The sequence below is a fragment of the Microbacterium sp. F01 genome (assembly GCF_056156365.1).
Genome location: NZ_CM149592.1, coordinates 4439900 through 4497232, shown reverse-complemented (window position 1 = coordinate 4497232; position 57333 = coordinate 4439900). Strand labels below are relative to the sequence as shown.

50 protein-coding genes (2 of these 50 only partly in view) are annotated in these 57333 nt (G+C 70.8%); 37 read left to right on the top strand and 13 right to left on the bottom strand.

Translation table 11 applies throughout. The features are described 5' to 3' along the window. Both ACVN90_RS20620 and ACVN90_RS20615 read left to right on the top strand, forming a co-directional pair. Positions 1–515, top strand: partial view of an acyl-CoA synthetase gene (locus ACVN90_RS20620; RefSeq protein WP_475100063.1) — the 3' portion only. It extends 214 nt beyond the left edge of the window; only the last 515 of its 729 coding nucleotides appear in the window; its start codon lies off the left edge, out of view; it ends in the stop codon at positions 513–515. Then, a complete protein-coding gene (locus ACVN90_RS20615) occupies positions 512–856 on the top strand; it encodes an amino acid transporter (RefSeq protein WP_475100062.1) in 345 nt (114 codons plus the stop codon). The genes ACVN90_RS20620 and ACVN90_RS20615 overlap by 4 nt, the downstream gene beginning before the upstream one ends. Before the next feature lie 94 nt (positions 857–950). Here the strand turns inward: ACVN90_RS20615 and purB are convergent, their stop codons facing one another. Both purB and ACVN90_RS20605 read right to left on the bottom strand, forming a co-directional pair. Beyond that, positions 951–2333: an adenylosuccinate lyase gene (gene purB, locus ACVN90_RS20610; RefSeq protein WP_475100061.1), complete on the bottom strand. Its 1383-nt coding sequence runs from the start codon at positions 2331–2333 to the stop codon at positions 951–953. A 44-nt stretch (positions 2334–2377) separates the two neighbouring features. After that, entirely contained in the window at positions 2378–2884 is a 507-nt protein-coding gene (locus tag ACVN90_RS20605; protein WP_475100060.1) for a low molecular weight protein-tyrosine-phosphatase, read from the bottom strand. 231 nt (positions 2885–3115) lie between these two features. Here ACVN90_RS20605 and ACVN90_RS20600 point away from each other — a divergent pair, with 231 nt between their 5' ends. The 3 genes from ACVN90_RS20600 to ACVN90_RS20590 all read left to right on the top strand — a co-directional run bounded on the left by ACVN90_RS20600 (position 3116) and on the right by ACVN90_RS20590 (position 7641). Beyond that, the gene (locus tag ACVN90_RS20600; RefSeq protein WP_475100059.1) at positions 3116–5680 is read left to right on the top strand and encodes an ExeM/NucH family extracellular endonuclease; all 2565 of its coding nucleotides are present in this window, start codon (positions 3116–3118) and stop codon (positions 5678–5680) included. A gap of 156 nt (positions 5681–5836) precedes the next feature. Next, positions 5837–6136, top strand: coding sequence for a hypothetical protein (locus ACVN90_RS20595; RefSeq protein ID WP_475100058.1), 300 nt, complete (start codon positions 5837–5839; stop codon positions 6134–6136). After that, a complete protein-coding gene (locus tag ACVN90_RS20590; RefSeq protein ID WP_475100057.1) occupies positions 6133–7641 on the top strand; it encodes a hypothetical protein in 1509 nt (502 codons plus the stop codon). Before ACVN90_RS20595 ends, ACVN90_RS20590 begins: the two co-directional genes overlap by 4 nt. Position 7642: 1 nt before the next feature. Here ACVN90_RS20590 and ACVN90_RS20585 read toward each other — a convergent pair whose 3' ends face one another. Continuing rightward, entirely contained in the window at positions 7643–8032 is a 390-nt protein-coding gene (locus ACVN90_RS20585) for a phage holin family protein (RefSeq protein WP_045301844.1), read from the bottom strand. 91 nt (positions 8033–8123) lie between these two features. Between ACVN90_RS20585 and ACVN90_RS20580 the strand changes: the two genes are divergently transcribed. The 13 genes from ACVN90_RS20580 to ACVN90_RS20520 all read left to right on the top strand — a co-directional run bounded on the left by ACVN90_RS20580 (position 8124) and on the right by ACVN90_RS20520 (position 20104). Further along, positions 8124–8330, top strand: coding sequence for a ribbon-helix-helix protein, CopG family (locus ACVN90_RS20580; protein WP_475100056.1), 207 nt, complete (start codon positions 8124–8126; stop codon positions 8328–8330). Then, the gene (locus tag ACVN90_RS20575; protein WP_475100055.1) at positions 8327–8698 is read left to right on the top strand and encodes a type II toxin-antitoxin system death-on-curing family toxin; all 372 of its coding nucleotides are present in this window, start codon (positions 8327–8329) and stop codon (positions 8696–8698) included. The genes ACVN90_RS20580 and ACVN90_RS20575 overlap by 4 nt, the downstream gene beginning before the upstream one ends. A 9-nt stretch (positions 8699–8707) precedes the next feature. Beyond that, complete coding sequence (locus tag ACVN90_RS20570; RefSeq protein WP_475100054.1) at positions 8708–9793, top strand: histidinol-phosphate transaminase; 1086 nt, start codon at positions 8708–8710, stop codon at positions 9791–9793. 98 nt (positions 9794–9891) lie between these two features. Next, the gene (locus ACVN90_RS20565) at positions 9892–11022 is read left to right on the top strand and encodes a thiamine pyrophosphate-dependent enzyme (protein WP_475100053.1); all 1131 of its coding nucleotides are present in this window, start codon (positions 9892–9894) and stop codon (positions 11020–11022) included. Positions 11023–11084: 62 nt separating this feature from the next. Next, entirely contained in the window at positions 11085–12050 is a 966-nt protein-coding gene (locus tag ACVN90_RS20560; RefSeq protein ID WP_475102164.1) for an alpha-ketoacid dehydrogenase subunit beta, read from the top strand. 18 nt (positions 12051–12068) lie between these two features. Continuing rightward, complete coding sequence (locus tag ACVN90_RS20555) at positions 12069–13430, top strand: dihydrolipoamide acetyltransferase family protein (protein WP_475100052.1); 1362 nt, start codon at positions 12069–12071, stop codon at positions 13428–13430. Positions 13431–13572: 142 nt separating this feature from the next. Further along, positions 13573–14562, top strand: a complete 990-nt coding sequence (locus ACVN90_RS20550) for a metal ABC transporter solute-binding protein, Zn/Mn family (protein ID WP_475100051.1) — start codon at positions 13573–13575, stop codon at positions 14560–14562. Continuing rightward, positions 14559–15392 carry a metal ABC transporter ATP-binding protein gene (locus ACVN90_RS20545; protein ID WP_475100050.1) on the top strand — a complete coding sequence of 278 codons (834 nt, stop codon included), beginning with the start codon at positions 14559–14561 and terminating at the stop codon, positions 15390–15392. The genes ACVN90_RS20550 and ACVN90_RS20545 overlap by 4 nt, the downstream gene beginning before the upstream one ends. After that, positions 15389–16267 (top strand): metal ABC transporter permease, encoded by an 879-nt coding sequence (locus ACVN90_RS20540; protein WP_475100049.1) that lies wholly within the window; start codon positions 15389–15391, stop codon positions 16265–16267. Before ACVN90_RS20545 ends, ACVN90_RS20540 begins: the two co-directional genes overlap by 4 nt. 45 nt (positions 16268–16312) lie before the next feature. Next, the gene (locus ACVN90_RS20535; protein WP_475100048.1) at positions 16313–16726 is read left to right on the top strand and encodes a Fur family transcriptional regulator; all 414 of its coding nucleotides are present in this window, start codon (positions 16313–16315) and stop codon (positions 16724–16726) included. Next, entirely contained in the window at positions 16713–17780 is a 1068-nt protein-coding gene (locus ACVN90_RS20530) for a permease (protein WP_475100047.1), read from the top strand. The genes ACVN90_RS20535 and ACVN90_RS20530 overlap by 14 nt, the downstream gene beginning before the upstream one ends. Further along, on the top strand, positions 17773–18693 hold the full coding sequence (locus ACVN90_RS20525; RefSeq protein WP_475100046.1) for a TIGR03943 family putative permease subunit: 921 nt from the start codon (positions 17773–17775) through the stop codon (positions 18691–18693). The genes ACVN90_RS20530 and ACVN90_RS20525 overlap by 8 nt, the downstream gene beginning before the upstream one ends. Then, positions 18683–20104, top strand: coding sequence for a hypothetical protein (locus ACVN90_RS20520; protein WP_475100045.1), 1422 nt, complete (start codon positions 18683–18685; stop codon positions 20102–20104). The genes ACVN90_RS20525 and ACVN90_RS20520 overlap by 11 nt, the downstream gene beginning before the upstream one ends. 130 nt (positions 20105–20234) lie before the next feature. Here ACVN90_RS20520 and ACVN90_RS20515 read toward each other — a convergent pair whose 3' ends face one another. Continuing rightward, entirely contained in the window at positions 20235–21875 is a 1641-nt protein-coding gene (locus tag ACVN90_RS20515; RefSeq protein ID WP_475100044.1) for an MFS transporter, read from the bottom strand. A 72-nt stretch (positions 21876–21947) separates the two neighbouring features. On the opposite strand from ACVN90_RS20515, the gene ACVN90_RS20510 reads away from it, so the two are divergent. Continuing rightward, positions 21948–22625: a DNA-3-methyladenine glycosylase gene (locus tag ACVN90_RS20510; protein WP_475100043.1), complete on the top strand. Its 678-nt coding sequence runs from the start codon at positions 21948–21950 to the stop codon at positions 22623–22625. Here the strand turns inward: ACVN90_RS20510 and ACVN90_RS20505 are convergent. Then, positions 22609–27807, bottom strand: a complete 5199-nt coding sequence (locus ACVN90_RS20505) for an SCO7613 C-terminal domain-containing membrane protein (protein WP_475100042.1) — start codon at positions 27805–27807, stop codon at positions 22609–22611. The genes ACVN90_RS20510 and ACVN90_RS20505 overlap by 17 nt on opposite strands. 393 nt (positions 27808–28200) lie before the next feature. On the opposite strand from ACVN90_RS20505, the gene rpmB reads away from it, so the two are divergent. From rpmB to ACVN90_RS20460, 9 genes are all read left to right on the top strand, one after another. Further along, positions 28201–28437 (top strand): 50S ribosomal protein L28, encoded by a 237-nt coding sequence (rpmB, locus tag ACVN90_RS20500; RefSeq protein WP_116195225.1) that lies wholly within the window; start codon positions 28201–28203, stop codon positions 28435–28437. Beyond that, positions 28437–28607: a 50S ribosomal protein L33 gene (gene rpmG / locus ACVN90_RS20495; protein ID WP_018173550.1), complete on the top strand. Its 171-nt coding sequence runs from the start codon at positions 28437–28439 to the stop codon at positions 28605–28607. The genes rpmB and rpmG overlap by 1 nt, the downstream gene beginning before the upstream one ends. A 3-nt stretch (positions 28608–28610) precedes the next feature. Beyond that, positions 28611–28916 carry a 30S ribosomal protein S14 gene (gene rpsN, locus ACVN90_RS20490; RefSeq protein ID WP_018173549.1) on the top strand — a complete coding sequence of 102 codons (306 nt, stop codon included), beginning with the start codon at positions 28611–28613 and terminating at the stop codon, positions 28914–28916. 129 nt (positions 28917–29045) lie between these two features. Beyond that, positions 29046–30572, top strand: coding sequence for an alpha-N-arabinofuranosidase (locus ACVN90_RS20485; RefSeq protein ID WP_475100041.1), 1527 nt, complete (start codon positions 29046–29048; stop codon positions 30570–30572). 35 nt (positions 30573–30607) lie between these two features. Continuing rightward, positions 30608–31609 carry a LacI family DNA-binding transcriptional regulator gene (locus tag ACVN90_RS20480; RefSeq protein ID WP_475100040.1) on the top strand — a complete coding sequence of 334 codons (1002 nt, stop codon included), beginning with the start codon at positions 30608–30610 and terminating at the stop codon, positions 31607–31609. Positions 31610–31698: 89 nt separating this feature from the next. Beyond that, positions 31699–32685, top strand: a complete 987-nt coding sequence (locus ACVN90_RS20475) for a carbohydrate ABC transporter permease (RefSeq protein WP_475100039.1) — start codon at positions 31699–31701, stop codon at positions 32683–32685. Then, entirely contained in the window at positions 32682–33563 is an 882-nt protein-coding gene (locus ACVN90_RS20470) for a carbohydrate ABC transporter permease (RefSeq protein ID WP_475100038.1), read from the top strand. Before ACVN90_RS20475 ends, ACVN90_RS20470 begins: the two co-directional genes overlap by 4 nt. 73 nt (positions 33564–33636) lie before the next feature. Further along, positions 33637–34899 carry an ABC transporter substrate-binding protein gene (locus ACVN90_RS20465; protein WP_475100037.1) on the top strand — a complete coding sequence of 421 codons (1263 nt, stop codon included), beginning with the start codon at positions 33637–33639 and terminating at the stop codon, positions 34897–34899. Positions 34900–35069: 170 nt separating this feature from the next. Beyond that, entirely contained in the window at positions 35070–36146 is a 1077-nt protein-coding gene (locus ACVN90_RS20460) for an alpha/beta hydrolase fold domain-containing protein (RefSeq protein ID WP_475100036.1), read from the top strand. A 167-nt stretch (positions 36147–36313) separates the two neighbouring features. Here ACVN90_RS20460 and ACVN90_RS20455 read toward each other — a convergent pair whose 3' ends face one another. Next, the gene (locus tag ACVN90_RS20455; RefSeq protein WP_475100035.1) at positions 36314–37168 is read right to left on the bottom strand and encodes an alpha/beta hydrolase; all 855 of its coding nucleotides are present in this window, start codon (positions 37166–37168) and stop codon (positions 36314–36316) included. Positions 37169–37393: 225 nt separating this feature from the next. Here ACVN90_RS20455 and ACVN90_RS20450 point away from each other — a divergent pair, with 225 nt between their 5' ends. From ACVN90_RS20450 to ACVN90_RS20440, 3 genes are all read left to right on the top strand, one after another. Continuing rightward, the gene (locus ACVN90_RS20450) at positions 37394–37987 is read left to right on the top strand and encodes a TetR/AcrR family transcriptional regulator (RefSeq protein ID WP_475100034.1); all 594 of its coding nucleotides are present in this window, start codon (positions 37394–37396) and stop codon (positions 37985–37987) included. A gap of 211 nt (positions 37988–38198) precedes the next feature. Beyond that, positions 38199–38486, top strand: coding sequence for an HU family DNA-binding protein (locus ACVN90_RS20445; protein WP_045301792.1), 288 nt, complete (start codon positions 38199–38201; stop codon positions 38484–38486). 104 nt (positions 38487–38590) lie between these two features. Beyond that, the gene (locus ACVN90_RS20440) at positions 38591–40570 is read left to right on the top strand and encodes a bifunctional copper resistance protein CopD/cytochrome c oxidase assembly protein (protein ID WP_475100033.1); all 1980 of its coding nucleotides are present in this window, start codon (positions 38591–38593) and stop codon (positions 40568–40570) included. 3 nt (positions 40571–40573) lie between these two features. Here ACVN90_RS20440 and ACVN90_RS20435 read toward each other — a convergent pair whose 3' ends face one another. Both ACVN90_RS20435 and ACVN90_RS20430 read right to left on the bottom strand, forming a co-directional pair. Next, positions 40574–42373, bottom strand: coding sequence for a SulP family inorganic anion transporter (locus tag ACVN90_RS20435; protein WP_475100032.1), 1800 nt, complete (start codon positions 42371–42373; stop codon positions 40574–40576). Between the two features lie 66 nt (positions 42374–42439). Further along, on the bottom strand, positions 42440–43585 hold the full coding sequence (locus ACVN90_RS20430; protein ID WP_475102163.1) for a hypothetical protein: 1146 nt from the start codon (positions 43583–43585) through the stop codon (positions 42440–42442). 178 nt (positions 43586–43763) lie between these two features. Between ACVN90_RS20430 and ACVN90_RS20425 the strand changes: the two genes are divergently transcribed. Further along, a complete protein-coding gene (locus ACVN90_RS20425) occupies positions 43764–45128 on the top strand; it encodes an ATP-dependent DNA helicase (protein ID WP_475100031.1) in 1365 nt (454 codons plus the stop codon). 6 nt (positions 45129–45134) lie between these two features. On the opposite strand, the gene ACVN90_RS20420 is transcribed toward ACVN90_RS20425, so the two are convergent. Both ACVN90_RS20420 and ACVN90_RS20415 read right to left on the bottom strand, forming a co-directional pair. After that, positions 45135–45797, bottom strand: coding sequence for a biliverdin-producing heme oxygenase (locus ACVN90_RS20420; protein WP_475100030.1), 663 nt, complete (start codon positions 45795–45797; stop codon positions 45135–45137). Positions 45798–45842: 45 nt separating this feature from the next. Then, positions 45843–46169, bottom strand: a complete 327-nt coding sequence (locus ACVN90_RS20415) for a DUF2470 domain-containing protein (RefSeq protein WP_475100029.1) — start codon at positions 46167–46169, stop codon at positions 45843–45845. 131 nt (positions 46170–46300) lie between these two features. On the opposite strand from ACVN90_RS20415, the gene ACVN90_RS20410 reads away from it, so the two are divergent. The 3 genes from ACVN90_RS20410 to ACVN90_RS20400 are packed head-to-tail and all read left to right on the top strand — an operon-like array spanning position 46301 to position 49455. Beyond that, positions 46301–47515, top strand: coding sequence for a serine hydrolase domain-containing protein (locus ACVN90_RS20410; protein WP_475100028.1), 1215 nt, complete (start codon positions 46301–46303; stop codon positions 47513–47515). Then, entirely contained in the window at positions 47515–48429 is a 915-nt protein-coding gene (locus ACVN90_RS20405; protein ID WP_475100027.1) for an EamA family transporter, read from the top strand. The genes ACVN90_RS20410 and ACVN90_RS20405 overlap by 1 nt, the downstream gene beginning before the upstream one ends. A 39-nt stretch (positions 48430–48468) precedes the next feature. Continuing rightward, the gene (locus tag ACVN90_RS20400; protein ID WP_475100026.1) at positions 48469–49455 is read left to right on the top strand and encodes a Gfo/Idh/MocA family protein; all 987 of its coding nucleotides are present in this window, start codon (positions 48469–48471) and stop codon (positions 49453–49455) included. A gap of 16 nt (positions 49456–49471) precedes the next feature. On the opposite strand, the gene ACVN90_RS20395 is transcribed toward ACVN90_RS20400, so the two are convergent. From ACVN90_RS20395 to ACVN90_RS20385, 3 genes are read right to left on the bottom strand one after another with little or no spacing between them, the layout of a single operon-like run. Continuing rightward, a complete protein-coding gene (locus ACVN90_RS20395; protein ID WP_475100025.1) occupies positions 49472–50935 on the bottom strand; it encodes a glutamate-cysteine ligase family protein in 1464 nt (487 codons plus the stop codon). Positions 50936–50970: 35 nt separating this feature from the next. Next, a complete protein-coding gene (locus tag ACVN90_RS20390; protein WP_475100024.1) occupies positions 50971–52077 on the bottom strand; it encodes a LacI family DNA-binding transcriptional regulator in 1107 nt (368 codons plus the stop codon). After that, complete coding sequence (locus tag ACVN90_RS20385; protein ID WP_475100023.1) at positions 52074–54065, bottom strand: heparinase II/III domain-containing protein; 1992 nt, start codon at positions 54063–54065, stop codon at positions 52074–52076. Before ACVN90_RS20385 ends, ACVN90_RS20390 begins: the two co-directional genes overlap by 4 nt. Positions 54066–54264: 199 nt before the next feature. Between ACVN90_RS20385 and ACVN90_RS20380 the strand changes: the two genes are divergently transcribed. Beyond that, complete coding sequence (locus ACVN90_RS20380) at positions 54265–56346, top strand: DUF2264 domain-containing protein (RefSeq protein ID WP_475100022.1); 2082 nt, start codon at positions 54265–54267, stop codon at positions 56344–56346. Positions 56347–56395: 49 nt separating this feature from the next. Further along, a protein-coding gene (locus ACVN90_RS20375; RefSeq protein ID WP_475100021.1) for an ABC transporter substrate-binding protein crosses the window boundary here: on the top strand, positions 56396–57333 show its 5' portion. 364 nt of this gene lie beyond the right edge of the window; only the first 938 of its 1302 coding nucleotides appear in the window; its start codon is at positions 56396–56398; its stop codon lies off the right edge, out of view.

Sequence of the window (57333 nt, the reverse complement as noted above, 5' to 3'; positions counted from 1 at the left end):
CCGCCCTCGGCGGCGTCGCTGTCGTCGCGGGCATGGCGAGCGGCCTCTACCCGCTGCGCACCGTCACCGGCTACTTCGTCATCGTGATCGCGTGGGCCCTCATCAGCGGCGTCATCGAGCTCATCGCCGGATGGCGCGGCCTCCTCGGTCGTCGCGAGCGGCGCGAGATCGCACCCGGCGTCGCCGACGCGCGGCCCGCCGCACTGGTCGGTCCCCGTTCCGAGAGCCGCGATGCGGCGGTCGTCGGCGCCCTGACGATCCTCCTCGGCGTCGCGCTGCTGTTCGTGCAGCCCGCGTACGCGCTGGACTACACGATCGAAGAGGCGCACGCCACATTCACCCTCACCGGCATCACGATCGGCGTCGGCCTGTTCGGCGGCTACGCCGCGATCGTCGCCGTGTACCTCGGGATCGCCGGCTTCTCGCCGCGCCCTGCAGAGGCCGCCGACACCCCTGACATCACGGCGGGGGCGTCCGCGTCCGCCGATCCCACCCCGCAGAAGGACTCCGCGTGAGCCACGAAAGCCCCACCCGCCGCGACCTCATGAAGCCCCTGCAGCTGCTCGGGCTCGCCTTCGCGGCCGCCCTGTTCGCGGGCATCGTGACCCTCGTGTCGATGGGCTTCTTCCAGCAGCGCGCCCCCGGCGAGGCTGAGCGTGCGGTCGTCACGGCCCTCGTCATCGCCGGCATCAGCTTCATCGCGGTGCTGCTCATCGTCTCGCTGCTGCTCCTCGCCGTCGACCCCGCCCAGGTGACGAAGCAGATCGACAAGCCCGTGCTCTTCGACGACGACTCCGACGGACCCGAGCAGGACGAGAAGCCGGATACCGCAGCATCCGGTGATCCGAAGGCCTGACCCCGCACGACCCGCGAGGGGAATCGCGAAAGGGTAGATCTCCGCACGAGGCGGAAATCTACCCTTTCGCGATTCCGGAGAAGGCCGGGGCGGATCAGCCGAGCTCGTCGACCAGCTGCGAAGCGAGGCCGTCGTATGTCGCGGGCGTGAGGGCCAGCAGGCGCTCCTTGGCCTCGTCGCCGATGTCGAGGCCGCGCACGAACTCCGCGAGCTCGGGGGCGCCGACGCGGCGGCCGCGGGTGAGGTCCTTCAGCAGCGCGTAGGGGTCGCTGATCTGCGAGCGGCCGGCGGCGATCTCTGCGCGCACGACGGTCTGGATCGCCTCGGCGAGCACCTCCCAGTTCGCGTCGAGGTCGGCGAGCAGCACGTCCTCGGCGAGCGAGATCTCCTTGAGGCCGCGCTGCAGGTTGTCGAGCGCGAGCAGGGAGTGCCCGAACGCGACGCCGATGTTGCGCTGCGTGGTCGAGTCGGTGAGGTCGCGCTGCAGGCGGCTCGTCACGAGCGTCTGCGAGAGGGTGGCGAGCAGACCGCCCGCGATCTCGAGGTTCGCCTCGGCGTTCTCGAACCGGATCGGGTTGATCTTGTGCGGCATCGTCGACGAGCCCGTGGCGCCGGCGACCGGGATCTGCGTGAAGTAGCCGATCGAGATGTACGTCCAGATGTCGGTCGCGAGGTTGTGCAGGATGCCGCCGGCGTGACGCGCGCGGTCGTACAGCTCGACCTGCCAGTCGTGCGACTCGATCTGGGTCGTGAGGATGTTGAAGTCGAGGCCCAATCCCTCGATGAACGCGCGCGAGACCTCGGGCCAGTCGACGTCGGGAGCTGCGGAGAGGTGCGCCGACCACGTGCCGGTCGCGCCCGAGAACTTCGCGAGGTACTCGCCGCCCTCGATCTGGTCGGCGACGCGGGCGAGGCGCCACGCGAACACGGCCAGCTCCTTGCCCATGGTGGACGGCGTCGCCGGCTGGCCGTGAGTGCGCGACAGCATCGCGGCGTCGCGGTGGTTCACGGCGAGCTCGGTGAGCGCGGTGATGACGGCGCGCAGCTTCGGCAGCCACACGCGCTCGACGGCGCGCTGCACCGTGAGGGCGTAGGACGTGGAGTTGATGTCCTCGCTGGTGCACGCGAAGTGCGTCAGCTCGGCGATCGCGTCGAGACCCAGCGCCGAGAGGCGGTCGCGCACCAGGTACTCGACGGCCTTGACGTCGTGGCGCGTCACCGACTCCTGCTCGGCGAGCCAGTCGATCTCGGCCTGCCCGAAGTCCATGTACAGCGCGCGCAGGCGCTCCTTGTCGGCGTCGGCGAGGGGCGACGTGCCGAACAGTGAGCGGTCGGTGAGGGCGATGAGCCACTCCACCTCGACCTCGACGCGGGCGCGATTCAGGCCCGCCTCCGAGAGGTACTCGCCGAGCTCGCCGACCGCGGGGCGGTAGCGCCCGTCGAGGGGGCTCAGGGGCTGAGGGGGAAGAGAGGTCACGGTGGCTCCCGTCGATACCGTCGGACGCGCCGTCGATCCGGTGCTCAGGGCACCGGGCGGATGGCGGGTTCGAGTTGCCGGAAGAGCGCCCGGCTCGCGCTCTCGATCATACCGAGCACCTCGTCGAACATTCCGGGCCCGGCATAGTACGGGTCGGGCACGTCCATCGTGCGGGCGGCCGGATCGAACGACATCAGCAGCGCGATCTTGTCGGCGTCGCCCTCGGTCCGGGCCCAGCCGCGCAGGATCCGCTCGTGACTGCGGTCGAGCGCGACGACCAGATCGCTGCGCGCGAAGTCCGAGTGCGTGAACTGGCGCGCGCGGTGGTGCGTCCCGTCGTAGCCGGCGCGCTCGAGCGCCTCGATCGTGCGGAGATCGGCCTGCTCGCCCACGTGCCAGTCGCCGGTGCCGGCGCTCGTCGAGGCGACGCGCGCCCCCAGGCCCGAGGCATCCGCGAACCCCCGGAACACCACCTCCGCCATCGGCGACCGGCAGATGTTGCCGGTGCACACGAACACGACGCGGAAGGGCGTCGCGTCGCTCGCGGTCATGGGTTCCATTCTGGACCGAGCGGACACCGAACGTTAAGGAGTTCTCCTCCAAGGGTCTTTCGATGACGGATGCTGCTCCCCTAGCTTGTGACGAACGGGCGGCGACCCCTGCCTGCCCGCGTCCCCAATCGCGATCCACCGATCGCTGTCGTTCGTGGAGGTTCCGTGTCCCCAACACCGCGTCGAGTGACAGCCGCAACAGCGGCTCTCTCCCTGGCTTGCGCAGGAGTCGTGGCTTTCGCCGCGCCCGCGGCCGCAGCATCCGGCGATCTGCTCATCAGCGAGTACGTCGAAGGCTCGTCGAACAACAAGGCGATCGAGATCTACAACCCCTCGGAGGCGAGCGTCGACCTCGGCGCCGCCGGCTACAAGCTGGTGCAGTACTCGAACGGCAGCACGACCGCCGGCGTGGCGGTCAACCTCAGCGGCACCGTCGCCGCGGGAGGCGTCTTCGTCTTCGCCCACGCGCTCGCGGTGCAGGCCATCCAGGACCAGGCGGACCAGACGGCGAACCTCGGCCTGTTCAACGGCGATGACGCCGTAGCGCTCGTCAAAGGCGTCGACGCCGTCGACGTCATCGGTCAGATCGGCGTCGACCCCGGAACCGAGTGGGGCACCGGGCTGACCTCCACCGCCGACAACACCCTCCGCCGCAACGCGGCCGTGCTCGTCGGCGACACCGACGGCACGAACGCGTTTGACCCCGCGACCGAGTGGACCGGGTTCGCGACCGACACGTTCGACGGGCTGGGAGTCCCCGGCATCGGCGCGAACCCGGGCACCGATCCCGAGCCTGGGACGGGTGCCGACTGCACCGCCGCCCCGACACTCATCGGCGCGGTCCAGGGCTCCAGTGCGGCATCTCCGATCCAGGGCCAGCAGGTCATGGTGAAGGGCGTCGTCGTCGGCGACTTCCAGACCGGCGGGTTCGACGGCTACTACGTGCAGGACGCCGGCGACGGCGACGCGGCGACGTCCGACGGTGTGTTCGTGTATGCGCCGGGCGGTGCACCGGTGAACGTCGGCGACAGTGTCAGCGTCGCGGGCGCGGTCAAGGAGCAGTTCGGTCTCACGGAGATCGTCGCCGCCGATGTCGAGATCTGCGCGACGGCGCAGGCGCTGCCTGCGGCAACGCCGCTCACCCTCCCGGCGACGAGCGAGCAGCGCGAGGCGCTCGAGGGCATGTCCGTGACGCTCCCGCAGAACCTCGCGATCGGCGAGACGTTCGAGTACGGCCGCTTCGGCACGATCACGCTCACCAACGGACGCCTCGACACGCCGACCGCCGTCGTGGAGCCCGGGGCTGCGGCCACTGCGCTCGCCGCGGCGAACCTCGACAACAGCATCACGCTGGACGACGGTCGCGGCAGCCAGAACCCCGACCCGGTCATCCATCCGGACGGAGCGGTCTTCACACTCGACCACTCGTTCCGCAGCGGGGACCTCGTGCAGAACGCCACCGGCATCCTGGACTACCGCTTCGACGTGTGGGGTGTGCAGCCGACCGAGGGCGCCGACTTCACCGTTGCGAACGCCCGTCCCGGAGTGCCCGACGTGGGTGGCGACCTGAAGATCTCGAGCTTCAACGTGCTGAACTACTTCACCTCGATCGACCCGACGCCGACGAACTCGAGTGACGACGACTACTACCGCGGCGCAGACACGGCCGAGGAGTTCCAGCGTCAGCAGGACAAGATCGTCGCGGCGCTCGCCGCGATCGACGCCGACGTGTTCGGCCTGCTCGAGATCGAGAACAACGGCACCGCGCTGCAGGCGCTGGCGGACGCGCTCAACGCGAAGGTGGGTGCGGGCACGTACGTCCCGATCACGACCGGCGTGATCGGCACGGATGCGATCACCACCGCCGTCATCTACAAGCCGTCGACGGTCACGCCGGTGGGTGCGTACCAGCTCATGACCAGCGCCGTCGACCCGGCGTGGCGCGACGACCGGCACCGCCCGGCGGTCACCCAGCGATTCGCGTCGACCGAGACGGGCGACGAGTTCGTGGTGTCGGTCAATCACCTGAAGTCGAAGGGCTCGGCATGCTCCGAGAGCCCCGACCTCGGCGACGGCCAGGGCAACTGCAGCGCGTCCCGCACGGCGGCCGCAACGGCACTCACGAAGTGGCTGAACGAGACGGTCGCCCCGGACGGCCGCGCGATCGTGATCGGCGACCTCAACTCGTACGACCACGAGGACTCGATCGACGCGTTCGTCGCGGGCGGCTTCACCGACCTGGAGAAGCAGTTCAACAGCGAGCACGCGTACTCGTACATCTTCGACGGCCAGCTGGGCTACCTCGACTACGCACTGGCGCAGCCCGCACTCACGGCGGACGTGTCGGGTGTGGAGACGTGGCACATCAACGCGGACGAGCCGAGCCTGATCGATTACGACATGTCGTTCAAGCAGCCGGCGCAGGACGCGCTGTACGCGCCCGACGCCTACCGCTCGAGCGACCATGACCCGGTGATCGTCGGACTGAACCTGACGCCGCCCGACACGACGGATCCGACCATCGAGGTGACCGCGGACCCGACGCTGGTCTGGCCGCCGAACAACAAGATGCGCACGATCGAGTTCACGATCGACGCGGCCGATGACCGTGGCGAAGTGAGTGTCGAGCTCACCGACGTGACCACCGCGGGCAAGAAGTCGGCGTGGACGCGGGTCGACGACGACACGTTCGAGGTCAAGGCCGTGCTCGGCGCCGTCTACCGCTTCACCTGGACGGCGACGGATGCTGCGGGCAACACCAGGGCCGAGACCGTCGAGGTGGTCGTCGGCCGATAGCCCACGACCGCTTGCCCGGAGGGGCGTCGTTCCGAGAGGAGCGGCGCCCCTCCGCCGCGTGTGCGGGTCTCCTCCACATCGGGCGCCGCCGGTCGACTGTGAACAGATCACCGTCGGCGCACCCTGCGGCTCCGCCCGCCCCGCGACGATCGACGGGTGACACTGCTTCAACCGACCGCAGACGCCTCCATCCAGCTCGCCGAGGTGGCGCGCGAACTCGCACGGCTCATCGACCGGATCGCGGATGCCGCACTCGTCGCCCGCGGACTCGCCGACGCTGTCGACTGGCAGGCGAAGGCCGCGACGGCGTTCCACGATCGGGCGACCATGTGGGCCGGCGACGTCTCGGGGCTCGCGTGCCTGGCCGAGAGCGCCCGGTACGACGTGGCTCGGGCGCAGGACCGCGCCGCCTTCGCGGACTCCTTCGCCGGCCTGCTCCTGGGGGCGCAGCGATGAGCGACGCGAAGCCCATCCCGGACCTCCACAACCCCGACCTGGCGCCGGAGGTGGGGCGCCTCGGCCCGAACGAGGGCCTGATCGGCCTCCTCGCCGAACACTGGCCGCGGGTCGACGACGGTCTGCAGATTCGCGGCGGCGGTGCGGTGTCTGTCGACACCGCGACGCTCTCCGCGACCGCGGTCCGCTTCGACACCGCCCGGGAGGAGCTCGCCGCGATCGCAGCGCGGCTTCGCACGCTGCGCGCGGAGCTGGGGGCGCTGCCCGAGCACACCGCCGATGCCCGGGCCTCGGCATCCGCGCTCGCCGCGAAGCTCGACGGGGTGCAGACGGAGGCCGACGAGATCGCGGCGGCGTTGCGGGAAGCCGGCTGCGCGTACGAGATGGTCGAGATCGAGGCGGAGCACCGCGCCGCCGTGTTGGCAGGCGACATCGTCCGCGCGCAGCGCCTCGACGCCCGGATGACCGCGCTGGTCGACGCGCATCCGGACGCATGGCGGATGGCTCTTGGAGCCCAGTTCGAGCGCGCACTCATGTGGCCCTCCGAGCTCGTGCGCCAGGCGACGCAATGGGGCGTGGCGGTGGGCGGCGAGGTCAGCGATCCGGGCTCGATCGTGGTCGGCGGCGCCGCCGGGCTGCTCACGCTCGGTGGAGCCGCGCTCGTCGGGGTCGCGGGTGCGGGGCGGCTGGCGCGGGACGCGCGGCTCTCGGGCACGGCGGGGCCGGTCACCGTGACGCCCGTCGCGCCCGCCTCCACGGTCGTCGGCGCGGCCGGTGCCTCGATCGGCGCAGGGACCCCACCGTCGCGGTCGCCCGCGGCCGTGGCGCCGCGGAGCCTCGCCGCCGTGACCGAGCGGATGCCCGGGGCCGGCGACTCGCGAGTGCGTGTCGAGCGGTACACGATGCCCGACGGGTCACGGCAGTACGCGGTGTACCTCGCCGGCATGCAGTCGTTCGACGTCGGCGGCGACGACGCGTGGGACAACGCGTCCAACCTCGAGCTGTACGCGGGGAACGTGTCGGACTCGTACGCGGCGACCGAGCTCGCCCTCGAGCAGGCGGGCGTGCGGCCGGGCGACGCCGTGCACGTGTTCGGGTTCTCGCAGGGCGCCATGATCGGCGCGCACCTGGCACTGGAGGGCGATTACGATACGCGGACGCTGGTGTCCATCGGGTCTCCCGTCGACGCCGATGTCGGGAGCGGAACGCTCAGCGTGACGCTGCGGCACACCGACGACCCGGTCGCCGGGCTCGCCGGCGGCGGCCACGCGGCCGCGGTCGGCGCACCGGGGAGCTTCGTCGCCGAGCGGGTCTTCGACCCGGACGCCGGAACGGACGAGCCGCGGCTGCCGGCGCACCGGCTCACCGCGTACGCCGAGACGGCGGCGCTGGTCGACGCCTCGACGGACCCCCGCGTCGGCGCCCTGCGCGACGTGCTCGCCGACCTCTCACACGCCGATTCGGTGGAGGTCACCGAGTACGCGGCGACGCGCGGTGCGGACTGAGTCAGTCCTTGCGGGGGCGGATGATGATGCCGACGACCCAGTTGATGAGGGTGATGATGATCGCCGCGACGACGCCCCACCAGAAGTCCTCGACGCGCAGGCCCCAGTTCCAGAAGCTCGTGAACCACGCCGTGAGCCACAACAGGAACGCGTTGATGAGGAGGCCGATGAGTCCCAACGTGAGGATGTAGAGCGGGAACGCCAGCACCTTGATGACCGTGCCGATGATCGTGTTCACGAGCGCGAAGATCGCGGCGACGATCAGCAGGGTCAGGATCAGCTGGAGCGTCTCGCCCGGAGGGAACGGGATGACCGAGACCTGGAGCGCCGGGATCAGGGTGACGACCCAGATCGCGAAGGCGTTGATGACCACGCGGATGAGGAAGCCCATAGTCCGCCCAGTCTTCCACGACGCTCCGGCGGGCCGATAGGAGTAATCCGATGACCTTGATACCGAATTGGTACCGACCTACCCTGAGGGCATGGCTATGACCGTCCGACTGCCCGAAGACCTCGACCGTGCGCTCGACGCGATCGCCGAGGCGGAGCACGTCTCGAAGCACGCGCTGGTGCTGCAGGGCGTGGAGCTCATCGTCGCCCGACGCGGCCGCCGCGCGGCCGTCGACGAGGCCGTCGACTTCGTGCTGAGCCACGATGCCGAGCTGCTTCGTCGGCTCGAAGACGCGTGACCGAGTTCCTGACCCTCGACGACGCTCTCCACGTCTCGGCGAGGCTGGGATTCCACGTCAGGGACGCCGGGCTCCTCGCCTCGGCGCTCGCGCGACCGGCGACCACGCTCTTCGGAGATGATGCCTATCCATCACTGAGCCTCAAAGCGGCCGCCTTGCTCGAGAGCGTCGTGCGGAATCATCCCTTCGTCGACGGCAACAAGCGCAGCGGCTGGACGATCACTGTCACCTTCTTGTGGATCAACGGCTACCGGCACGACATGACCACGGAGGAGGGGTTCGACCTCGTCGTCGGCGTCGCGGAGGGCGGTGTCGACCTGGAGTCCTCGGCGCGGACGTGGGCGGCGCATCTGATCCCCCGCTCGTAGACTCGGGGCGTGACCGACGCTCCCGAGATCCCTGTCCGCGTGCGCCCCGAGGTCGCCGCCCTGCCGCCGTACAAGCAGGGACGGCAGGCCGGTGCGGACGCGTTCAAGCTGTCGAGCAACGAGAACCCGTTCGACCCGCTGCCCGGTGTGCTCGAGCGCGTGCGGAACGCGTCGGCGCTGAACAGATACCCGGATGCTACGGCCGCACGCCTGCGGGAGCGCCTGGCCGAACGGTTCGGGGTCGGAGCCGACTCGATCCACATCGGCGCCGGCAGCGTCTCGATCCTCGCGCAGCTCGTGCTCGCGACCTCTGGCCCGGGTGACGAGGTCCTCTACGCGTGGCGGTCGTTCGAGGCCTACCCGTGGCTGGCGGTCGTCGCCGGCGCGACCGCGGTGCAGGTGCCGCTCGCCGAAGGCGCCCGTCACGACCTCGACGCGATGGCCGCCGCGATCACCGACCGCACCCGCGCGATCATCGTGTGCAGCCCCAACAACCCGACCGGCCCGATCGTCAGGCAGGACGAGTTCGATGCCTTCGTCGAGAAGGTGCCGTCCGATGTGCTCGTGATCCTCGACGAGGCGTACGCCGAGTTCGTCACCGACCCCGAGTCCGTCGACGGGCTCCGCGTGCTCGGCGGGTCGGGTCGCCCGAACGTCGTCGTGCTCCGCACGTTCTCGAAGGCCTACGGGCTCGCCGCGCTCCGCGTCGGCTACGCGATCGGTCACCCGCGCGTACTCGATGCGGCCCGCAGCACCGCGATCCCGCTGTCGGTCACGGCCCATGGCGAGGAAGCCGCGCTCGCGAGCCTCGACGCCGAGGCGGAACTGCTCGACCGCGTGCGCGTCATCGCCGACCGCCGCGACCGGCTCACTGAGGGACTCCGCGCCGCCGGCTGGGACGTCCCTGCGGCGCAGGGCAACTTCGTGTGGCTGCCCACCGGCGATGACACCATGGCGTTCGCGGCCACGTTCGAGGCGGCTGGCCTGATCGTGCGGCCGTTCGCCGGCGACGGCATCCGGATCTCGGTCGGCGAGGAGGAATCCGTCGAGAAGGTGCTGCGGATCGCGGCGACGGTCGCGGCTCGCCGCGAGTGATGAATGCGGATGCGGTTGTCGATCGCGTGCGGTGGATCTCGGCATCGATTGTCGAACGCATGCAGAAACGCGCATGCACGGAGAGATAGCGTGAATTCATGATCCCGGTCGATGACGCCGCCGTTGTGCGGTTTCTGAAGGCGGACGGAACGTTCGCGCCGAGCCCTGCCGCCGAGCAGTATCGGGAGGCCGTCGAGCGCCTCGGCGACGCCGACCTCGAGACGTTCTACCGCGACATGGCCGTCATCCGCGCGTTCGACGTGCAGGCGACGAACCTCCAGCGCCAAGGCCAGCTCGCCCTCTGGCCGCCGAGCTACGGGCAGGAGGCCGCACAGGTCGGCTCGGCCCGGGCCGCGCGTGCGCAGGACCACCTCTTCCCGTCGTACCGCGAGCACGTCGTCACGAAGATCCGCGGCGTCGACCCCATCGACATCATCCGCGTGATGCGCGGTCTGACGCACGGCGGGTGGGACCCGACCGACCCCAAGAACGGCAACACGCACATCTACACGCTCGTGCTCGGCTCGCAGACGCTGCACGCCACGGGCTTCGGGATGGGGCTCGTCTTCGACAGGCGCTGCGGCACCGGCGATCTCGAGCGCGACGAGGCGGTCATCGTCTACTACGGCGACGGCGCGTCCAGCCAGGGCGACGTGCATGAGGCGATGGTCTTCGCGAACAGCTACCGCACCCCCGAGGTGTTCTTCCTGCAGAACAACCAGTGGGCGATCTCGGTGCCGGTCGCGACGCAGTCGCGCTCGCCGCTGTACAAGCGCGGCGAGGGCTACGGCATGCCGAGCACTCTCATCGACGGCAATGACGTTCTCGCGAGCTGGGCCGTCACGCGTACGGCGCTCGACGACGCGCGAGCCGGCGGCGGACCGCAGGCGATCGAGGCGATGACGTACCGCCTCGGCGCGCACACGACGAGCGACGACCCCACGAAGTACCGCACCTCCGACGAGGAGGAGTCGTGGCGCCGTCGCGACCCGATCGCGCGCATGAAGGCGTTCCTCGTCGGTCGCGGCGCGTCGGACGCGTTCTTCGCGGATGTGGACGCTGAGGCCCAGGCGCTCGCCGACGACGTCCGCACCCGCACCAACGCCCTTGGTGGGCTCGACCGCGACGACATGTTCGCGCACGTCTATTCGGAGCAGCATCCGCTCATCGACGAACAGCGGCAGTGGCTCGCCGACTACGAGGCATCCTTCGAAGGAGGCGCATCGTGAGCACTTCGACCACCGACACGACGGCCCCGGCCACCGAGACCACCGCGCCCGCCGTCCAGACCATGCCGTTCAGCCGGGCGATCAACGCCGGCCTGCGCGCCGCGCTGGCCGGCAGCGACCGGGTCCTCCTCATGGGCGAGGACATCGGCAAGCTCGGCGGCGTGTTCCGCGTGACCGAGGGCCTGCAGGCGGAGTTCGGCGAGCAGCGCGTGCTCGACACCCCGCTCGCGGAGTCGGGGCTCGTCGGCACAGCGATCGGACTCGCGATGGCGGGCTTCCGGCCCGTCGTCGAGATCCAGTTCGACGGCTTCGTCTTCCCCGCGTTCGACCAGATCACCTCTCAGCTGGCCAAGTTCACCAACCGCCACGAGGGCGCGCTGCAGATGCCCGTGGTGATCCGCATCCCGTACGGCGGGCACATCGGTGCCGTCGAGCACCACCAGGAGAGCCCCGAGGCGTACTTCACGCACACCGCGGGCCTCCGGGTCGTGAGCCCCTCGACGCCGAACGACGGCTACTGGATGATCCAGGACGCCATCACGTCGCCCGACCCGGTGATCTTCCTCGAGCCGAAGAGCAAGTACTGGCAGAAGGGCGAAGTCGACACGTCGGCGCGCGCCCTCCCGCTGCACGCCTCGCGCGTCGTCCGTCGCGGCACCGATGTCACCCTCGTCGGCCACGGCGCGATGGTGACCACGATGCTGCAGGCGGCCGTGCTCGCCGAGGCGGAGGGCACGAGCATCGAGGTCATCGACCTCCGCTCGCTGTCGCCGGTGGACTACGGCCCGATCCTCGACTCCGTCCGCCGCACCGGCCGCATGGTCTACGCGCAGGAGGCGCCGGGCTTCACCTCGCTCGGCTCCGAGGTCGCGGCGACCGTCATGGAGCGCGCCTTCTACGCGCTCGAGGCCCCCGTGCTGCGCGTGTCGGGCTTCGACGTGCCCTTCCCGCCCGCCAAGCTCGAGGGTGCCTACCTCCCCGACGCCGACCGCATCCTCGAGGCCGTCGACCGGTCCCTCGCCTACTGACCCCGTGAGGAGCTCCGCATGAGCACCCAGACGTTCGTCCTCCCCGATGTCGGCGAAGGCCTCACCGAGGCCGAGATCGTGCAGTGGCGCGTCGGCCCCGGCGACAGCGTCGCCGTCAACGACGTGCTCGTCGAGATCGAGACCGCCAAGTCGCTCGTCGAGCTGCCCTCGCCGTTCGCCGGAACCGTGGGCGAGCTGCTCGCGGCGGAGGGCACGACCGTGAACGTCGGCGCGGCGATCATCACGATCGCTTCGGAGACGGATGCCGCGCCCCCCGCCACCGTCGGACAGTCCGAGCACGGCGAGCCCGCCGAGGCCGGCGAGGGCGCGGTGCTCGTCGGCTACGGCACGGGCGGCCATGTCCAGTCGCGGCGGCGCAAGCCCGCGGTTCCGGCGGAGGAGCGGGTCGCAGCATCCGTCGGCGTGATCGCGAAGCCCCCGATCCGCAAGCTCGCCCGCGATCTCGGTGTGGAGCTGTCGGCCGTCGCGCCCAGCGGCCCGGCCGGCGAGGTGACCCGTGAGGACGTGGTGCGGCACGCCTCGCAGGCGAGCGTGTTCCGCAACATCGAGACCCCGGAGTGGGGCCGCGAGCGCGAGGAGACCATCCCCGTCTCGGCGCCCGCTCCGGCGCCCGGCCCGGCCGCCGTCGCTCCGTCGACGCCCGCGCCCGACGCCGCCGGACGCGAGGAGACCATCGCGGTGCGGGGTGTGCGCAAGGCCACGTCGTCGGCCATGGTGCAGTCGGCCTACTCGGCGCCGCACGTGTCGGTGTGGACCGACGTCGACGCCAGCCGCACGATGGAGCTCGTCAAGCGCCTCAAGACCTCGCCGGACTTCGCCGACATCAAGGTCTCGCCGCTGCTGATCATGGCGCGCGCCGTGATCTGGGCCGCGCGGCGCACGCCGATGGTGAACGCCGCCTGGGTCGATGTCGAGGGTGGCGCCGAGATCCGCGTGCGCAACTACGTGAACCTCGGCATCGCGGCGGCGACCCCGCGCGGCCTGCTCGTGCCGAACATCAAAGACGCGCAGGACCTGTCGATGCGCGAGCTCGCGCGCGCGCTCGAGAAGCTCACGCTCACGGCGCGCGAGGGCAAGGCGACCCCTGCCGACCAGCACGGCGGCACCATCACGATCACGAACATCGGCGTCTTCGGCATGGACGCGGGCACCCCGATCATCAATCCCGGCGAGGCCGGCATCGTCGCGCTCGGCACGATCCGTCAGAAGCCGTGGGTCGTCGACGGCGAGGTGCGCCCCCGTTGGGTGACGACGGTCGCCGGCTCGTTCGACCACCGCGTCGTCGACGGCGACGGCATGTCGCGCTTCATCGCCGACGTCGCATCGATCCTCGAGGAGCCCGCGCTCCTGCTGGACTGAGGTTCGCGCACAGAATCGGAGATCCTTCGCGAAGCGCCGGTTCGCGGCGTCCGCTCCCCGGCGTGTCGGCAGAACCTCCGATTCTGTGCTCGCGGTCGCCGCAGATTTGAGAACGATTCTCATTAGCGTTAGGCTCGACGACATGACCTCCGTGCGACGTTCCTTGCCCGTGCTCGGCCTGGCTGCAGCATCCGCCCTCGTCCTTGCCGGCTGCGCGGGAACGGCCGCCGGCGAAGATGCGAGCGACGGGAAGATCGCGGTCGTCGCGTCGACCAACGTGTACGGCCAGATCGCGGAGGAGATCGGCGGCGATCTCGTGGACGTCACGTCGATCGTGACGAACGAGTCGCAGGATCCGCACTCGTTCGAGCCGAGCGCGCGCGACCAGCTCGCCGTCTCGAAGGCCGACCTCGTGATCGAGAACGGCGGCGGGTACGACGCGTTCATCGATGCGCTCATCGAGTCCAGCGGCACCGAGGCGCCGGTCGTCACGGCGGTCGAGTACTCGCACGACTGGCCCGAGAACGCCGGCCACGACGAGGAGAGCGCCGACGACGCCGAGGACCACGCCCACGACCACGCCGACCACGACCACGAGCACGTCGAGGGCTTCAACGAGCACGTCTGGTACGACCCGCACACGATCGCGCACGTCGCCGAGGCCATCGCGGTCGAGCTCGGCGAGCTGAGTCCCGACGATGCCGAGACCTTCACCGCCAACGCCGAGGCGTTCTTCGGCGAGGTCGACGGTCTCGAGGCGTCGCTCGAGGAGATCGGCGCGGCACACGGCGGCGACAAGGTCTTCGTCACGGAGCCGGTGCCCGCCTACCTCGTCCAGGCGGCGGGGCTCGAGAACGTGACGCCCGAGAAGTTCAGCGAGGCGGTCGAGGAGGGACAGGATGTCGCGCCCGCGACGCTGCTCGAATCCCTCGCGCTCGTGCAGGGCGGCGAGGTGCGCGTGGTCATCACGAACACGCAGACCGGCGGCGCGGAGACGCAGGAGATCGTCGACGAGGCCGACGGGCTCGGCATCCCGGTGATCGCGTTCTCGGAAACGCTGCCGGAGGGGCAGACTTACATCTCGTGGATGCAGGCGAACATCGAGGCGCTGAACGGGGCGCTTCAGGCGTGACGCCGACCGCCGCGGGCTCTCGCCCGGTGATCCTCAGCATCCGGGATGCCGCGCTCCAGCGCGGCGACCGGGAGCTGTGGGCGGGGCTCGATCTCCACGTCCACGCCGGCGAGCTCGTGGCGGTGCTGGGGCCGAGCGGCTTGGGCAAGACGACGCTGCTGCGCGCGATCCTCGGTCTCGAGCCGCTCTCGCGCGGCGAGATCACCGTCCAGGGCCAGCCGGTGGCCCACAAGGGCAGCCGCAGCATCGGCTACATCCCCCAGGCCCGGCCACTGCCCCGCGACACCTCGCTGCGGGGTCGCGACCTCGTGACCCTCGGCGTCGACGGACACCGCTTCGGCCTCCCGATTCCCCGCCGCGGCGACCGCGCGCGGGTCGACGCGCTCATCGACGCCGTCGGCGCCCGGGACTTCGCGGACCGCCCCGTCGGCCTCCTCTCCGGCGGCGAGCAGCAGCGCCTGCGCGCCGGCCAGGCCCTCGCCGACGACCCGCGGCTGCTCCTGTGCGACGAGCCGCTCACGAGCCTCGACCTTGCGAACCAGCAGGCGGTCATCGGCCTCATCGACCGGCATCGCCGGGAGAAGGATGCCGCGGTCCTCCTCGTCACGCACGACATCAACCCGCTGCTGGGCAAGGTCGATCGCATCCTCTACATCGCGAACGGGCGGTTCACCCTCGGTACGCCGCAGGAGGTGCTCCGCTCGGACGTGCTCACGGCGCTGTACGGCGCGCACGTCTTCGTGCTGCGGGCAGGAGACCGGCTCGTGGTGGTCGGCGCGCCCGATGCCGAGGCATCCCACCACCATCACGACCACGGGGTTCACGAATGAACTGGAACGACATCGCGGACGCGATGTTCGGCGGGTTGCCCTTCTACGGCGAGATCCTCGCGCTCGTGTCGAACTCGGTGTGGGCGGGCGCGGTGCTCGGCCTCGTCGGCGGCCTGGTGGGCGTGTTCGTCATGCAGCGCGACATGGCGTTCGCCGTGCACGGCATCAGCGAGCTGTCGTTCGCCGGTGCTGCGGCGGCGCTCCTCATCGGATGGGACGTGGTCACGGGGTCCATCGTCGGCTCGCTCATCGCGGCCGCCATCATCGGCGTGCTGGGCGCGAAGGCGCGCGACCGCAACTCGATCATCGGCGTGCTGATGCCGTTCGGGCTGGGTCTCGGCATCCTGTTCCTCTCCCTCTACGACGGCCGCAGCGCCAACCGGTTCAGCCTGCTCACCGGGCAGATCGTGTCGGTGCAGACCGGGCAGCTCGGCTGGCTCATCGGCATCGGGGCCGTCGTGCTGCTGGGCCTGCTGCTCATCTGGCGTCCGCTGCGGTTCGACTCGCTCGACCCGCAATCGGCCGCCGCGCGCGGTGTGCCGACCACCGCGGTCTCGCTCGGATTCATGCTGCTGCTCGGCCTCATCGTCGCCGTCGCCGTGCACATCATCGGTGCGCTGCTCGTGATGGCCCTGCTCGTCACGCCCGCCGCCGCGGCGATGCGGATCGTGTCGGGGCCGCTGTCGGTGCCGCTGCTGTCGGCGCTGTTCGGCTTCGTGTCGGCCGTGGGTGGCATCCTGCTCGCGATCATGGGCACCCTCCCGGTGAGCCCGTACATCACGACGATCTCGTTCCTGATCTACGTCGTGTGCCGTGTGATCGGCGCGCGTCGCGACCGGGTCACCCGCGTCGCCGTCCCCGAGGCCGCCCGGTGACCGGCGCCCGGGAGACGTCCAGGACCCCTCGGTAGACTCGCCCCCATGGCCCAGCGCAACACGTGGCAGCGCGAACGCGTGCGCGAAGCGCTGTCGGACGCCCGCGGATTCGTCAGCGCGCAGTCGCTGCACGCCACCCTCCGCGACGAGAACACCGGCATCGGACTCGCCACGGTGTACCGCGCCCTCGCCGGGCTCGCCGCCCAGGGCGAGGCCGACTCGCTGCAGAGCCCCGAGGGCGAAGCGCTGTACCGCGCCTGCTCCAGCACCGGCCACCACCACCATCTGATCTGCCGCTCCTGCGGACTGACCGTCGAGATCGAGGCGACGGACGTCGAGCAGTGGGCGAAGCGCACGGCCGAGCGCCACGGATTCCGCGACGCCGAGCACGTCGTCGACATCTTCGGGCTCTGCGCGAACTGCGCCGCCGCCCGGGATGCCCAGCGTGACGCGCACTGACCCCGCCACACGCGCGCGCTCTGCGGAGCACCGTCACGGATCGATCACGGATGCTGCGCCCCAGCCATCCGCGCGGGCGCGCACCCTGCTCTGGCTCGGCATGGGCGTGGCCGTCGTCGCCGGCCTCTTCCTCATCGACTGGTTCGCGCCGACGCTGTTCCCGGCGTCCCTCCCCACCCGCGCGCAGGACGGACTGACCCTCGCGATCAGCGTGCTCATCGAGTCGCTGCCGTTCGTGGCGCTCGGCGTCGTGCTGTCGATCGTCGTGCAGGTGTGGGTGCCGCCCGGCGTCATCGAACGGTGGATGCCGCGGCGTGGGTGGGCGCGGCGCGCGGTGCTGTCGCTCCTCGGCATGATCGTGCCGGTGTGCGAGTGCGGCAACGTGCCGTTCGCGCGCGGCCTCCTCATGCGCGGATTCTCGGTGCCCGAGACGCTGACGTTCCTCATCGCGGCGCCGATCGTGAATCCCATCGTCATCATCACGACGCACCAGGCGTTCGGCTTCAGCGACGGCATCCTCATCGCGCGCCTGCTGGGCGGGTACGCGATCGCCAACCTCATCGGATGGCTGTATTCGCGGCATCCGTCTCCCGATGCCCTGCTCACCGACCGCTTCCGCGACACGTGCGAGCTCGTGGTGCACGAGCCCGGCGGCAAGTGGCGCCGCACGCTCGCGCAGTTCGTGATCGAGCTGCGCGCGGTCATGCCGGCGCTCGTCATCGGCTCGGCGCTCGCCGGCGCGGTGCAGGTGCTCATCCCGCGCGAAGCGCTGCTGGCGATCGGCGCCAACCCGGCGCTGTCGATCGTCGCGATGATGGCGCTCGCGATGGTGGTGTCGATCTGCTCGAACGTCGATGCGTTCTTCGCGCTGTCGTTCGCCTCGACGTTCACGCCGGGGTCGATCGTCGCGTTCCTGCTGGTCGGGCCGCTCGTCGACGTCAAGATGCTCGCGCTCATGCGCACCACGTTCACGTGGCGCACGCTCGGCGGCATCGTCGTGGTGGTCGTGCTGTCGGCGTTCGCCATCGGGACGGTGGTGAACCTCCTTGCGTAGGGCAGGCTTCGTCGGCACGCGGTGGCTCGGGGTCGGCCTCGCCGCGGCGCTCGCCGTCTTCACGATCTCCCTCGCGGTGACGGGCCGGCTCGGGCTGTACATCAACCCCGATTCGACGTGGTTCGCGGTCTCGATGTCGGTGTTCGTGCTGATCGGGGCGGTGGCCTCGTTCGCCCTCCCGCTCGGCGCCGAGGCCGACCACGGCCACGACCACGGCGACGCCCCCGGCGAACGCGATCACAGACTTCGCAGAATCGCGCTGAGCTCGCAGGAATCCGGCCAGGAGCTGCGAAGTACGTCGATCTCTGCGAAGTCTGTGACACCGCTGCACCCGGGGCACGACCACGACCACGACCACGCGCACGGGGGCGGCGAAGGGGAGGAGCCTGACCACGACCACCACACGCCGCACCCGCTCGCGGTCGCAGCGACGGTCGTCGGCGGGGTCGCGGCATCCGGGGTCGTCGTGCTCACGCTCGCGCTTCCTCCCGCTTCCCTCAGCGCGGAGCTCGCGATGTCGCGCGACGTCGGGGCGACGCCGCTGTTCGGCGGCGCAGACACCGTACAGTTGGCCTCGACCGGCGACACGGCCTCGTTCGGGGTCGGCGAGTGGGCGACGGTGTTCGCGACGGCTACCAATCCCGACGCGTTCGACGGCGAGACCGTCGAGCTCACGGGCTTCGTGACGCCGGGCGACGACGGCGCCTTCGACCTCACGCGCCTGGTCATCACGCACTGCGTCATCGACGCGCAGCCGGCGAGCCTGCCCGTCGTGGCCGGCGATGGCGCGCCCGACACCGGGCAGTGGGTCACGATCACCGGCACCGTCCGCTCCTCGTCGGACGGGCAGCTCGTCGTCGACGCCTCCGCGGTGGAGGAGATCGCCGAGCCCGAGGACCCGTATGAGTACTGACGGGACCTCACGGCGCTCCCGATCCCGGCGTCGTCGGGGCCGCGCGTTCGTCGGCGCCTTCGCGATCGTCGTGGGCGTCCTCGCCGCGCTCGGGCTCGCCGGAGCGGCAGCGAGTGTCGCACAGGGACCGCGGGTGACGGAGGCGTACGTGGATCCGGAGGCGGCGGCCGCAGCATCCGGTGCCCGTCTCATCGTGACCACGACGCAGTCGCTCGCCGAAGTCGATCCGTCGCAGGTGACCATCACCCCCGAGACGCCGTTCGCCGTCGACACGTCGGGGCGGAGCGTCGGCGTGCGGTTCACGCTGCCGCTGTGGGACGACACCGAGTACACCGTCACGATCGACGATGTGGCGTCGCTCGGCGGCGGGCCGACGGCGACGATCACCGAGACGTTCACGACGCCTGCGGCCGAGGTGTTCCTCATGCAGCGCGGGACGAACGCGGGCGACCTCATCTACCGCACCGACCTCACCGGGCAGAACGCGGTGCCGGTGTTCCGGCACGCCCACATCGAGGACTTCCGCGCGACGGGCCAGCACCTCGTCGTCTCGGTGCGCACGGACGACGACCGTGCCGGGCTCATCGTCACCGACCTCGACGGCGAGAACGCGCACGAGCTGCCGCTACCCGGTGACGGGTATGTCTCGAACCTGCAGACTGCCGACCGCGGCGAACGCATCGGCTACACCTTCTCGGATGCCGAGCTCAGCGCCGACTCCGGCCGAGAGAGCCGGCTCTACACCGCGTCGCTCAGCGATCCCGCCGCAGACCCTGTCGCGATCGAGGTCGAGGGCGCCGATCCCCGCGTCGCGGAGTGGCGGTTCGTGCCCGACACCGACAGCATCCTGCTCCTCTCGTTCGACGGCTCGCTGCTGCTGACCGGATCGGAGAGCGGGAGCGGTGCGCCGACCGCGCTCGGCGACGCGCTGACGATCGAGGGCATCGCGCGCGGCTCGAGCGAGGCCGTGATCGACCGCTTCGACCAGGCCGCGGTCATCGACCTGACCGACGCGAGCGAGGAGCCCCTCGTCGCGCCCGACATCGATCTCGGCGGCACGAGCTCGGTGACGCCGCTTCCTGACGGCGCGACGATCCGCACGGCCGCGGTGCTCGACGCCGACGGCGTGCCGACCGGGCGTACGTCGGTCGCCCACGTGGACGCCGACGGAGCGACGACCATGCTCACCGAGATCGCCGACACGGATGCCGTCATCCAGGTGTGCGTGTCGCCCAGCGCACGTTACCTCGCGCTGCTCGTGGCGCCCGACGCGGTGACCAACTCCTACGACACCTACCAGCACCCGCTGCCGCAGCGCCCCGAGACGCGCATCCTCGAGGTGGCCGACGGAGACGCGGTCGTCGCTCTCAACGGCGCCTCGATCTCGTGGTGCCAGGTGCCCCCGCGCTGAGCCCTCGGGTCGCACGCCGGATCGCGGCATCCGTCATCCTCCTCAATTGAGGACGAGAACTCAGATGCGGACCAGAAACCCCGTTTCGCTCCGCATCTCGGCGCAGATCCTCAATTGAGGACCTGCCAGCTCAGGAAGAGCGAGCGGATGCCGCGTCCTCGTCGTCCGTCTTGGACGCGGCGGGAACGGGGAGCTGCGACGGCAACCCGCTCGACAGCATGAGTCCCAGCACAGTGAGCGCGAACACGAAGAACAGCGACTGGCGCAGCGACTCGACCTGGGTGTCGGCGTACAGCTGGGCGATCTCGGTGGCGGACTCGGGGTCGGCTCCGGCGTCGGTCAGCAGGTCCTCGGCCTGCTGCTGCGAGATGATCGGCGCGCCCTTCGACGCGGTGGCGACGACCTGCTGCTGGATGTCGGAGGGGATCGTCGTGCTCTGCTCCACCGCTGTCGTGAATCCCGACGTGAGCAGCAGGATGAACACCGAGCCGACGATCGCCGTGCCGAACGACGAGCCGAGGTTCTGGAACGTGCCCTGGAGGCCCCCGACCTCTGACGTGTCGGACTGGTCCACGGCCGACATGTTGACGTTGCCGAGCTGCGAGGCGAGCAGGCCGAAGCCCGCGCCCACCACGAACATGCCGGCGGCGAACGCGAAGTCGGCGAGTTCGGGCTGCACCGCCAGGAAGACGACCAGCACGCCGAGACCCAGCGTGAGCTGGCCGATGCGGCCGATGTTCTGCGCCGAGCGCACCGTCGACAGGCGCGACCCGAGGATCGAGAACAGGATGAGCCCGAGCGACAGCGGGAGGATCTTGAGGCCCGTCTCGAGCGCGTCGTAGCCGAGGATCGTCTGCAGGTACACCGGCACGACGAAGAACAGCGCGGCGATCGCGAAGTACTGCGCCATGAACATCGTCAGGCCGCTGCGGAGCGCCGTGATCCGCAGGAGGCTCACCTTGAGCAGCGGCACACGGCCGCTCCGCTCGAGCTGCTGCTGCCGCTTCACGAACAGCCACAGCACGACGATCGACAGCAGGATCAGGTACGCGACGGGCGAGATGCCGAGCGGAGCGAACGGCTGGCCGTTGATGACGGGCGGGTCGAGCGGCTGGAACCATCCCCACGTCTTGGACTGCAGGATGCCGTAGACCAGGAGGCCGAGGCCCAGGGCCGAGAGCACGACGCTCAGCAGATCGATCCGCAGTTTACGGTCGCCGGGCACGTCTTTGATGCGACCCGACACGATCAGCACGAGGGTCATCACGACCGCCTCGGCGACGAAGACGTAGCGCCACGACGAGTACGTCGTCACGAGACCGCCGATGAGGGGACCGGCGGCGGCCGCGCCGCCGGTGACGGCGCCGAGCACCGCGAACGCGACGACGCGCTCGCGGCCGGCGTAGTTGATCGCGGCGAGGGCGGCGATCGCGGGGATGACGAGCACCGCGCCGAGGCCTTCGACGAGGGACCAGCCGATCATCAGGACGGTGAGGTTCGGGCTCAGCGCCGTCGTGAGCGAGCCGATGCCGTACACGACCGAGCCGATGCGGAACGCGAGGCTGCGACCCCAGCGGTCGCCCAGCTTGCCGCCGGTGAGCATGAACGCCGCCATCGTGAGCGCGTAGAACGTGATGGCCGCCTGCATGCCCGAGATGTCGGTGCCGAGATCGTGCGCGACCGTCGAGATCGAGACGTTCATGACCGTGCTGTCGAGCACCATGATGAACTGCGAGACGCTCAGCAGGATGAGCACGAACCACTTCCCCATGCGGGAACAGTAGCGCTCGCCGCGGCCGCCCGACGCGCACGTCGTGCCGACGCGCGGACGTAGACTCGGCCCATGGCGCGGGACCTCTGGCGTGCGGCGACCCGCGCCGACCTCCGTGGCCTTCCGGCCGACGTCGCGCCGCGCCTGCTCGGGGCGCGCCTCACCACCGTGGTCGAGGGCGAGACGGTGGCCGTGCGGCTCACCGAGGTCGAGGCGTACCACGGCCGCGGCACCGGACCCGTGCCCGATCCGGGCTCGCACGCGCGCATGGGACAGACCGCGCGCAACGCCACGATGTGGGGCGAGCCCGGGCACCTGTACGTCTACCTCAGTCACGGCATCCACTCGTGCGTGAACGTCGTGTGCGGTCCCGAGGGGGTCGCCGGCGGTGTGCTGCTGCGGGCGGGTCAGGTGATGGAGGGGACGGATGCCGCGACCCGCCGCCGACCGGCGGCCCGCACACCGCGCGACCTGGCGCGCGGACCCGGCCGGTTCGGCGACGCGGTGGGGCTGCGGCATCCGGTGCACGACGGCATCGACGCGATCACCGGCGCGCCCCTGCACGGCGCGGTGGCCCGGCTCGAGCTGCTCGCCGACCCGCTCGCCGAGGTGGCGTCGGGGCCGCGCGTCGGGGTGGCCGGGGTGGCCGGCACCGCCGTGTTCCCGTGGCGATACTGGATCCCCGGCGAGGAGACCGTGTCGCCGTTCCGCTGGGGCCGCGGCGCGCGCGAGGTCAGCGAAGCGACGTGACTGCGACGACGGTCGTGCGCAGCGCCTTCATGTTCTTCTCGTAGCGGGCGGCCATGAAGATGAGCAGCGCGCCGCCGAGGCCGAGCCAGAGCCACCATGGCACCGCGACGTACGTCGTGGAGATCCACGGCCAGAGCTGGGCCACGCCGTGCACGATCAGCACCGCCGAGCCGAGCACGAGCGGCGCCTGCAGACGGTAGATCGCGCCGATCACGACCATCGCGATCCCCACCACGCCGAGCGAGACGATGCGCCAGAGCTCGGACTCGCCGAGCCACGGGTCGTCCGCGGCGCCCGGGATCGGCGATCCGCCGAAGTCGTGCAGCAGCGACGGCACCGTCAGCAGCGCCAGCCACGGGCCGAGTGTCGGCCAGGTGCGCGACCCCGGTGCGCGGCGCAGGGTGCGCACACCGTAGGCGATGCCGCCGAGCGCGGGCGGGACCGTGACAAGTTCGATGGGGCGGACGTCGCCCACCGTCAGCGCCAGGATGCCGAAACCCGCGCCCGCGATGGCCGCCGCGACGGCGAGGGCCAGACCGAGCCGGGCGCGGGCGGCGGTGCCGACGACGGTCGCCGCAGTCAGTGCCGACATCACCGCGGCGGTGCGGAGCTCGTCACCGGTCTGCTGCACGAGCAGCAGCTGCAGCTCGGCGAGGGCGAACAGCACCGACGCGACCGCGAAGCCCGCGCCGGCGGTGAGGCCGACGACCCGCGATGGCGTCGCGCGGAGCGCCGCGATCGAGATCGCCCCCGCGATCCCCGCGCCGGCCACCGCCCAGAGGTCGGGCTCGAGGCCGCCGGCGGGCGCGATCTCGAGGAACCGCACGCCGCACGCGACCACCGCGACGACGAGGCCACCGACGGCGAGCACGCCGCCGAGCGGGGCCCAGCGGCGCAGGCCCAGCACCGAGGCGCCGGCGACGCCGAGCACGCCCCCGATGACGGCGGTCACTGTCGTGAGGACGAGGTCGGCCTCGGGGCGCGTGAGCGACATCGCGACCAGCAACGCCACCCCGGCGCCGGCCAGGACGGCCGCGCCGCGTACGCCGCCATCCGTCGACCCGCGCGCCGTCAGCAGCCCCGCCACGGCAACGGCGCCCAGGCCCGCGACGATGGCGGCCACGGCGTCGCCGTCGAAGCCCGGCGGGACCAGGCCGCGCAGTCCCATCACGACGGCGGCGAGGCCGAGCAGCATCGCCGTCGGCGTGCGCAGGGTCCCGACGTCGACGAATCGCGGGGTCCGCGGCGCGGACGGTGCGACGGCGACGCCGGCGGGCGGCGCGTACGCCGGCGGCATGGCAGGCTGCGCCGGGGGTGTGGCGGGCGCGGCGTAGGAGGAGAACTGCTCGGCCGGCACGTCGCGCGCGGGCTCCCGCACCGCGGCCACCCCGGCCGCCGCGGCGAGGGCGAGCGCCAGATACGCCCAGACCCGCGCGGGTTCCGCGGCGACCAGGAGGCTCGGCGCTGCGGCGAGCACCAGGCCCACGATCCACGCCGGACCCTCGGCGCCGGGCCAGACGGCGCCGGCCCGCCGGCGACGGAGCATGCCCAGCACGGCGCCGACGAGGCACATCGCCGCGACAGGGAGTGACACCGCCTCGACCTCGGTCGCCGCGCCCAGGAAGAAGCCCGCGACGCCGACGACGAAGGCACCCGCGAGCGAGATCCAGCGGGTCGTACCGGTCAGCGGCAAACGGTCGATGCCCGCCGCGGAGAGGTGCAGCGCGGCGAGCATGATGATCGTGCCCGCGACGATGCGCGACTCGTCGGCGACCGGCACGATCGCGACGATCGCGGCGACGAGCGCCACCGGCGGCATGACGAGCGCGTACAGCCCCGATGAGAGTCGGCTCGGCTGGGCGAGCGTCATGCCCCAGCCCGACGCGTACGCGATCGCAACCAGCAGCACGAGCCAGAGCACCTGCGGGCCCTGCCCCTCGAAGGCGCGCTCGACGGCGACGAGTCCGATCGCGATCATCGCCACTGCGGCGCCGAGAGGAGCGGCGGGACGGATGCTGCGCACCGGCGTGAACGACAGCGCCAGGCACACGGCCACGGCGACGAGCGCGATGACCACGCCGCGCAGGGTCTCGCCCGTCCATCCCTCGATCGCGGGCGCCCAGAGGCCGAGCGCGAGACCGCCGGCCAGCGCGATGCTCGCCTCGACGCGGCGGCGGAGCCGCACCAGGAGGGCGGCGAAGGCCACGAGCACGACGGCCGACGGCACCACGTACGACTCCACGGTGTAGGAGGTGTCAGGAGTGCCGGCGTCGAGCCACGACCACCACGCCGTGATCGCCGCGACGACCGACGGCCAGGCCAGCAGGCGGCGCGGAGCGTCGAGGAGCGGCGTCCCCTCCCGCTTCGTCGCGAAGCGATCGTCGACAGGGTCGACCGCGAGCGCCCCGACCCAGCCGCGGGACACGGATCCGGCGGCGAAGCCGAGTGCGACGATCGCGAGTGCGGCCCACGTGAGCGGAGGCGTCACCGGCCACACCACGACGAGCACCGTGGCGGCCGCGCCGAGGTCGGCGGCGAGGCGCCGGAGCACGCGGTCCGCAGGGCGTGGCCGCGACGGTGCCGGGGCGACGTCGGCCGGCCACTGCGAGACGGGCGCGGGTGGGGGATCGCTCGCGGCGCGGCGCCCGAATGCGGTGGCGGCCGAGACGAGCAGCACCACGACCGCGGCGGCGGTGAGGACGAGCGGCGCCCAGTCCGTGTCGCGCAGGTCGAGGGTGCCGAGCACGTCGTACGCCGTCACGGCGGCGACGGGCGCCGTCAGGGCCGCCGCCAGGATCGTGGGCACCCCGACGATGCGGGTGAGGCCGAACGCGATCATCGTGAGACCCGCGAGCAGCAGCGCGCCGCGCGCGATGCCCAGGCCCGGTTCGCCGATCGCGGTGAGCAGGGCGTTCTCGGAGAGGGCGGCGGGGTCCACCGCGGCCGCCGCGAAGGTGCCGACCAGCCCGATCGCGGCGAGGACCTCGGCGGCCGCGGCCAGCCCGGTGCGACTCGCCCGCTCGACCGGGAGCGCGACGGCCGCGACGAGCGTCGCCAGAGCCACCCACTGCAGCAGTACCGCGATGACGGGCGTCGCCTCGCCGTACGTTCCGGTCACCGCGGACGTCGCGCCTGCAGCGAGCGGAGTCGACAGGGCGGCGACGGCCACCGGAGCGAGAGCCGCGGCCACCGCGGCCACCCCGATCGGACGCAGGGCCAGCCGCAGCGCGATCGGGTACGCCATCGCGACGGCGACCCCGACGAGCCACAGCCACGGCGTCGCCACGCCGCCGACGTACGCGGTCGCGGCGGCGATCCCGCCGGCGATCAGGTACCCGACCAGGACTCCGCGCGCCATGAGGCCGGCGTCGGGCTCGGGCGCGGCGTCGCCCGCATCGCCGCGTCGCTGATCGCGGTTCCGTAGGATCGCGACGACGACGACCGCGCCGACGACCAGGGCGACGGCGATCCCGACGAGCACGACGGGCAGGGCCGTGCGTGCGCCGGCGACGAGCAGGAGGATCGTCCCCACCACCGGCGTGAGCTGCCGGGGCCACGAGCCGGCGAGCGTGGGAGCGGCGAACAGCACCCCCGCGATGACCACGGCGGCGATCATCGCGAGCAGCGGAGCCTCGGGCCCTGCGACAGGCACGGTGAAGGCGTCCGTGCGCCACGGCGTCCAGGAGGCGCCGATCGCGGTGATGGCCTGCATGCCCCAGTCGAGCACCACGATGACGATCGACAGCCCCGCGATGACGGCGGACGCGATCGCCGCGGGCAGCCACGCGGGCGTGCCGCGACGGCTGCGCACGACGTCGACGGCGACCGCGACGAGCACGGCCAGCACCGGAGCGACGAGCACGCCGTACACCGCGAGGTCGCTGCGCAGGGCAAGTTGCCAGCCGGCGAGACCCGCGGCCGCCGCCGCGACCACCGAGCCGACGCCCGAGACCACCGCTGCCGCCGGCAGGGGCGCGCCGTCGACCCGCCGGTGGGCGAGCCACGCGTGGCCGATGCCGAGCACGACGAGCCCGATGCTCGACCAGATCACGACCGGCAGCGCGTCCCCCGTGAACAACGCCGCGGTGACACCCGCCGCAACCAGCGCACCCACGCCGCTCAGCGCGAGCACGAGGCGCTCCGCGACGGCGTCCTGGCCGCGCCGCGCCGACGAGAAAGGTGCGGGGAGCACGTGCACCAGCCCGCCGGCGGCCGCCCCGAGCAGGCCGGCAGTCAATGCTTCGGCGGGCGGCATCGACGTCGACCCGCCCACGAGGAATCCCAGGCCCGCGGGCAGCGCGAGCGAGGCGGCGAGGTCGGGTCCGCGCAGGTGCGACACCCGTGCCCACAGCCGGCAGATCACCACGATGACGACAGCGGACACCCCCGCGTACAGCGCGGCATCGCTCGACCCGGTGCCGAACAAGTCGTTCGCCCGCACGGCCCACGCGTCGAGCGCGAGCAGTCCCACGCCGAGCACGCCGATCCCCTCGGCGGTGGCCGCCAGGCTGCGCCGCCGCAGCCACGACGCCAGGGCGATCGTGGCGAGCGTGATGCCGCCGATGATGAGCGCGCGCACCGTGATGTCGTAGACGAACCACGCCAGCAGCAGGAAGAACACGGCGGCGACGCCGACCAGCGAGACGCCCACGATCAACAGCAGCACCGGAACGGTCAGACGGCGACGAGGAGCGGATGCCGCGACCGCCGCCGGTGCGGAAGGTCCGGGGCCCTGCGGCACCGAGGGAGCGGGAGGCGCCGGCATGGGCGGCTTCGGGGGCACCACGATCGCGGGCGCCATCATGGCCGGCGCCGAGGCGGTGAGCATGGTCTCGGTCGCGGGCGCCAGGTGCACGGCGTTGCTCCCGGCGGCGACGGCGTCGGCTGCGACGAGCTCGGGTGGGGCCGCGAGCGTCACGGGCGCGGCATCCGTTCTCCTCACGACAGCCGTCGCGTGCGCGAGGCGGATCTTGTCCATCAACTCCTGGCGCGACAGCTCGAGCGTGAGCATCTGGCGGCCGAGCTCCAGCACGCGGGGCGCGCGCGGGTCGCTCAGCGCGAAGCCGCACTCGGGGCACACCTGCGCCGTCACGGCGGTGAAGCACGACGGGCACCGGTGCGCGTCGGCGAGATCGAAAGGAGACGCAGGCCACAGGGGGCCGTCGTCGTGCGAGTCGCTCATGTCCATCCCCTCTCCCGGGATTGACGACATGGTCCACCTCGATCCGACGCGCGCGCGAGAATTTGTAGACAGGCACAGGCTTCCCGGCGCCCCAGGCGGCTCGCATTGGACCAGTTGCCAGAAGAGATTCCTGCCCCGGAATATAGCGGCGGGCGGGCGATTCGCCCCGCAACCTCGACGCGTGGACGCCGAACCGGCGCGCGTCAAGTGCGACACGCCGTCCGTGCTAGACTGACTCTTCGTCTGCGCGCACTCCAGCACGCAGTACGCGTTTCGATTCGCTTCGCTCGCTCAACGACCGGAAACTTCCGGGCGGTGACGGCGCGCGTCGAGATGCAGACAAGGGATCTTGGGTGAAGCCGTCCGGCTTCACGGTACTAAGGAGACATCACTATGGCAGCAGTGTGCCAGGTGACTGGAGCAGTTCCCGGCTTCGGTCACAACATCTCGCACTCGCACCGCCGGACGAAGCGCCGCTTCGACCCGAACGTGCAGAAGAAGACCTACTTCGTTCCGTCGCTGGGTCGCAGCATCAAGCTGAACGTTTCGGCCAAGGGCATCAAGGTCATCGACGCTCGCGGCATCGAGGCGGTCGTGCGTGACCTCCAGGCGAAGGGTGTGAAGCTCTAATGGCCAAGAAGGCACAGGACGTCCGTCCGATCATCAAGCTGCGTTCGACCGCGGGCACGGGTTACACCTACGTCACGCGCAAGAACCGCCGCAACAACCCCGACCGCATCGTGCTCAAGAAGTACGACCCGGTCATCCGCAAGCACGTCGATTTCCGAGAGGAGCGTTGATCCATGGCTAAGAAGAGCAAGATCGCGCGCAACAAGCAGCGCCAGGAGGTCGTCGACCGCTACGCCGCCAAGCGTCTTGAGCTGAAGAAGGCGCTCGTTTCGCCGACGTCGACCGACGAGGAGCGCGAGGCCGCTCGCGTGGGCCTGCAGAAGCTGCCCCGCAACGCGTCGCCGGTCCGCCTGCGCTCGCGCGACGTCATCGACGGCCGCCCCCGCGGTGTCCTCACGAAGTTCGGCATCTCGCGTGTCCGCTTCCGTGACATGGCGCACCGTGGCGAGCTGCCCGGCGTGACCAAGTCGAGCTGGTAAGCACCCGCTTCACAGAAGGCCCGGAGTTCCTCGGAACTCCGGGCCTTCTGCTTTCCCTCTCGACATCCGACGCGTCGCTGTGTATCGTTACAAATCGCTTCGCCACCCGATGTTTCGAAGGAGAAACCCGTGCCCGACCTCCGCGCCCGCGCCGTCGTCGACCTGGACGTCCACGGTCCGGTCATCAGCCGCCACCTCTACGGCCACTTCGCCGAGCACCTGGGGCGCTGCATCTACGGCGGCTTCTACGTCGGCGAGGACTCGTCGATCCCCCACGAGCGCGGCATCCGGCTCGACGTCGTCGAGGCGCTGAAGGGCATCGGCATCCCGAACCTCCGCTGGCCCGGCGGCTGCTTCGCCGACGAGTACCACTGGCGCGATGGGATCGGCCCGAAGGAATCGCGGCCGCGCATGGTCAACACGCACTGGGGCGACGTCGTCGAGAACAACCACTTCGGCACGCACGAGTTCATGGACCTGTGCGAGATGCTCGGCGCCGACGCCTACGTCAGCGGCAACGTCGGGTCGGGCAGTGTGCAGGAGATGAGCGACTGGGTCGAGTACCTCACGCGCGACGGCGACAGCCCGATGGCGAGCCTGCGCCGCGAGAACGGGCGCGACGAGCCGTGGAAGGTGCCGTTCTGGGGCATCGGCAACGAGGCCTGGGGCTGCGGCGGCAACTTCACCGCCCCGCAGTTCGCCTCCGAGGCGCGCCGCTACGCGACCTTCTGCCGCGACCACGGCGACAACAAGCTCTACCGCATCGCGGCCGGCGCATCCGACGACGACGTGACCTGGACGACGGCGCTCATGGAGGCGCTCAACTGCCTCGGCTGCCAGCGCGACCCGAAGAACATCTTCCAGGCGATCTCGTTCCACTACTACACGCTCGCCGGCACGTGGGAGCACAAGGGCAGCGCCACGTCGTTCTCCATAGAGGACTACTACGCGACGGTGTCGAAGGCGCAGGACATCGAGCGCGTCATCAGCGCGCACGCCCGGATCATGGACGCGTACGACCCCGGCCGCAAGGTGGGTCTCGTGCTCGACGAGTGGGGCACGTGGTGGGACGTCGAGGAGGGCACCAACCCCGGGTTCCTCTACCAGCAGAACACCGTGCGTGACGCGCTCGTGGCCGCCGTCCACTTCGACGCGTTCCACCGCAACGCCGACCGTCTCGTGATGGCCAACATCGCGCAGACCGTGAACGTGCTGCAGGCGATGCTGCTGACGGATGCCGAGACCGGCGCCCTCGTGCTCACGCCGACCTACCACGTCTTCGAGATGAACCGCGGCCACCACGACGCGACGTCGCTCGCCGTCCACATCCTCGAGGCCCCCGCCGCCCGCGAGGCGGACGGCCGATCGCTGCAGGTGGTGTCGGCGTCGGCCAGCACCACGGGCTCGACGGCGCTGCTGTCGCTGAGCAACCTCGACGCCGCGGCATCCCTCACCATCGAGGTCGACCTGCGCGGCCGTGCCGTGTCGTCCGCGACTGCCCGCGTGCTCACCGGCGACTCGGCCGCCGCGCACAACACCGCGGAGGCGCCGGAGGCCGTGGCCCCGGTCGCGCTCGACGCCGAGCTCACCGGGGGCACGCTGCGGGTGACCCTGCCCGCGCACTCGTTCGCGACGGTGTCGCTGGAGCTGGCCTGACGGCCGGGCCCACGGCCCACGGATAGAGTTCAGCAATGGCCACCCTGCACGACGTCGCCAAGGCCGCCGGCGTCTCGCCGATGACCGTGTCGAACGTGCTCAACAAGCACCCGCACGTGCGCGCCGAGACGCGTGAGCGCGTGCTCAAGGCGATCGACGACCTGGGCTATCGCGTGAACGTCGCCGCGCGCAACCTGCGCGCCGGTCGCACCAACACGATCGGGTTCGCCGTGCCGGAGGTCGACCGGCCGTACTTCGCGCAGCTCGCGGCGCGCGTCATCGCGAAGGCGCAGGACGCGGGGTACCGCGTGGTGATCGAGCAGACCGGCGCCGACCGCGAGAACGAGCTGTCGGCGATCGTCTCGTCGCGCACGCGCATGTACGACGGGCTGATCCTCTCGGCGGTCGGGCTCGGCTCCGCCGACCGCGACCTGCTGACCACCGACGTGCCGATGGTGATCCTCGGCGAGAGCGTCTTCGGCTCCCCGGTCGACCACATCGCGCTGCCGAACGAAGAAGGCACGTACGCGGCCACGATGCACCTGATCGAGCGAGGATGCCGGCGCATCGCCATGATCGAGGGCGACGATGTCAGCCGCCTCAGCGTCACGTCGCTGCGCCACGCGGGCTACCGCCGAGCGCTCGCCGAGCGCGGCATCGAGGCCGACCCGCGGCTCGTCGTCGAGCTGCACGAGCTGTCGTCCGAGGGCGGGCGCCTGGCGGCGCACGGGCTTGTCGGCGGCGGGCGCGGCGTCGACGGCGTGGTGTGCATCACGGACACCGTCGCTCTCGGCGTGATCCGCGGACTCGCCGACCGAGGCCTCGCGGTCCCCGGCGATGTGAAGGTCGTCGGCTTCGACGACATCCTCGAGGCGCGGTATGGCGTGCCGAGCCTCACCACGATCGACCCCGATCACGAGGAGGTCGCCCGGCTCGCGGTCGACCTCCTGCTCGCACGTCTGGCCGACGCGCCGGACTGGCAGCCCAAGGAGCACGTGACCGGGTTCCGGGTGGTCGCGCGGGAGTCGACGGGATGAGCTCGCGATGAGGGTTCGGCGCCGGCCCTAGACCGGTTGTAACGATACAGGTAGCATTCAGTCCACTTCCGCTGATCGAAGGAGATCACGTGACAGTCATCGAAGAGAGACCCCAGACGGATACACGGGTCCTCGTCACGGCCGGCAGGCGCATGTCGCGATGGCTCCGTCAGCCGGTCGGCAGCCACGGCCCGGTCTATCGCGCCGACCGGGTGCGGATCAGCCTGTTCCTCGTCCCGATGATCATCGTGTTCATCGTGCTGTTCGCGATCCCGCTGGCGCAGTCGCTGTGGTGGAGCTTCACGGACTTCAACGGCTACTCGTCCGACGCGCAGTTCGTCGGGCTCCGCAACTACGCGAATGTCTTCACCGACCCGTCGATGCTCGCGGGCCTCAGCTTCACGATCCTGTTCACGCTCGCCACGACGATCATCATCACGGCGCTCGCCATCCCGCTGGCTGTCGTCCTCGACCGGGCGTTCTTCGGACGCAACGCGGTGCGCGCCATCTTCTTCTTCCCCGCCATCCCGTCGGTCGCGATCCTCGGGCTGGTGTGGGGCTTCATCCTCAACCCGCTGGGATCGGGTGCGCTCAACTCGCTGCTCATGTCGATCGCCGGCATCGGGCCGATCCCGTGGCTGTCGAACAGCACGCTCGCGCAGATCAGCGTGATCGCCGTCGCCGTCTGGACCTCGACCGGCTGGCACGCGATCCTCTATCTCGCCTACCTGCAGTCGATCCCCGGCGACTATTACGAGGTGGCGCGCATCGACGGCGCGTCGGGGCTCCAGCGCTTTCTCTACATCACGCTCCCGCTGCTGCTGCCGGCGATGACGGTGAGCTGGCTGCTGCTCATGACGGGCGGACTCAAGGTCTACGACCTGCCGATCACGCTGACCAAGGGCGGCCCGGGCTTCTCGACCTTCACGATCACCCAGACGATCATCCAGAACGGCGTCTCGCAGGCGAAGTACGGGCAGGCGTCCGCGCTCGCGGTGATCTTCATGATCGCGGTCGGGGCGATCGTCGCCCTGCAGCTCTTCCTCTCCCGCCGCCTCGAGGGGAGGTTCTCATGAGCGTCCGCGAAGTCGCCGGGAGTGCAGCATCCGTCCCCGCCGTCACGGCGCGCCGTCGCGAACGGGTGCTGTCGCGCCCCGGCGCGATCGTCACGAGCGTCGTCATGATCCCGCTCGCGGTGCTGGTCGGGCTGCCGTTCTACTACCTCGTGATCAACACGCTCAAGACGCAGGCCGAGACGACGGCGTCTCCGCTCGCGCTGCCGACCACGTTCAACCTCGACAACTACGTCCGCGTGTTCACGGAAGTGCCGGTGGCTCAGGCGTTCCTCAACACGCTGTACGTGACAGTCGCCTCGATCCTGCTCATGCTGCTGATCGGCTCGATGGCTGCGTTCTCGGTGATCATGCGCACATCGCGGCTCATGGTCGTGCTGCTCGTGATCGCCTTCCTCGTGCCGGGGCAGGTGACGCTCATCCCGCTGTACCGGCTGCTGAGCGACGCGCGGCTCGTCGACACCCTCGAGGGGCTCATCATCCTGTACTCGGCGGGAGCGGTGTTCTGTTACTTCCTCATCGTCGGGTACATGCGCACGCTCCCCGGCGAGGTGATCGAGGCGGCGCGCATCGACGGCGCGGGCCCCTGGCAGATCTACTGGCGCATCGCCCTCCCGCTCATCCGGCCGATCCTCGTGACGGTCGGCGTCTTCCAGACGATGTGGGTCTGGAACGATTTCCTGCTGCCGGTCGTGTTCATCAGCTCGACCGAGAAGCAGACCCTCGTCCTGCAGACGTACAAAGCGGTCGGCGAGTTCACGACCGACTGGCCGATGTTCCTGACGCTCTCGGTCATCGTCCTGATCCCGATGGTGATCTTCTTCATCGCGATGCAGCGCCACATCGTGCGCGGCCTCATCGCGGGAAGCGTCAAGGGCTGAGATGCACCGCTCGCACGGCGGTCCGCGGGTGTTCCCGCGATCTGTAACGATCCAACAACCGAAAGGCACAGCAATGACGCATCCCTTCCCCTCCGCCCGCACGACGGTCCGGCTCGCCGCCGGCGCCGCAGCCCTCGCCACGGCCGTGGCGCTCGCCGGCTGCTCCGGTGCACCCGCTGACGACCGGACCGTGCTCACGTTCTTCTCGTGGTCGAACGAAGAGACCATGACGCCCGTGATCGAGGCGTTCGAGGAGGAGAACCCCGACATCCGCGTCGAGTTCTCGTCGGCGCCGCCGGTCGCGGAGTACATCTCCACGCTGCAGAACCGTCTCGGATCGAACACCGCCGCCGACGTCTTCCTCATCGCCGCCGAGAACAAGACGAACCTCATCGAGGGCGGGTTCGTCGAGGACCTCAGCGACGAGCCGTTCATGGACGTCGCGTCCGAGTTCAACACGGCGACCTACGCGGGTCCCGACGGCGAGGCGTACGGGCTGTCGATCTCGTCGTGGGCGTCGGGCATCCTCTACAACGAGGACCTCCTCGCCGAGCACGGGTACGCCGAGTTCCCCACCGACTGGGACTCGTTCGTCGAGATGCTCACCACACTCAAGGCCGCCGGGGTCGTTCCGTTCCTCGAGTCGTGGCAGGGCTTCCCGACGTCGCTCGGCTCGGCCGTGGGCCTCGCGAACTACGAACAGGGAGGCGACGTCGACGCGCAGATCTTCGCCGGCGAATCGACCTTCGAGGACCTGTGGACCGACCCGCTCACCCCCTGGGACGAGCTGATCGCCGAGGGTGTGCTCAGCCCCGACATGGTCGGCCTCACCGGCGACCAGGTGCGCGACGAGTTCGTCGGCGAGCGCGTCGCGATGATCACGACCGGTCCGTGGGACGTCGGCACCATCCGCGAGGCGAACCCAGACATCACTTTCACCTTCGCGGGCGTGCCGCAGGAGGCCGGCGAGCCCTTCTTCACCGGTGCCGCGTCGCCCGGCTACGCGATCAACACCGCCGCGAAGGAGCCGGAAGCGGCGAAGACCTTCCTCGAGTTCCTCGCCAGCGAGGAGGGTGTGCGCATCTTCCAGGAGCAGACGAACGACATGACGACGACGTCGAACTACACCCCGACGATCGACGAGTCGCTCGAGGTGCCGTTCCAGGCTCTGCTCGACGGCAAGTTCTACCTGCCGATGATCTCGTGGCCGAAGTACCAGGACGCGCTGTACACCGAGCTGGTCGCACAGATCCAACTCATGGCGCAGGGTCAGGCGACGCCGGCCGACGTCGGGGCGGCCCTCGACGCCAAGCTCGCGCAGGAGTCCGGCGAGTAGCAGGCGGCTGCAGGCCCGGAGCTTCTCGGAGCTCCGGGCCTTGCGTGCGCTCACGGGCGCAGCATCCGTTCCGGGTCCCGCACCCTCGCGCGTGTGCTGCCGGAAACTGGCGCACTCGGACGAGCACGCGTCCGTAGACTCGGCACGTCGCACCCGCGGAGGAGGATCGGATGCCGCTGGACCCGTTCTTCGCGGAGCGCCTGCGCGTGCACCGCAAGTACCTGTTCGACCAGGCACTGGGATCGATGCGCAAGCGGCTGTGGGCGCTGTGGCCTTTCGGCCGCACGAGCGTTCCGGAGCCGGTGAAGCCCGCGAAGGACGCGAAGCCGGGGAAGGACGCCGGACTCGGTCCGCGCGCGAAAGCTCGAGCACGCCACCGCCGGGCGGCGCTGGCGTGGGACCGCACCGAGCTGCGCACCGTCGGAACTCCCGGCCCGGACGTGCGGATCACCGAGCACGAGGTCGCGGTTCCTGGGCATCCGCCCGTCCGCGTGCGGATCTACCACCCCGACGGCGACGGCCCGGTGCCCGCCATCCTGGCGTTCTACGGCGGGGCCTTCCGCATCGGCGGCATCGACTATCCGACGACGGATGCCGCGTTCCGCAGCCGCTGCGCGGACGCACAGGTCGCGATCGCCGCCGTCGACTACGCCCTCGCGCCGGAGCAGCGCTATCCCGTGCAGGTCGAGCAGGCGCATGCGGCACTCGAGTGGCTGTTCGTGCACGCGTCCGAGCTCGGCATCGATGCCGACCGCATCGGCGTGGCCGGCGTCTCTGCCGGCGCGAACCTGGCGGCCGCGCTGACCCTCGCCAACCGCGACCGCGCCGCGCTCCCGGTGCGGCTGCAGGTGCTCGAGGTGCCCGTCGTCGACCTCACCGGCGCCCACCTCGACCTTCGTGCGACCGGGGCGCTCGGCATCCCGCGGTTCATCGTCGCCCGTGAGCTACGCTCGGTCGCCCGCACGTATCTGCCCTCGAAGCGGCGAGCACGCGAGCCCTACGCATCGCCGCTGCGTGCTGCCTCGCACGCGGATCTGCCGCCGGCGGTGATCCTGACCGCCGAGTACGACCCGCTGCGCGGCGACGGCGACGCCTACGGCGCCGCGCTGCGCGCCGCCGGCGTCGACGCCAGTGTCGTGCGGTACCAGGGCGTGACGCACGACACCCCGATCTTCACGGGCGTACTGCCCGCTGCCCGCCGCTGGCACGACGACGTCGTGACCGCTCTCCGCCGCCTGCACGCGTGACGGGCCGCCGCCGGGCACGAGGAAGGCCCGGGGTTCCGAAGAACCCCGGGCCTCTGCGTCCCACCGCGGACACCGGCCGGGACACCACCCGACCGCCGAACCACCAGAGGTGACTGGGAGCTCGACGACCGGGTGCTGTCGGCGCGGCGCGGGGGCGCAGCATCCGTTTACTGAGCCGCCTCCGTCTCAGGAGCCTCCGCCGTCTCGCGCACCTGATGCGTGGTCGCCCACTCGAGGGCGTCGTCGGCGATCTCCTCCCAGCCGTCCTGGCTCACCAGGCGGTGGGTGCGGCCCGCATACTCCTTGTACTCGACGACCGCGGGGCTGCCCGAGGCCTGGTACTTCTTCACGATGGCCTTGCCGATCGCCGGGGGAACGACGTGGTCGATCTCGCCGGTGATGATGAGGAGCGGCGCGCGGTCGGTGCGGCCGTAGTCGACGTGCGTGACGCCGCCCTTCTCGTTGAGCACCGACGAGACGCCCTCGAAGAAGACCTTGTTGTACGAATTGACCGCGTACTCCTCCCAGAGCTCGTCGGATGCCGAGCGAGGAAGATCGTTGCCGAACGTGAAGTGGAAGTGACGCTTGCTCAGCGGCTTGGCGCCGTTGATGCCGAACGGGTTCGACAGGATCGGGGTGCCGGTCCACAGGGTCGACAGCGGCAGTGCGGTGACGCCGGCGGTCTGTCCGGGGGCGACGCCGACGTAGGCGACGCCGAGGCCGCGGTCGGCGAGCATCTGGGTCAGGACTCCCCCGAAGGAGTGGCCGATGATGATCGGCTTCTCGGGAAGCTGGCGGATGATGCGCTCGTAGTTGTCGGCGATCTGCTTCAGGCCGATGCCCTTGAGCGCCTCGGGGTTGTTGCGGATGTCTTCGACCGAGCGGTCGTCGATGCCGGGCCAGCCCGGGACGATCACCTGGTGGCCGGCGGCGCGGAAGCGCTCCGCCCAGGTGTTCCAGCTCTTCGGCGTCATCCAGAGGCCGTGGATGAGGACGATGGGGGTCTTGGTCGTGGTGTTCATGTCGTGCTCCTCAGTGGTGTCTTGCGGTGGTTTCGGTTGTGGGTCTCAGGTTCCGGATCCTGGTGTGTCTCCGGCTGATGTGTCCGATGGTAGACCGAACGTTCTATCTACGCAAGACTATTCCCAGAAAATCTTGAAAAGATTCCGGAGCACGATTCGCGCCCCCTTCCGAGCCCGGTCAGGGCCCAGAAACGGTGGCACGATGGAAGGACCTGAGGGGGATCCATGAGCACCACCACCGCCGCGTCCCACGCGGCAACGCACCCGTCGCCCGCGCGCCAGCGCCTCCTGGAGGCGGCCACCGACCTCTTCTACAACGAGGGCATCCACTCGGTCGGGGTCGACCGGATCATCGACGAAGCGGGCGTCACGCGCGCGACCATGTACAAGCAGTTCGCCGGCAAGGAGGGCCTCGTGCTCGCCTACCTCGAGGGCGAGGACCAAGGGCTGCGAGCGCTGTTCGCGCAGGCGTCGCAGGCATCGGATGACCCCGATGTGCTCCTCGATCTCGTGGTCTCTGGCATCGAGCAGGACATCCGCGACCGCCACACCCGGGGGTGCCCCTTCATCAACGCCGCCGCCGAGTACCCCGACGAGGGACCGGTGCGCGAGCTCATCGCCGCCCACCGCGAGTGGTTCCGCGAGACCCTGCGACAGCTGGCGGAGGACGCCCGCCTGCGGGATCCCGAGGGGGTCGCAGCATCCCTCGTCCTGCTGCGTGATGCGGCGCTCGTCGGCGGCTACCTGGACGGCCAGGACCGCGTCGGCCCGGCGTTCGCCCGCACCGCCCGCGACCTCATCGCTGCGCACAAGGGCTGAACGCTGTCGGCGTAATCGAGGCTCACGAGTCACATCTGTCACTCTTTTCACACGACACGCGGTCTGAATCGGCAGAAATCCGCAGAAATACGCGGTTCTGTCGGCCAGGTCGGGTACATTCGGGACCGGTCGATCCGACCAGCCGGGGGGCGAAGCCAACCGGTCCGAGCAATGACAAGACGGCACTCGTCGTCTTTGGAGGACATACCAAATGGCCGACAAGACCATCACCAAGACCGAGCTCGTCGCGAGCATCGCGAGCGCGACCGGCCAGAGCCAGTCCGCCGTCTCTGGCGTGCTCGACTCCCTCTTCTCCACCGTCTCCGACGCGGTCGCCGCCGGCAGCAAGGTCTCGATCCCGGGCTGGATCGCGTTCGAGCAGGTCGCCACCTCGGCTCGCACGGGCCGCAACCCGCAGACCGGCGAGGAGATCAAGATCCCCGCGGGCAAGCGCGTCAAGGTCACCGCGGGCTCGAAGCTGAAGGCCGCCGTCAAGTAATTCCGACGCAGACCTCCGGAGAGGGGATGCCGCGACCTGCGGCATCCCCTCTCCTGCGTCTCCGGGCGGGAAACCGGACAGGTGCCGCAACGTAGGCTTGAGGGGTGAACCCCCGCGCCCTGCGGGCCGTCGGGCCCGTGATCCTCGTCGTGGCCGCGCTGGCGGTCATGGTGTGGGCGCTGGCGTTCGGCGGCGGCGCCGCGCCGCTCGCGATCGCCGACCCGGGGCCGTTCGTCCGCTGGGGCCTGCCGACCGCGAAGCTCTTCGTCAACCTCGCCGCCGCCGGCATGGTCGGCGTGCTGGTGACGGCCCTCTTCACGCTCCGCGCGGGCGATCGCGAGTTCGACGTCGCCCTGGACACCGCGTCGATCTCGGCGGCCGTGTTCACGATGGCCGCGGCCGCCACCGGCTTCCTCACGTTCGTCGACGCCTTCAACCCGGTCCTCAGCATCGGCCCGGAGTTCGGCGCCCAGCTCGGCCGCTTCATCGTCGAGACCGAGGTCGGCCGCACGTGGCTCATCACCACGATCGCCGGCGCCGCGCTCACCGTGCTGACCTTCGCCGTGCGCTCGTGGACCGCGACGTTCTTCGTCGCACTTCTGGCCGCGGCATCCCTCGTCCCGATGGGCACCCAGGGCCACTCCGGCGAGGAGGCCTTCCACCACGAGGCGATGACCGCGCTGATCCTGCACATCCTCGCCGCCGCGGTGTGGCTCGGCGGGCTGCTCCTGATCGTGATCGTGCGGCCGCTGCAGTCACGCGGCGACAACGTCGCGACCGTCGCCCGCTACTCGAGCATCGCGCTCGCCGCGTTCGTCGTGGTCGCCGTGTCGGGTACCGTGCGCGCGGCGATCGGCCTGCAGGACTGGTCGGCGCTCGTCTCGCCGTACGGCGTGATCCTCGGCGTGAAGGTGCTGGCGCTCATCGCGCTCGGCCTGTTCGGCGCCTGGTATCGCACGCGCCTCATCGGGAAGATGCGGATCCAGGATGCTGCGACCCGCGCCTTCTGGACGCTCATCGCCTTCGAACTCGTGCTGATGGGCGTCGCGAGCGGTGCAGCAGCCGCCCTCGCGCGCACGCCTCCGCCGGTGGCGCCGCTGATCCCGCAGACGCCGACGCCGGCCGAGCGACTCACCGGGGCCCCGCTGCCGCCCGAGCTCACGATCGAACGCTGGTTCACGGCGTGGAACGTCGACCTGCTGTGGGCCGTCATCGCCGGCTTCGCGATCTTCTTCTACCTCGTGGGCGTCTGGCGCCTGCGTCGCCGCGGCGACGCGTGGCCGGTGTATCGCACGATCATGTGGGTCGTCGGCTGGGTGCTGCTCGTGTGGGTCACCGGCGGCGTGATCAACGTCTACCAGGACTACCTGTTCAGCATGCACATGGTCGGGCACATGCTCCTGACCATGGCGATCCCGCTGCTGCTCGTGCCGGGCGCACCGATCACGCTGGCGGCGCGCGCGATCCACAAGCGCGACGACGGCACCCGCGGCGGACGCGAGTGGCTGCTCTGGGTGGTCCACTCGCCGGTGGCGCGCATCCTCACGAACCCGTTCGTCGCGGCGGGCCTGTTCATCGGCTCGCTCTGGGTCTTCTACTACACCGACCTGTTCCGCTGGTCGCTGTACGACCACCTCGGGCACGAGTGGATGATCGCGCACTTCCTCATCACGGGGTACCTCTTCGTGATGAGTCTCATCGGCATCGACCCGGTGCCGTATCGCCTGCCGTACCCGGGGCGACTGCTGCTCCTCATCGGCGTCATGGCGATGCACGCGTTCTTCGGCATCGCGATCATGATGCAGGAGGGCCTCATGATCGCCGAGTGGTTCGGCTCGATGGGCCGCACGTGGGGCGCGACACCGCTCGAGGACCAGTACGCCGGCGGTGGCATCGCCTGGTCGATCGGCGAGATCCCCACGCTCATCCTCGCGATCACGGTGGCGATCCAGTGGAGCCGCAGCGACGACCGCGAGACGAAGCGCCGCGACCGCCACGCCGACCGCACCGGCGACGCCGAACTCGAGGCGTACAACGCCCGCCTGGCCGCACTCGCCGAGCGCGACGCGCGCACCGGCGGCTGAGATCTACCCTTTCGCGCTGCCGGGGGGCTCGTCACCCGGTTCGCCGCTCGGAGTTTCGGGCGCAGCATCCCATTTCGTGCCGCCGATGTCGCTGCGCAGCGTGCCCGTGACCTCGTCGACAGCCGCGCCGACGGTCGGGGCGAAACGGTCGGGCGTGAACCGGTCGGTGAGTCCGTAGCGGGCGAGGGAGTCGACGACCGGCGACTTCATCTCGGCGATGATGAGGCGGATGCCGCGTGCCTCGAGATACTCGTCGAGCTCGACGAGCTCTTCCGCCGCCGTCGTGTCGATGTCGGTGATGGGCTCGGCGGCGAGGATGACGGTCTTCACGTCGGGGCCGGCGGCGCGGACGCGCGAGCGCACCCAGTCGTCGAAGATCGCTCCGTTCGCGAAGAACAGCGGAGCGTCGAACCGCACGATGACGACCCCCGGCACCCGTTCCCCCTCGGGATTGCGAGAGAGGTCGTGATAGCCGCGCAGACCCTCGACGAGACCGAGTTCGGCCTTGTACGGCCGCCACGAGCGGTTGACGAACGCGATGAACGACAGGCCGATCGTGATCGCGATGCCCTGGAGCACGCCGAACACGAGCACGCCGAGGAACGCGGCAGCCGAGAGCACGGCGTCGACGACGTTGATGCGCACCAGCCGGAGGAATCCGCGCGCGTCGATGAAGCTGATCACGGCGCTGATGACGACGGCGGCGAGGGTCGCCGACGGGAGGAAGCGCGTGAGATCGGGGAGCACCAGGATGAACACGATGAGCAGGACCGCGCCGACCACGCCGGTCAGCTGCGTGCGTGAGCCGGCCTGCTCGGCGACCGGGGTACGCGACGACGAACCCGAGATGGGGAAGCCGCCGAGCGCGCCGCCGGCGATGTTCGACAGGCCCAGCGCCGCCATCTCCTGACTGCCGCTGACGCTCTCGCCACGGCGTGCGGCGAGGGTGCGGGACAGCACCGCCGTGTCGGTGAACGCGATGAGGGCGATGCCGGCGGCCGGGAGTGCGAGGGCGGCGACATCCGCCCATTCCAGTCCGCCGAGGGCGGGCGCCGGGAGTCCCTGCGGGAGCGCGCCGACGACGGGGATCGCGGTCTCGAGACCCAGGAACGCGACGAGCACCATCGACAGCACCACCACCACGAGCGTGCCGGGTATGCGTACGCGCGTGTGGAGCGCTCGCAGCGCGAAGATCACGACGAGCGACCCGACGCCGAAGGCGGTGGCGATGGGGTCGAGCTCTCCCGCCGCGATCGCCTCGACGAGGCCGATGGCGCCCTGCCACAGCGTCGGCGCGTCGACCGAGAACCCCAGCAGCTTCGGCAGCTGCGACAGGATGACGATGACGGCGATCGCGTTGAGGTAGCCGACGCGGATCGGCTTCGAGAGCAGGTCGGTGACGAAGCCCAGGCGCACGAGCCCGCCGATCAGCAGGAGGGCGCCGACCATGATCGCGAGCAGCCCCGCGAGTGCCACGGACTGCGCCTCGTCGCCCAGCGCGAGGGGCAGGATCGCCGCCGCGATGATGGGCGCGAGCGACGAATCCGGCCCGAGCACGAGAATGCGGGAGGGACCGAAGATCGCGTAGGCGAGCAGCGGCACGATCGTGGCGTAGAGGCCGGTCACCGGCGGCAGGCCCGCGACCTCGGCGTAACCCATGCCCGCGGGGATCAGCAGCGCGGTCACGACGAGGCCCGCCCGCACGTCGGGCCACAGCCACGCGCGCTTGTAGTCGCGCACGACCGCGACCGCCGGAACCCAGCGATTGATCCACTTCGACGTCATCTCGACCCCGGCACCCATCTTGGCGGAAAGATCGTCCGCGGGTTGCAGACCTTGCGCGCGATCCCTGCGGGGCGCTGCGCGGCGTCAGGTCGTGTCGGGTCCGGTCACCACGATCGTCGCGGTGCCGTCGGGGCGCACGGTGATCGTGCCCTTGACGATGAAGGGGACGTCCTCGCTGACGGCGCGCACGCGGCCGTCGAAGAGGGAGCGGATGCCGACCTCGATGTGGGCGACGGCTTCGGCGGCGAGAATCGACCAGCCGGCGCCGGCGGGCTCGACGGCGACGGTCGGCTGCTGCGTGATGGACCACTTCGGGAGCGACGTGATGCGGTCCTCGACGAAGTAGCCGAACGGGCACGCCGTCGGCTGCAGCACCTCCTGCGTGGCGCAGGAGGTGAGGAACTCCTCGACCTTCTCCTGCACGACGCCGAGGAACTTCTCGGTGGGCTGGGCCACCACGTTCACCGGGATCGCCCGGAACGGGCTGTCGGAGAGCACGGCCACGCCCGGGGTGCTCGAGATCGCGGTGTCGACCGACACCGAGTACACACCGGGCGAGAAGACGAGGAGCGAGACGGGTGCGGCGGGGTCGGCATCCGCCCCGTCGGGCGACACCTGGCGCTTGTCGATCTCGAAGCCGTTCACATCGAAGACCATCGAGCCGGTGACGCCGAGGTTCATGACCGCGAGCGGGCTCTTCGCGAACCGCCACGTCGGCGCGAGGCCGATGGACCCGTCCTGCTCGACCGAGAACGTCGTGCGACCGTCGTGGCCGCGTGCCGTGTACTCGATCGTGACGTGCGTGACGTCGCCGTCCTGCTCCTCCGAGACGACATGCGCGTCGCGGATCGGGGCGAGGGCGGAGCTGCGCAGCAGCGCCTCGGACGCCGTGGGCGGCAGACCCGCCTGTTCGAGCTCGGCGGAGTTCACCGCGACGCCGGGCACCGCCAGCGCATCGGCCGCCCGTCCCTCGGCCAGCAGCTGCACGTATCGTTCGACGAACGCCTTCGGGCTGTAGAACTCCCGCTGCATCACTCCCCAGGCAGCGAAGGCGGCGCCCACGAGAAGGACCCCGGCGACGCCGAGCAGCGTGAGATCGAGGGCGAGACGGCGGCGCGTGCGCCCCTTGGCGGGGGGCTGGATGAGATCCTGCTCGGGGGTCGCCGCGGCGGTGCCGGGGGTCGCCGGAGCGGCCGGCGGCGCACTCGCGCGACCGGACGACGTGTCCATCACCCCCTGGTCCACGCGCCCAGTCTAGGAAAGCGTGGCCGGGAGGGCCCTGTGGACCGCGAACTTCGCAACTCGGGGGTGGCGCGACGCCGACGAACCGCCTGTGGACAGTGCGCGGGTGTCCACCGATCGCGGCGCAGAGGGCCGGGAAGCAGCATCCGCTCGTTAACATGAGTCGGTGAACACTCCGCCTCTGTCTGCCGAGCAGGAGGCGCTGTTCCGGCTCATCGAAGACACCCGCGAGCACGTGTTCGTGACCGGGCGCGCCGGGACCGGCAAGTCGACGCTGCTGCAGCACCTCGCGTGGAACACGAACAAGCAGATCGCGGTGTGCGCGCCGACGGGGGTCGCGGCGCTCAACGTCGAGGGTCAGACGATCCACTCGCTCTTCAAGCTGCCGCTCGGCATCATCGGCTCGCACGACGAGGACCAGTCCGACGCGACCCGCAAGCTGCTCAACGCGATCGACACCCTCGTGATCGACGAGATCTCGATGGTCAACGCCGACCTCATGGACGCGATCGACCGGTCGCTGCGCAAGGCGCGCGGGCGGCGCGGCGAGCCGTTCGGCGGCACGCAGATCGTCATGTTCGGCGACCCGTACCAGCTCGCCCCTGTTCCGCCGCGCGGCGACGAGCTGCGGTACGTGCAGGACCACTACCGGTCGTTCTGGTTCTTCGACGCCAAGGTGTGGGTGGGTGAGGCCGCGAGCGACGGCATCCTCGACGTCGGCTCGTACGGCGCCGACCTCAACATCCGCGAGCTCGTCGACATCCACCGGCAGTCCGACCCGGCGTTCAAGGCGATGCTCAATGCCGTGCGCTACGGCCGGGTGACGGCCGACATCGCCGAGGTGCTCAACACGACCGGCGCCCGCACTCCCCCGGATCCGCTCGACGGCGAGCACCCGATCATCACGCTCGCGACCCGCAACGACATCGTCAACAACATCAACCGGCGCCACCTGGGCGAGCTGGTGGGGCGCGAGCAGACGGCGATGGCGGAGGTCAACGGCGATTTCGGACGAGGGGATGCCGCGTACCCCGCCGATCTCGAGCTCAAGCTAAAGGTCGGGGCCCAGGTGATGTTCCTGCGCAACGACACCGCTTCGTTCGGCGAGCCGCCGCGGTGGGTCAACGGCACGATCGGAACGGTCACCCGCATCGCGGGCGAGACCGTGCGCGTCGACGTCGATGGCGAGGAGTTCGACGTCGAGCCGTCGGTGTGGGAGAAGTACCGCTATTCGTACAACCCGGGGTCGAAGCAGCTGACCCGCGACATCGTCGCCGAGTTCACCCAGTTCCCGCTGCGGCTGGCGTGGGCGGTCACGATCCACAAGTCGCAGGGCAAGACGTACGATCGCGCGATCATCGACCTCGGCTCCGGCGCGTTCGCGCCGGGACAGACCTACGTCGCCCTGTCGCGGCTGACCTCGCTCGACGGCCTGTACCTCTCACGGCCGCTGCGACCCCGCGACATCCAGGTCGATCCCGACGTCAGGCGGTTCATGGCGTCCGCGGTCCGCGGGACGCCGGTGGCCTGAGGCGCTTCAGGCGACGTGGGCGGGCTGGGCGGCCTTGGCGGCGGCGAGGTCCTCGAAGAGCTCGGTGTTGAAGCGGTAGGCGAGGAGGACCTCGTCGATCACGCGCTCCTGCTCCGCGGCATCCCATGGGGCGGCGTCGAGCTGCTCGCGGTAGACGTCCTTGAAGGCCTTCGGGTCGGCGATGTCGTCGAAGAGGTAGAAGCCGATGCCATTCGTCTCGAACCCGAAGCGGCGCGCCATCAGGCGTCCGATGAACTGGCCGCCGGAGAGGTCACCGAGGTAGCGCGTGTAGTGGTGGGCGACGAAGCCGCCCGCCCATGTCGCGCCCACCTCGTTGATGCGGTCGACGTAGCGGCGCGTGGTCGGCAGCGGCTCGATGCGGTCGCGCCAGTCGGGACCGACCAGGAACTCGAGGTCGGCCTCGAGTGCGGGCAGGCGCGTGAGCTTGTCGGAGATGAACACCGCGGCGACGGGGTCGTTGCGCATCTGGCCGGCGGTGCGCTCGAGCGCCTCGTAGATGAACCAGTGCTGCACGACGAGCGCGACGTAGTCCTCGCGCGTGCCCTCCCCCTTCATCAGGTCGGCCATGAAGCCGGAGTGCTCGCTCGACGAGTGCGAGCTGCTGGAGCGCTCGCGCAGCGCGGTGGAGAACGGGATCGGGTCGCTCATACCTTCATGCTAACTGAAGATAAGGCGAACCTAACCCCCAATTTCCTATGCGTGCGGTCGGGGCTCGATTCCGAGGCGGCTGCACGCCTCGTCGTACAGCGCGACGATCTCCCGCCGCACCTCGCGCCGCTCCGTGATCGGGCCCGTCGGCCACGGCACCGCGATCTCGGCTGTCGTGCCGTCGGCCAGCGTCGCCTGCCAGACGCCCTGGTCTCCGTCGAACCCGGTCATCGTCGCGGCGGTGATCTCAGCATCCGTCACTCCGGCGTCCGCGGCGAACGCGCGCGAGATGAGGAGGTTGTCGCCGGCGTGGTCGCCGTTCATGTGGCCGAGCACGCCGGTCAGCGCGGCGTCGTCGAAGAGATGGGTCATGCTCTCACCCTACGGATCGCCGTTCCGCGCAAGTGACGTTGGTGTGTTTGAATTCATTGCACGATCATCGGGGGGTGAGAATGCGGACCCGCTCCACACATCGACGCGCCATCGCGGTGGTCGCCGGTGCCGTGACATCTGCTCTCCTCTTCGCCGGATGCTCCTTCGGGGGCAACATCCAGCCCGACGTGCCCCCGCAGACGACCGCGGCCTTCGCCGACGAGACCGTCCAGCAGCTGACGGATGCCGTCACCCACGCGATGGGCGTCACCGGCTCGTCCGGCGCGATCGTGGGCGTGTGGGCGCCGTGGAGCGGCAGCTGGGTCTCGGGCCTCGGCACGCAGCGCCCGGACGGCGGCGGCGAGGTCACCGACGACCTGGTGTTCCGGGCGGGCAAGATCACGCGCGCCATGACGTGCGATGTGCTCTTCGAGGCCGCAGCTGCGGGCAAGGTCGCGCTCGACGACAGCATCACCGAGTACGTCTCGGGTGTGCCCGACCTCGCCGACGTGACGCTCATCGAGCTTTGCGACGGCACGTCCGGCATCGGCTCGTACGCCGGCCAGCTGTACTCGTCGTGGCTCTCGAACCCCGACCGGGTGTGGGATCCGCGCTACCTGGCGAGCTTCGGCCTGGGGCAGCCGCGCACAAGCGACCCGGGTGCCGCCTACCGTGACTCCGACGCCGGGTACGTCCTGCTCGGCCTCGCCCTGCAGCGCGCGACCGAGGCGACGGCGGCGGACCTCATCAACGGCTACGTCGCCGATCCGCTCGGGCTCGAGGCGACCGCGCTCGGTGAGCTCCCCACGTCGGGCGTGCTCATGGGCGGGCAGTCGGTCAACAACGCCGAGGGCGCCCTCGACTGCGCGCAGCCGCTCGATCTCACCGCCGCCTCGTCGAGCAGCGGCTTCACCGACGCCGGCGTGATCACCGACATCCACGACCTCGGCCGCTACGTGCAGTCCCTGGCGTCGGGTTCGCTCGTCGAGGACGACGACCGGTTCAACGCGCCGGTCGCGGTCGCGGCCGACGCCCCGTCGTGGTACGCCGCGGACGGCGGCGCGCTGATCGCCGGCTCGCTCATCGGCCAGTACGGCAAGGTTCCGGGATACATCACCGCGGCGTTCGCCGACCCCACGACCGGACTCACCGTGGCCGTCGTGCTCAACAACTCGGCCGCCGACGCCGCCGTGGGCGAATATCTGGCCTGGGAGCTCGCGGCGATCGCGTCGAAGACCCCTGCGACGGCGGGCGAGACGGCGCCCGAAGCAGGCCTTCCCTGGACCGCCGAGCAGTACCACGCCGCGATCGACACCCTCGCGGTCTGCACTCCCCCCGCTGCCTAATGAGCGCCGGGGCGGGCTCCGGAGGCGCCGAGGTCACGGGTCCCGGACCCTCGGGGACGACACCCGCGATCCTGCTGGTGATCGTGGGCCTCGCGTGCCAGGAGGTCGGCGCGTCGATCGCGGTGCTGCTGTTCCCGCAGGTCGGGCCGCTCGGCATGGTGATGCTGCGCCTGGTGTTCTCGGCGATCGTGCTGCTGATGATCGCGCGGCCTCGCGTGCGCGGCCACTCGCGCGCCGACTGGACGGCGGTGGCGCTGTTCGGGCTCGTGCTCGCGCTGATGAACGGCCTGTTCTACCTCGCGCTCGAACGGCTGCCGCTCGGCGTCACCGTGACGATCGAGGTCCTCGGGCCCCTCGTGCTGTCGATCGTCGCCGCGCGTCGCGCCTCGGCCTGGCTGTGGGCGCTGGTCGCCCTCGCGGGCGTCGTCGCGCTGGGCGGCGGCGGATGGGACCGCCTCGACCCGCTCGGCGTGCTGTTCGCGCTCGGCGCCGCCGCCAGCTGGGCGTTCTACATCCTCGCCTCGGCGCGCGTCGGGCGCGCGTTCCCCAAACTCGACGGCCTCGCGCTCGCGATGACCTTCGGTGCCCTGATCGCCCTGCCGTTCGGGATCGCGGATGCCGGCGCCGCCCTCCTGCGGATCGAGATCGTCGCGCTCGGCGCGGCCGTGGCTGTGCTGTCGTCGACGATCCCGTACGCGCTCGAGCTCATCGCGCTCCGGCGCCTCCCGGCGGCCGTCTTCGCGATCCTCATGAGCCTCGCGCCGGCGACCGCGGCGCTCGCGGGCTTCATATTCCTCGGGCAACATATGACCTGGCTCGAGAGCCTCGGCATCGCGCTGGTGATCGCCGCGAGCATCGGCGCGATCCGCTCGTCCGCCCGTGCCGCGCGCGAGGCCGCCGAGCCGATCGCCTGACCGAAGCGTGACGAGCCTACGGCTCGGTAGCATCGGGGCGTGACTCAGGCGCAGACGAGATGGGCGGTCCTCGGGCCGGGGTGGATCAGCCGGGACTTCGTGGTCGGGCTTCGTGCTTCGCAGTACGGGATGCTGCACGCCGTGGGCAGCTCGTCGGCCGAGCGTGCGTCGGCCTTCGCAGCGGAGCACGGGGCCGCAGCATCCGGCACGTACGACGAGATCCTTGCCCGCGAGGACGTGGACGCGGTGTACGTCGGGACGGTCCACACCGCCCACGCCGACCTCGCGATCCGCGCGCTCGAAGCGGGCAAGGCCGTGCTGTGCGAGAAGCCGGCGAGCCCGACGCTCGACGAGGTGGAGCGCATCCTCGCGACCGCTGAGCGCACGCAGCGCCCCTTCCTCGAGGCGTTCAAGACGCGGTTCGGGCCGTTCGCAGACGCCCTGCGGGAACTCGCGGCGGGCGGGGAGCTCGGCGCGCCGCAGCGGTTCGAGGGAGCCTTCGGCTTCGACGCCGGCACACGCGAGGGGCGTCTGTTCGACCCGGCGGTCGGCGGCGGTGCGATCCTCGACGTGGGCTGCTACCCGCTGGCACTCGCGATCGACCTCGCGGCCGCGGCGGGCCGTCCGATCACACCGGAGTACCGGTCGTTCGAGGCCGAGCTGGTGGGGGGCGTCGACGGCACCGCGTCGGCGGAGCTCGCCTTCGGCGAGCTGACGGCCGGAATCGCGACGTCGGTCATCGAGAACCTGTCCGACACCGGCGTGCTGCGGTTCGCCGACGCCGAGGTCGTGCTGCCGAACGTGTGGGGCAGCCGCACCGAAAGCCCGTCGACGCTGATCGTGCGCCGCGGAGCCGACGAGCGGGTCGTGGAACTGCCCACCGTGCAGCCGATGGCGGCCGAGGCCGACGCCCTGTCGCTGGCGCTCACGGAGGGGCGTGTCGAGGTGCCGCAGATGCCGTGGGCGCACACGCGCGCCGCGGCTCGCGTGCTCACCGACTGGCGCGCGGCCGCCCTCGCCGGCTGATCAGCCAGGGGGCGGGTCACTCCCAGGTGTGCACGGGCTCGTTCGTGTGCATCGCCTCGCGGTACTCGAGCAGGGTGGCGCGCAGCGCGTCGTAGCGGTCCATGTCGGCCCGCCGATGCATCCGATCCGTGAACCAGCCGGCGCCCGTGACGCCGGTGAGGCACCGCCCCTCGATGATCCCGAGCAGACGATCGCGAACGGATGTCTCGACACCCCACGCTTCCAGACCCCGGTGTGCGAGGGGCAGGAGCCGCCGCAGCACGAGCTCGGTCGCGGGCACCTGGCCGACCCCGGGCCAGTAGAACTGGGCGTCGATCCCGTCGCGAGCCGCCGTGTGGAAGTTCTCCTCCGCCGCGGTGAACGACAGCTGCGACCACAGCGGACGGTCGTTCTCGGCGATCGCCCGCACGAGCCCGAAGTAGAACGCGGCGTTGGCCATGATGTCGACGACGGTCGGTCCGGCTGCGAGCAGCCGATTCTCGACGCGGAGGTGCGGCACGCCGCCGGCGACGTCGTAGATCGGGCGGTTCCACCGGTAGATCGTCCCGTTGTGCAGCCGCAGCTCCGCGAGATCGGGGATGCCGCCGCCGTCGAGCACGGCCATCGGGTCGTCGTCGTGGACGATCGGCAGGAGCGCCGGGAAGTACCGGACGTTCTCCTCGAAGAGGTCGAACACCGAGGTGATCCAGCGCTCGCCGAACCACACCCGCGGCCGCACCCCCTGCACCTTGAGCTCCTCGCTGCGGGTGTCGGTGGCCTGCTCGAACAGCGGGATGCGCGTCTCGCGCCAGAGCTCCTTGCCCAGCAGATACGGCGAGTTGGCCGACATCGCCAGCTGCACGCCCGCGATCGCCTGCGAGGCGTTCCAGTACGCCGCGAACGAGTCCGGGGACGTCTGCACGTGCAGTTGCGTGCTGGTGCACGCCGCCTCGGGGAGGATCGAGTCCGCGGTCGTGACGAGCCGCTCGGGTCCGTCGATCTTGATCGAGATGTCCTCACCGCGCGCGTCGAGGATCTGCTCGCTCAGCAGCCGGTAGCGCGGATTGGCGCTGATGCTGTCGGGCCGGAGGTGCCCCTCTGCGAGCGTGGGCAGGATGCCGATCATCACGAGGTGCGCACCGACGGTCGATGACCGCTCCTCGGCGTGATTGAGGCTGCGGCGCAGTCCCTCCTCGAACGTCGTGAGACCGCCCTCGCGCAGGCGCGCCGGCGGCACGTTGATCTCGATGTTGAACTGTCCGAGTTCGGTCTGGAACGCAGCATCCGCTATCGCATCCAGAGCCTCGGCGTTGCGCAGCGCCGGGTCTCCCGCCTCGTCGACGAGGTTCAGCTCGACCTCGAGGCCCGTCAGCGGGTCGTCGGTGTCGAAGTGCGCTTCGCGCAGCATGCGCGCGAACACGTCGAGGTTGCGCCGGACCTTCTCGCGATGACGAGTGCGATCGGCGCGGGTGAACTCCTGTGCCGGGACGTCCTCCCCCATGGCGGCACTCTAGCGAGCCGCGGGCGATTCCGCGCCTACGCGCCGCGCGGCGGCGCGGTCGAGCCGCGGACGTTCAGCGTCGGGTTCAGCACGACGCGGTGGACCGGACGCGTGGGGTCCTCGATGCGGCGCGCCAGCAGATCGACGGCGGCCCGGCCGACCGAGTTGCGCGGCGGGCTCACCGCGGTCAGAGCCGGGGTGAACAGCTCGGCGACCTCGTCGTCGTACGCGACGACCGACAGGTCGCCGGGGACCGAGATGCCGCGGTTCAGCGCGAGGTCGACGAACGCCATCGCCTCCGGGTCGGAATGCACGAGGATCGCGGTGACCGAGTTCGACAGCGCCGCGTCGAGCGTGGCGTCGACGACGGCCGAGAAGTCCGGGCTCGTGCGCGGCGGCAGGCTCGTCTCGAAATGATCCGACGGGGTGAGGCCGAGCTCGAGGCAGGCCGCCTGCCAGCCGGCCGCGATCTTGCGCGACGTGGGCGAGTCCCGCGCGATGATGAGTCCGACGCGGCGGTGGCCGAGCGAGGCGAGGTGGCGCGCCGCGAGCACGGCGCCGAGCGCGTGGTCGGTGGTGACGTTCTCGACCGGGCTGCCATCCGGGAGCAGCACGGCATCGCGCTCGACGAGCACGTTCGGCACGCCGCACTCGGCGAGCCACTGCACGACGTCCTGCGCATGGGGTGTGTCGGTGTTCGGCGCGACGACGAGACCGCGCACGCCCTCGGTGTGCACGAGCCGCTCGAGGACGGGGCGCTCGTCCTGCAGTTCGTAGGACGCGCCGCGCAGCACGACGCGCAGACCGTGGCGTGTCGCCTCGGTCTCGGCGCCGCGCACGACGCTCGGCCAGTAGAAGCTCAGCGACGGCACGAGCATCGCGATCGAGCCTGTGCGGGTGGCGGGAGCCGCATGCCCCGACTCGACGTCGTCGAGACTTCCCGCCGGCGGCACGGCACCACCGTGCACGCGCACGAGCAATCCTTCGCGCTCCATCTGCGCGAGATCGCGGCGCAGCGTCACGGGAGCGACCCCGAGCTCGTCCATGAGCTGTGCGACGCGTACCGCGCCGTCGCGCTCGAGCGTGGCCATCACGTGCGCCCGCCGCTCCGCGGCCAGCAGCGCCGGTGTCTGGTCGGTCATCGGGCGTCCTCCGCGTTCGTCAGGTCCAGTTCTACCGTGACGGCGACCGCGTCGGCCGTCGTCACGTCGAGATCGAGCCGGGTGAGTCGCGGCCCCCACACCTCGGAGAGCATCGGGTCGTCGAGTTCGCGCACGACGAGCGACGCCTCCACCCCCTCGGGCCACGAGATCCGCACAGGGGTTGCGCCGTCGAGAGGAGTGACGACGACGGATGCCGCGTCCCGCCGCACGTCGCCGGCCAGCAGCATCCGCACCTGGGTCTGCGGGACGGTCCGGGTTTCGACTCGCCTCGCTCGCTCAACGAGCGGAAGGTCGGCGGGTGTCCAGGAGTCCTCGATGACCACGCGGCGCGCTGCGCGCTCCAGGCGCACCGTACGCCGCCACGGAGCCGCGCCGACGTACGCGCCCGAAAGCTCGAGCGAGAGCGACGCGTCGTCCACCCAAACGTCGGAGGCCGCGAACTCGGCGCCGGGGCTCTGCTCGATGCCGCCGATCACGGGCACGTTGTGCCAGCCGCTCTGCATCGTCCAGATGTCGTAGCGCCCGGGTCCGAAGGTCTGCAGCGTGTAGGTCGGGCGGCCGGCGTCGACGATGACGGGCACGCCGTCCGACGCAACGACGAACGAGCCGACGTCGTTGTGGTTGTGGTGTTCGCCGTTGTGCCCGCCCTTGGCCGCGACCGTGAGACCGCGTGCCGTGCCACCGTGCTCGCGGGCCAGCAGCACCTCCGTCGAGGGCAGCCAGACGTCGCGGGGGAACGGCGACGCCTCCTGCGCCGCGCCGACCCAGGCCGGGTCCGTGATGCCGCGCAGCAGGCGGCCGAAGCCCTCGTGCTCCGTGGCAGCGGGCTCGCCCGCGGTGCGGTGCGCCGCGGCGTGGGCGGCAGCATCCGTGTCTCCCGCGCTCCGCGCCGCACGATGCAGGGCGTGCCACGGCTGCGCCGCCGGCGGGCGCGCCTGACCGTCGGCGAGGTTCAGGTACCAGTCGCCGCCGAGGTGAGAGCGGTGTGGGAACGCCACGGTCTCGCGCAGCGCCGGGATGCCGGAGGCGTCGAGCACTCCCCCGGTCGCGTGGCGCACGATGTCGAGGGCCTCGAGCGCGCGGCACGCGCCGTTCCACCAGTACGCGTAGCCCTCGTCGATGGCGCCGTCGGCGGGGAGGACCGACACATAGCGGTCGATCCCTTCGATGGCCATCGCCACGATGCGTGCCCGCTCGTCGGCCTCGCGCGGGCCGTCGAGCAGCCGCAGCGCGGCGGTGATCACGTTGCCGTGGATCCACGGGTTCCAGTTGTGCACGTCGCCGTCGAGCCCGAGCCAGTGCCAGTCGCGGCGCTCGGTGAACGGCTGGAACACGCGCACGTGCGCCTCGTGGCGGATGCGGGAACGGATGCCGGGGTACCGGGCATCGAGCCGGGCGCCGAGGAGCTGGTCGACCCAGGTCAAGAGCGCGACCGCCTCGCCGGCGCCCAGGTCGAGGTACGGCGCGGTCACCGTCGGGAGCACGGACCCGCGCTCGCGGAAGGTGTCGTCGTGAGCCGGCCAGCACCACGAGCTCTGCTCGCAGATCAGCCAGACGCCGTCGAGGACCTCGGCGAGGAACCGGGCGCCGAGCTCGGGATCGTCGATGTGATGAGCGGCGGCGACGGCGGCGCGGGCGAGGCGGAACTGCCGCTCGAACACGACGGTCTCCCACCCCACGCGGTCGCCGTCGTCGTGGATACGGGCCGCGGCAGTGGCGAGCGGGACGCCCCACGGGCGGCCGAGATCCTCGCGGGCGCGGGCGATCACGTCGGCGACGGCGACGGGGTCGGCGCTGCCGGCCGGACCCCAGATCGTGCGGTCGTCGGACGACGCAACGGGGAGGGCGTGGTCCGGCGAGGCGAGCAGGGAGGCGAGAGCCGTGGCGAATCCGGCGCTGTCGACGCCGGCCTGCCGGTCGTAGACGGCGGCCAGCTCACCTTGGAACGTCGCGCTCGCGGTCGTCACAGTTCCTCCTCGTTGATTCACCATCGATGGGGATCCACCGTCGCAGTGAGGCTCTCTCTGAACCTAAAGCGATCATAAACGATCATAACGAATCTCAAACAACCTTGCAATGAACGAATTGGGTTGCTACAGTCCCAAACGTTCGCTTTCCGCAGGACCCGATTCCGGCGGCGAGAAGAAGGCATCAAGGGAGATCCCAGTGACGGTCCAGCAGCCCACCACGTCGGCGCACATCGCGACGGGTATCGACTGGACGCGCGACGAGTGGCTCGGCTACGCCGATCGCCTGCTCGACACGGCGCGCACCCACGCGTCGCCGGGTGCCGGCCGGATCCACTTCCCGGGTGCCGAAGGCGGTTACGGCCACGCCGTCGACGGACTCGAGGGCTTCGCCCGCACGTTCCTTCTCGCCGGATTCCGCATCGCCGGTGCGCGCGGGGAGGGCACCGAGGAGCTCGCCGACTTCTACCGACGCGGCATCGTGACGGGCGTCGACCCGGAGGCGGAGGACCGCTGGGTGCGGCTCGATGAGCACGCGCAGGCCAAGGTCGAGGCGGCATCGCTCGCACTCGTGCTCGACATGACGCGCCCGTGGATCTGGGACCGCCTCGACGCCCTGACCCAGCAGCGCGTCGTCGACTACCTCGCCCCGGTCGTGGGCGACGCGACGTACCCGAAGACCAACTGGCTGTGGTTCCGCGTCGTCGTGCAGACGTTCCTGCGCTCGGTCGGGGGGCCGTGGTCGGCCGACGACATCGCCGACGACCTCGCCCTGCACGACGTGCTCCTGCGCGAGGACGGCTGGATCTCGGACGGCTTCGAGCGCTCGTACGACCACTACGTCGGCTGGGCCCTGCACACCTACCCCGTGCTGTGGTCGCGCATGCAGGGTGCCGAGGAGCTCGCCGCCGGCCGCACGCCCGGTGACATCGCGCGCCTCGACCGCTTCCTGCAGGACGCCGTCACCCTCGTCGGCGCCGACGGTTCGCCGCTCGTGCAGGGCCGCAGCCTCATCTACCGCTTCGCCGCCGCGGCCCCGTTCTGGGTCGGGGCTATCGCCGAGGTCCCGTCGGTGCCGCTCGGGCAGCTGCGCCGCGCAGCCAACGCCGTCGTCGCGCACTTCGCCGACTCCGGCGTCCCGGCGCAGGACGGCGTCCTCACGATGGGCTGGCACCACGAGTGGCGCGAGCTCGCCCAGTCGTACTCCGGCCCGGGCTCGCCGTACTGGGCCGTCAAGGGCCTCCTCGGCATCGCGCTTCCGGCCGACCACCCGGTGTGGGCCGCCGAGAGCGAGCCGCTGCCGATCGAGTCGGGCGACACGCTGCGCACCGTGCGGCCCGCGGGCTGGGTGATCTCGGGCACGCAGGCTGACGGCATCGTGCGCATCGTCAACCACGGCACCGACCACGCGGCCGACGGCAGCCTGGTCGGCGACTCGCCGCTGTACGCCCGCATCGGATACTCGACCGCGGCGGGCCCGCTCGCGAACCGACGGGCGTTCGAGGAGCCCCTCGAGCAGTCCGTCGCCCTCGTCGACGCCGCCGGCCGCGCCACCCATCGCGCGGCGATGGAGCTCATCGACGTGCGCGTGCAGGATGACGCGGGCGGTCGCGTCGGGATCGCAGCATCCGTCTCCCGTGCCCATTGGATCGACGTGCGCCCGTCGGCGCAGCGCCACGGCTCGGGCGTCGACGGCGACGTCGAGATCGCCGGCGTCGTCGAGGTGCACTCGCTCGTGCGCGGTCCGTGGGAGGTGCGTCTCGCCCGCGTCGACGCCCTCGAGTCCGGCGTCGACGCGGCCTCGCTCCGCCTCCGCGTGGGCGGCTGGGCGCTGGCGGCCGACCAATCCCCGCGCTCCTCAATTGAGGAGCTGAGCCGGAATGAGGGAGCACGCGTCGAGTCGGCCTCCCCATCTCAGCTCTCGTCCTCAGATGAGGATGCAGGGCGTGCCACGGATGCTGCCGCCTCGGTGATCGCGAACACGCTGAGCAGCAGCATCCGTCCCCTCCTCGGCACCGGCGAAGCGAGGATCGAGACTCGCGAAGACGCCAGCCCGCTGGGGCCTGTCGCCGGCGTGCCGCTCGTGTTGTTCCCGGTCGAGCCGGGCACGTGGAGCGCGACGCTCGTCGAGCTCACCACCGCAGACCTCGCATCGCCCGCCGATGCAGGACGCGTCGTCCTCGAGGAGGACGGCGACCAGACCACCGTCACGGTCACCTGGCCGGACGGAACGGCGACCACGAGTCGTCTCGCACACCCCGGATCCCCCGCGAACCGGTAACCCGATGGGCCCGAGGAAGGGTCCGCAATCACAAAGGAGTACCCCCAGAATGAAGCGCTCATACGCTGCCGCGGCCGGCATCGCCGTGGTCGCAACGCTCGCTCTCGCCGGTTGCAGCGGCGGCGGCGACGACGCGGCCGCGCCCGAGGAGTCGTCGGGTCCGGTCACGCTCACCCTCTCGGGCTGGAGCCTCGACACGACGCCGGAGTTCCAGGCGCTCGCCGACGCGTTCCACGAGGAGAACCCCGACGTCACCATCGAGCTCAAGGGCTACGACGCGGCCGAGTACAACACCCTGCTCACCGCCGACCTCGCTGCCGGCTCGGGCCCCGACATCATCACGCAGAAGGAGGTCAAGTTCGTCCCGACGTTCGTCGAGGGCGGCCAGCTCCTCGACGTGTCGGACGTCGAGCTGCCCGACGGCATCAGCGGCGCCAAGTCGTACGAGGTCGACGGCACCGCGTACGCGGTGCCCTACCGCAACGACTCGTGGGTCCTGTACTACAACAAGGCCCTGTTCGACCAGGCGGGTGTCGAGTACCCCGACGGCTCGTGGACGTGGGACGACTACGCCGACGCCGCCGACGCGCTGAACTCGGGCCTCGCCGGCGCCGGCAGTGCCGCCAAGGCCGCGTACCTGCACAACTGGCAGTCGACGGTTCAGGGCTTCGCCAACGCGCAGGCTCCCGGCGACATCCTCGAGGGCGAGTACGACTACATGGAGCCCTTCTACGACAACGTGCTCGCTCTGCAGGACGCGGGCGACCAGGTCGACTTCAACACGGCGAAGGCCAACCAGCTGACCTACCAGGGCGAGTTCGGCAAGCAGAACGCCGCGATGCTGCAGATGGGCACGTGGTTCGTCGCGACGCTGATCGCGCAGCAGGCTTCGGGTGACGCCGACGACTTCGAGTGGGGCATCGCGCCGATTCCGCAGGTCGACTCGTCGACCGCCGGTCTCGACAACACCCCGGTGACCTTCGGCGA

What these genes read in the sequence shown, in the direction of transcription:
- ACVN90_RS20505 (WP_475100042.1), bottom strand. Translation starts at nt 27,807, where the DNA reads ATGAGCGACTCGCACGACGACGGCCCCCTGTGGCCTGCGTCTCCTTTC.
- ACVN90_RS20605 (WP_475100060.1), bottom strand. Translation starts at nt 2,884, where the DNA reads ATGACCGCGAGCGACGCGACGCCCTTCCGCGTCGTGTTCGTGTGCACC.
- ACVN90_RS20480 (WP_475100040.1), top strand. Translation starts at nt 30,608, where the DNA reads ATGGCCACCCTGCACGACGTCGCCAAGGCCGCCGGCGTCTCGCCGATG.
- ACVN90_RS20415 (WP_475100029.1), bottom strand. Translation starts at nt 46,169, where the DNA reads ATGACCCATCTCTTCGACGACGCCGCGCTGACCGGCGTGCTCGGCCAC.
- ACVN90_RS20580 (WP_475100056.1), top strand. Translation starts at nt 8,124, where the DNA reads ATGGCTATGACCGTCCGACTGCCCGAAGACCTCGACCGTGCGCTCGAC.
- rpmG (WP_018173550.1), top strand. Translation starts at nt 28,437, where the DNA reads ATGGCCAAGAAGGCACAGGACGTCCGTCCGATCATCAAGCTGCGTTCG.
- ACVN90_RS20395 (WP_475100025.1), bottom strand. Translation starts at nt 50,935, where the DNA reads ATGGGGGAGGACGTCCCGGCACAGGAGTTCACCCGCGCCGATCGCACT.
- ACVN90_RS20540 (WP_475100049.1), top strand. Translation starts at nt 15,389, where the DNA reads ATGAACTGGAACGACATCGCGGACGCGATGTTCGGCGGGTTGCCCTTC.
- ACVN90_RS20585 (WP_045301844.1), bottom strand. Translation starts at nt 8,032, where the DNA reads ATGGGCTTCCTCATCCGCGTGGTCATCAACGCCTTCGCGATCTGGGTC.
- ACVN90_RS20465 (WP_475100037.1), top strand. Translation starts at nt 33,637, where the DNA reads ATGACGCATCCCTTCCCCTCCGCCCGCACGACGGTCCGGCTCGCCGCC.
- ACVN90_RS20535 (WP_475100048.1), top strand. Translation starts at nt 16,313, where the DNA reads ATGGCCCAGCGCAACACGTGGCAGCGCGAACGCGTGCGCGAAGCGCTG.
- ACVN90_RS20430 (WP_475102163.1), bottom strand. Translation starts at nt 43,585, where the DNA reads ATGGACACGTCGTCCGGTCGCGCGAGTGCGCCGCCGGCCGCTCCGGCG.
- ACVN90_RS20390 (WP_475100024.1), bottom strand. Translation starts at nt 52,077, where the DNA reads ATGACCGACCAGACACCGGCGCTGCTGGCCGCGGAGCGGCGGGCGCAC.
- ACVN90_RS20590 (WP_475100057.1), top strand. Translation starts at nt 6,133, where the DNA reads ATGAGCGACGCGAAGCCCATCCCGGACCTCCACAACCCCGACCTGGCG.
- ACVN90_RS20560 (WP_475102164.1), top strand. Translation starts at nt 11,085, where the DNA reads ATGCCGTTCAGCCGGGCGATCAACGCCGGCCTGCGCGCCGCGCTGGCC.
- ACVN90_RS20420 (WP_475100030.1), bottom strand. Translation starts at nt 45,797, where the DNA reads ATGAGCGACCCGATCCCGTTCTCCACCGCGCTGCGCGAGCGCTCCAGC.
- ACVN90_RS20565 (WP_475100053.1), top strand. Translation starts at nt 9,892, where the DNA reads ATGATCCCGGTCGATGACGCCGCCGTTGTGCGGTTTCTGAAGGCGGAC.
- ACVN90_RS20555 (WP_475100052.1), top strand. Translation starts at nt 12,069, where the DNA reads ATGAGCACCCAGACGTTCGTCCTCCCCGATGTCGGCGAAGGCCTCACC.
- rpmB (WP_116195225.1), top strand. Translation starts at nt 28,201, where the DNA reads ATGGCAGCAGTGTGCCAGGTGACTGGAGCAGTTCCCGGCTTCGGTCAC.
- ACVN90_RS20460 (WP_475100036.1), top strand. Translation starts at nt 35,070, where the DNA reads ATGCCGCTGGACCCGTTCTTCGCGGAGCGCCTGCGCGTGCACCGCAAG.
- ACVN90_RS20550 (WP_475100051.1), top strand. Translation starts at nt 13,573, where the DNA reads ATGACCTCCGTGCGACGTTCCTTGCCCGTGCTCGGCCTGGCTGCAGCA.
- rpsN (WP_018173549.1), top strand. Translation starts at nt 28,611, where the DNA reads ATGGCTAAGAAGAGCAAGATCGCGCGCAACAAGCAGCGCCAGGAGGTC.
- ACVN90_RS20515 (WP_475100044.1), bottom strand. Translation starts at nt 21,875, where the DNA reads ATGGGGAAGTGGTTCGTGCTCATCCTGCTGAGCGTCTCGCAGTTCATC.
- ACVN90_RS20405 (WP_475100027.1), top strand. Translation starts at nt 47,515, where the DNA reads ATGAGCGCCGGGGCGGGCTCCGGAGGCGCCGAGGTCACGGGTCCCGGA.
- ACVN90_RS20435 (WP_475100032.1), bottom strand. Translation starts at nt 42,373, where the DNA reads ATGGGTGCCGGGGTCGAGATGACGTCGAAGTGGATCAATCGCTGGGTT.
- ACVN90_RS20470 (WP_475100038.1), top strand. Translation starts at nt 32,682, where the DNA reads ATGAGCGTCCGCGAAGTCGCCGGGAGTGCAGCATCCGTCCCCGCCGTC.
- ACVN90_RS20450 (WP_475100034.1), top strand. Translation starts at nt 37,394, where the DNA reads ATGAGCACCACCACCGCCGCGTCCCACGCGGCAACGCACCCGTCGCCC.
- ACVN90_RS20510 (WP_475100043.1), top strand. Translation starts at nt 21,948, where the DNA reads ATGGCGCGGGACCTCTGGCGTGCGGCGACCCGCGCCGACCTCCGTGGC.
- ACVN90_RS20520 (WP_475100045.1), top strand. Translation starts at nt 18,683, where the DNA reads ATGAGTACTGACGGGACCTCACGGCGCTCCCGATCCCGGCGTCGTCGG.
- ACVN90_RS20455 (WP_475100035.1), bottom strand. Translation starts at nt 37,168, where the DNA reads ATGAACACCACGACCAAGACCCCCATCGTCCTCATCCACGGCCTCTGG.
- ACVN90_RS20445 (WP_045301792.1), top strand. Translation starts at nt 38,199, where the DNA reads ATGGCCGACAAGACCATCACCAAGACCGAGCTCGTCGCGAGCATCGCG.